The sequence below is a fragment of the Lysinibacillus fusiformis genome, assembly GCF_002845985.1.
Lineage (GTDB): Bacteria > Bacillota > Bacilli > Bacillales_A > Planococcaceae > Lysinibacillus > Lysinibacillus fusiformis_D.
In genome coordinates this window covers 1-57,671 of record NZ_PDFK01000009.1, presented here as the reverse complement: position 1 = coordinate 57,671, position 57,671 = coordinate 1, and the positions used below count along the sequence as shown (strand labels likewise).

The 57,671-nt window shown below is 37.4% G+C and carries 48 protein-coding genes and 1 riboswitch (1 of these 49 running past the window's edge); of the genes, 31 read left to right on the top strand and 17 right to left on the bottom strand.

Annotated elements, in window-relative coordinates; all coding sequences use genetic code 11:
* Positions 1-1,332: the start of a hybrid sensor histidine kinase/response regulator gene (locus CRI88_RS20015; protein ID WP_058844792.1), read on the bottom strand. Its footprint begins 1,710 nt before the window's first position; 1,332 of the gene's 3,042 nt are visible here — the first part of the coding sequence; its start codon is at positions 1,330-1,332; its stop codon lies off the left edge, out of view.
* Positions 1,333-1,626: 294 nt separating this feature from the next.
* Here CRI88_RS20015 and CRI88_RS20010 point away from each other — a divergent pair, with 294 nt between their 5' ends.
* Entirely contained in the window at positions 1,627-2,643 is a 1,017-nt protein-coding gene (locus CRI88_RS20010; RefSeq protein ID WP_036117870.1) for a GGDEF domain-containing protein, read from the top strand.
* 59 nt (positions 2,644-2,702) lie between these two features.
* Here the strand turns inward: CRI88_RS20010 and CRI88_RS20005 are convergent, their stop codons facing one another.
* Positions 2,703-3,854, bottom strand: coding sequence for a response regulator (locus tag CRI88_RS20005; protein ID WP_058844791.1), 1,152 nt, complete (start codon positions 3,852-3,854; stop codon positions 2,703-2,705).
* 37 nt (positions 3,855-3,891) lie between these two features.
* On the bottom strand, positions 3,892-4,071 hold the full coding sequence (locus CRI88_RS20000) for a YjfB family protein (RefSeq protein ID WP_036117864.1): 180 nt from the start codon (positions 4,069-4,071) through the stop codon (positions 3,892-3,894).
* 300 nt (positions 4,072-4,371) lie between these two features.
* On the opposite strand from CRI88_RS20000, the gene CRI88_RS19995 reads away from it, so the two are divergent.
* The 5 genes from CRI88_RS19995 (at position 4,372) to nhaC (ending at position 9,268) form a co-directional block, all read left to right on the top strand.
* Complete coding sequence (locus CRI88_RS19995; RefSeq protein WP_036117861.1) at positions 4,372-5,148, top strand: 3D domain-containing protein; 777 nt, start codon at positions 4,372-4,374, stop codon at positions 5,146-5,148.
* Between the two features lie 189 nt (positions 5,149-5,337).
* On the top strand, positions 5,338-5,886 hold the full coding sequence (locus CRI88_RS19990) for a superoxide dismutase family protein (RefSeq protein ID WP_036117859.1): 549 nt from the start codon (positions 5,338-5,340) through the stop codon (positions 5,884-5,886).
* 192 nt (positions 5,887-6,078) lie between these two features.
* Entirely contained in the window at positions 6,079-6,222 is a 144-nt protein-coding gene (locus CRI88_RS22585; RefSeq protein ID WP_170829843.1) for a hypothetical protein, read from the top strand.
* Between the two features lie 205 nt (positions 6,223-6,427).
* The gene (locus CRI88_RS19985; RefSeq protein ID WP_036117856.1) at positions 6,428-7,537 is read left to right on the top strand and encodes an amidohydrolase; all 1,110 of its coding nucleotides are present in this window, start codon (positions 6,428-6,430) and stop codon (positions 7,535-7,537) included.
* A 282-nt stretch (positions 7,538-7,819) separates the two neighbouring features.
* Positions 7,820-9,268, top strand: coding sequence for a Na+/H+ antiporter NhaC (nhaC, locus tag CRI88_RS19980; protein WP_058844790.1), 1,449 nt, complete (start codon positions 7,820-7,822; stop codon positions 9,266-9,268).
* A 62-nt stretch (positions 9,269-9,330) separates the two neighbouring features.
* On the opposite strand, the gene CRI88_RS19975 is transcribed toward nhaC, so the two are convergent.
* Positions 9,331-10,572 (bottom strand): hypothetical protein, encoded by a 1,242-nt coding sequence (locus CRI88_RS19975; RefSeq protein WP_058844789.1) that lies wholly within the window; start codon positions 10,570-10,572, stop codon positions 9,331-9,333.
* A gap of 80 nt (positions 10,573-10,652) precedes the next feature.
* On the opposite strand from CRI88_RS19975, the gene CRI88_RS19970 reads away from it, so the two are divergent.
* Both CRI88_RS19970 and CRI88_RS19965 read left to right on the top strand, forming a co-directional pair.
* Entirely contained in the window at positions 10,653-11,765 is a 1,113-nt protein-coding gene (locus tag CRI88_RS19970) for a mandelate racemase/muconate lactonizing enzyme family protein (RefSeq protein ID WP_036117901.1), read from the top strand.
* Between the two features lie 11 nt (positions 11,766-11,776).
* Positions 11,777-12,460, top strand: a complete 684-nt coding sequence (locus tag CRI88_RS19965; protein WP_036117848.1) for a hypothetical protein — start codon at positions 11,777-11,779, stop codon at positions 12,458-12,460.
* Positions 12,461-12,519: 59 nt separating this feature from the next.
* On the opposite strand, the gene CRI88_RS19960 is transcribed toward CRI88_RS19965, so the two are convergent.
* Positions 12,520-13,230, bottom strand: a complete 711-nt coding sequence (locus CRI88_RS19960) for a Fe-S oxidoreductase (protein ID WP_036117844.1) — start codon at positions 13,228-13,230, stop codon at positions 12,520-12,522.
* 118 nt (positions 13,231-13,348) lie between these two features.
* Here CRI88_RS19960 and CRI88_RS19955 point away from each other — a divergent pair, with 118 nt between their 5' ends.
* On the top strand, positions 13,349-13,780 hold the full coding sequence (locus CRI88_RS19955; protein WP_058844788.1) for a DUF4395 domain-containing protein: 432 nt from the start codon (positions 13,349-13,351) through the stop codon (positions 13,778-13,780).
* A 281-nt stretch (positions 13,781-14,061) separates the two neighbouring features.
* On the opposite strand, the gene CRI88_RS19950 is transcribed toward CRI88_RS19955, so the two are convergent.
* The 3 genes from CRI88_RS19950 to CRI88_RS19940 form a co-directional block, all read right to left on the bottom strand.
* Complete coding sequence (locus CRI88_RS19950) at positions 14,062-15,024, bottom strand: DMT family transporter (RefSeq protein WP_036117785.1); 963 nt, start codon at positions 15,022-15,024, stop codon at positions 14,062-14,064.
* A 180-nt stretch (positions 15,025-15,204) separates the two neighbouring features.
* Positions 15,205-16,434, bottom strand: a complete 1,230-nt coding sequence (gene pepT, locus CRI88_RS19945; protein ID WP_058844787.1) for a peptidase T — start codon at positions 16,432-16,434, stop codon at positions 15,205-15,207.
* Between the two features lie 89 nt (positions 16,435-16,523).
* Positions 16,524-17,174, bottom strand: a complete 651-nt coding sequence (locus CRI88_RS19940) for a lysoplasmalogenase (RefSeq protein ID WP_036117779.1) — start codon at positions 17,172-17,174, stop codon at positions 16,524-16,526.
* A gap of 131 nt (positions 17,175-17,305) precedes the next feature.
* On the opposite strand from CRI88_RS19940, the gene CRI88_RS19935 reads away from it, so the two are divergent.
* Positions 17,306-18,985, top strand: a complete 1,680-nt coding sequence (locus CRI88_RS19935) for a hypothetical protein (RefSeq protein ID WP_036117776.1) — start codon at positions 17,306-17,308, stop codon at positions 18,983-18,985.
* Positions 18,986-19,027: 42 nt separating this feature from the next.
* On the opposite strand, the gene CRI88_RS19930 is transcribed toward CRI88_RS19935, so the two are convergent.
* Both CRI88_RS19930 and chrR read right to left on the bottom strand, forming a co-directional pair.
* Entirely contained in the window at positions 19,028-19,456 is a 429-nt protein-coding gene (locus CRI88_RS19930) for a hypothetical protein (RefSeq protein WP_058844786.1), read from the bottom strand.
* A 205-nt stretch (positions 19,457-19,661) separates the two neighbouring features.
* Entirely contained in the window at positions 19,662-20,393 is a 732-nt protein-coding gene (chrR, locus tag CRI88_RS19925; RefSeq protein WP_058844785.1) for a class II chromate reductase ChrR, read from the bottom strand.
* A 359-nt stretch (positions 20,394-20,752) separates the two neighbouring features.
* Here chrR and CRI88_RS19920 point away from each other — a divergent pair, with 359 nt between their 5' ends.
* Positions 20,753-22,276 (top strand): succinate CoA transferase, encoded by a 1,524-nt coding sequence (locus tag CRI88_RS19920; RefSeq protein WP_058844784.1) that lies wholly within the window; start codon positions 20,753-20,755, stop codon positions 22,274-22,276.
* A 68-nt stretch (positions 22,277-22,344) separates the two neighbouring features.
* Here CRI88_RS19920 and CRI88_RS19915 read toward each other — a convergent pair whose 3' ends face one another.
* Together CRI88_RS19915 and CRI88_RS19910 are read right to left on the bottom strand one after the other, a co-directional pair.
* A complete protein-coding gene (locus CRI88_RS19915) occupies positions 22,345-23,826 on the bottom strand; it encodes a DASS family sodium-coupled anion symporter (RefSeq protein WP_058844783.1) in 1,482 nt (493 codons plus the stop codon).
* A 196-nt stretch (positions 23,827-24,022) separates the two neighbouring features.
* The gene (locus tag CRI88_RS19910) at positions 24,023-24,655 is read right to left on the bottom strand and encodes a glycerol-3-phosphate acyltransferase (protein WP_036117761.1); all 633 of its coding nucleotides are present in this window, start codon (positions 24,653-24,655) and stop codon (positions 24,023-24,025) included.
* A 155-nt stretch (positions 24,656-24,810) separates the two neighbouring features.
* Positions 24,811-24,924, top strand: a riboswitch (SAM riboswitch).
* A 111-nt stretch (positions 24,925-25,035) separates the two neighbouring features.
* Here CRI88_RS19910 and CRI88_RS19905 point away from each other — a divergent pair.
* The 3 genes from CRI88_RS19905 (at position 25,036) to CRI88_RS19895 (ending at position 28,524) form a co-directional block, all read left to right on the top strand.
* Entirely contained in the window at positions 25,036-26,337 is a 1,302-nt protein-coding gene (locus tag CRI88_RS19905; protein ID WP_058844782.1) for an O-acetylhomoserine aminocarboxypropyltransferase/cysteine synthase family protein, read from the top strand.
* 336 nt (positions 26,338-26,673) lie between these two features.
* Entirely contained in the window at positions 26,674-27,060 is a 387-nt protein-coding gene (locus CRI88_RS19900) for a hypothetical protein (RefSeq protein WP_058844781.1), read from the top strand.
* Positions 27,061-27,537: 477 nt separating this feature from the next.
* Complete coding sequence (locus tag CRI88_RS19895) at positions 27,538-28,524, top strand: homoserine dehydrogenase (protein WP_036117793.1); 987 nt, start codon at positions 27,538-27,540, stop codon at positions 28,522-28,524.
* A gap of 64 nt (positions 28,525-28,588) precedes the next feature.
* Here CRI88_RS19895 and CRI88_RS19890 read toward each other — a convergent pair whose 3' ends face one another.
* Positions 28,589-28,819 (bottom strand): MerR family transcriptional regulator, encoded by a 231-nt coding sequence (locus tag CRI88_RS19890; protein WP_036117751.1) that lies wholly within the window; start codon positions 28,817-28,819, stop codon positions 28,589-28,591.
* A 156-nt stretch (positions 28,820-28,975) separates the two neighbouring features.
* On the opposite strand from CRI88_RS19890, the gene CRI88_RS19885 reads away from it, so the two are divergent.
* From CRI88_RS19885 to CRI88_RS19875, 4 genes are all read left to right on the top strand, one after another.
* The gene (locus CRI88_RS19885; RefSeq protein ID WP_058844780.1) at positions 28,976-29,839 is read left to right on the top strand and encodes a DMT family transporter; all 864 of its coding nucleotides are present in this window, start codon (positions 28,976-28,978) and stop codon (positions 29,837-29,839) included.
* Between the two features lie 76 nt (positions 29,840-29,915).
* Positions 29,916-30,608 (top strand): response regulator transcription factor, encoded by a 693-nt coding sequence (locus tag CRI88_RS19880; RefSeq protein WP_036117745.1) that lies wholly within the window; start codon positions 29,916-29,918, stop codon positions 30,606-30,608.
* Entirely contained in the window at positions 30,586-30,741 is a 156-nt protein-coding gene (locus CRI88_RS22580; protein ID WP_155273172.1) for a hypothetical protein, read from the top strand. The genes CRI88_RS19880 and CRI88_RS22580 overlap by 23 nt, the downstream gene beginning before the upstream one ends.
* Before the next feature lie 15 nt (positions 30,742-30,756).
* Positions 30,757-32,961 (top strand): sensor histidine kinase, encoded by a 2,205-nt coding sequence (locus tag CRI88_RS19875; protein ID WP_058844779.1) that lies wholly within the window; start codon positions 30,757-30,759, stop codon positions 32,959-32,961.
* 35 nt (positions 32,962-32,996) lie between these two features.
* On the opposite strand, the gene CRI88_RS19870 is transcribed toward CRI88_RS19875, so the two are convergent.
* On the bottom strand, positions 32,997-34,145 hold the full coding sequence (locus tag CRI88_RS19870) for an acyl-CoA dehydrogenase family protein (RefSeq protein ID WP_058844778.1): 1,149 nt from the start codon (positions 34,143-34,145) through the stop codon (positions 32,997-32,999).
* A gap of 303 nt (positions 34,146-34,448) precedes the next feature.
* Here CRI88_RS19870 and CRI88_RS19865 point away from each other — a divergent pair, with 303 nt between their 5' ends.
* The 4 genes from CRI88_RS19865 to CRI88_RS19850 all read left to right on the top strand — a co-directional run bounded on the left by CRI88_RS19865 (position 34,449) and on the right by CRI88_RS19850 (position 39,705).
* Entirely contained in the window at positions 34,449-35,528 is a 1,080-nt protein-coding gene (locus tag CRI88_RS19865) for a metallophosphoesterase (RefSeq protein ID WP_058844777.1), read from the top strand.
* Positions 35,529-35,632: 104 nt separating this feature from the next.
* The gene (locus CRI88_RS19860; protein WP_170829842.1) at positions 35,633-36,469 is read left to right on the top strand and encodes an undecaprenyl-diphosphate phosphatase; all 837 of its coding nucleotides are present in this window, start codon (positions 35,633-35,635) and stop codon (positions 36,467-36,469) included.
* Between the two features lie 339 nt (positions 36,470-36,808).
* Entirely contained in the window at positions 36,809-38,101 is a 1,293-nt protein-coding gene (locus tag CRI88_RS19855) for a globin-coupled sensor protein (RefSeq protein WP_058844776.1), read from the top strand.
* A 641-nt stretch (positions 38,102-38,742) separates the two neighbouring features.
* Entirely contained in the window at positions 38,743-39,705 is a 963-nt protein-coding gene (locus tag CRI88_RS19850) for a 2-hydroxyacid dehydrogenase (protein ID WP_058844775.1), read from the top strand.
* A 296-nt stretch (positions 39,706-40,001) separates the two neighbouring features.
* Here the strand turns inward: CRI88_RS19850 and CRI88_RS19845 are convergent, their stop codons facing one another.
* On the bottom strand, positions 40,002-40,802 hold the full coding sequence (locus CRI88_RS19845; RefSeq protein WP_058844774.1) for a TIGR00266 family protein: 801 nt from the start codon (positions 40,800-40,802) through the stop codon (positions 40,002-40,004).
* Positions 40,803-41,219: 417 nt separating this feature from the next.
* Here CRI88_RS19845 and CRI88_RS19840 point away from each other — a divergent pair, with 417 nt between their 5' ends.
* The 4 genes from CRI88_RS19840 (at position 41,220) to CRI88_RS19825 (ending at position 47,333) form a co-directional block, all read left to right on the top strand.
* A complete protein-coding gene (locus tag CRI88_RS19840) occupies positions 41,220-42,698 on the top strand; it encodes an aldehyde dehydrogenase family protein (RefSeq protein ID WP_058844773.1) in 1,479 nt (492 codons plus the stop codon).
* 26 nt (positions 42,699-42,724) lie between these two features.
* Complete coding sequence (locus CRI88_RS19835) at positions 42,725-43,897, top strand: saccharopine dehydrogenase family protein (protein WP_036117720.1); 1,173 nt, start codon at positions 42,725-42,727, stop codon at positions 43,895-43,897.
* Between the two features lie 9 nt (positions 43,898-43,906).
* Positions 43,907-45,100 carry an acyl-CoA dehydrogenase family protein gene (locus CRI88_RS19830; RefSeq protein ID WP_058844772.1) on the top strand — a complete coding sequence of 398 codons (1,194 nt, stop codon included), beginning with the start codon at positions 43,907-43,909 and terminating at the stop codon, positions 45,098-45,100.
* A gap of 133 nt (positions 45,101-45,233) precedes the next feature.
* Positions 45,234-47,333 carry a beta-propeller domain-containing protein gene (locus tag CRI88_RS19825; RefSeq protein ID WP_249651049.1) on the top strand — a complete coding sequence of 700 codons (2,100 nt, stop codon included), beginning with the start codon at positions 45,234-45,236 and terminating at the stop codon, positions 47,331-47,333.
* Between the two features lie 71 nt (positions 47,334-47,404).
* On the opposite strand, the gene CRI88_RS19820 is transcribed toward CRI88_RS19825, so the two are convergent.
* Positions 47,405-48,817 carry a polysaccharide deacetylase family protein gene (locus CRI88_RS19820; protein WP_036117713.1) on the bottom strand — a complete coding sequence of 471 codons (1,413 nt, stop codon included), beginning with the start codon at positions 48,815-48,817 and terminating at the stop codon, positions 47,405-47,407.
* A gap of 336 nt (positions 48,818-49,153) precedes the next feature.
* Here CRI88_RS19820 and CRI88_RS19815 point away from each other — a divergent pair, with 336 nt between their 5' ends.
* Together CRI88_RS19815 and CRI88_RS19810 are read left to right on the top strand one after the other, a co-directional pair.
* Entirely contained in the window at positions 49,154-49,906 is a 753-nt protein-coding gene (locus CRI88_RS19815; protein ID WP_036117711.1) for a threonine/serine exporter family protein, read from the top strand.
* A 21-nt stretch (positions 49,907-49,927) separates the two neighbouring features.
* Positions 49,928-50,395, top strand: coding sequence for a threonine/serine exporter family protein (locus CRI88_RS19810; RefSeq protein ID WP_170829849.1), 468 nt, complete (start codon positions 49,928-49,930; stop codon positions 50,393-50,395).
* A 43-nt stretch (positions 50,396-50,438) separates the two neighbouring features.
* Here CRI88_RS19810 and CRI88_RS19805 read toward each other — a convergent pair whose 3' ends face one another.
* The gene (locus tag CRI88_RS19805; RefSeq protein WP_058844770.1) at positions 50,439-52,463 is read right to left on the bottom strand and encodes an EAL domain-containing protein; all 2,025 of its coding nucleotides are present in this window, start codon (positions 52,461-52,463) and stop codon (positions 50,439-50,441) included.
* A 186-nt stretch (positions 52,464-52,649) separates the two neighbouring features.
* Here CRI88_RS19805 and CRI88_RS19800 point away from each other — a divergent pair, with 186 nt between their 5' ends.
* The 3 genes from CRI88_RS19800 to CRI88_RS19790 all read left to right on the top strand — a co-directional run bounded on the left by CRI88_RS19800 (position 52,650) and on the right by CRI88_RS19790 (position 57,162).
* Positions 52,650-53,543: a DMT family transporter gene (locus CRI88_RS19800; protein ID WP_036117705.1), complete on the top strand. Its 894-nt coding sequence runs from the start codon at positions 52,650-52,652 to the stop codon at positions 53,541-53,543.
* A 65-nt stretch (positions 53,544-53,608) separates the two neighbouring features.
* Positions 53,609-55,330, top strand: a complete 1,722-nt coding sequence (locus CRI88_RS19795; RefSeq protein WP_036117703.1) for an ABC transporter ATP-binding protein — start codon at positions 53,609-53,611, stop codon at positions 55,328-55,330.
* On the top strand, positions 55,330-57,162 hold the full coding sequence (locus tag CRI88_RS19790) for an ABC transporter ATP-binding protein (RefSeq protein ID WP_058844769.1): 1,833 nt from the start codon (positions 55,330-55,332) through the stop codon (positions 57,160-57,162). The genes CRI88_RS19795 and CRI88_RS19790 overlap by 1 nt, the downstream gene beginning before the upstream one ends.
* Positions 57,163-57,671 lie beyond the last annotated feature (509 nt).

Here is a 57,671-nt window from a genome sequence, read left to right as displayed (position 1 = left end):
TTTCTGTGCATTACTTGTAAGAAATTCATCTTTCAAAGTATCCTCCTTTTGTAGTTTTGCGACTAACTTTTGGATTTGCTGAGAGTTCTCATGAAAACGTCTGAACCAATAGCTAGAAAAACCGAGCATAACAAATAAATAATCAAATGGATAAACAGGTATATCAAATACGTAAATAGATTTGATTAATCCCCATAAAATACCGTTTGTTGTACCAACAGCTGTTAGAGCAATAAAAGCAGAGCTCCTTTTTTGGTTTTCTAAATACTCTCTAAGAGCCAATACCACGACGTAGAGAAAGGACACTAGATAAAGTACGAAGAAAATCATTTTAGTAGGTACCAGCCACGACATTGGTAAAACTATAATGAATACAGCGTCTAGTACATAAAAGGCAACAATCCATTGAAATGTTTTAGTGCTGTGATATTTAACCAAGAGGACTCTCATAAATTGAACAAAGAAAAAAGAGGCTCCGAGAAAAATAATAGAAGAAAGCTTATAGGACCATACATAATCAAGGTGCAACCAATCTAGCAGAGAACGATCAAACGTAATTAATTCATCTGCCAAGGGTAGAAGAAAGCCAAATGTAAATAGTAAAACGATAGGTTTCCTATAGATGAACAGAAATACAAGTATGCTAAAAAGAGCAAACAGTATTAGCATAACGACAATTGTTGAAAGAGATAGACCTGTAATTAATTGATGATGAGTCATTGCTGACGCAGTGCCAAATGAAATCCTTTTATTAATAATCGGGCTTTTAGATGTATCAAAATTAGATACATGAAGCATGATGTCCATTTCAGATTGCGTATTTGTAAAATAAACTGTGTAGGGTGCAGCCTGCCCTTTATGATCCTGTCTGTTATCTGCCACTTTACCTGACTGTCCTACAAGTTCGCCATTTATATACAAGGAAGAGGCGGTTGAGATAGCAGGAATACGAATGGCATATCGGCTGTTATCTGCAAGATTAGGTAGCAGAATTTTTAGTTGATAAGTGCCGTAGGGGTGAGTCGTTTTCCCGCCTTTTAGTGTAGGAAGAGTTTGGATAGTATGGTCCTCGATATTTGTCTTTTGACTACTTCCTTTATTTTCAGGATTGACGAACTGTCCAGGGGAATAGAGCCATTCACCATTTAAAGAAAGAACTTCTTCATTCAAAAGGTCCTGATTGTTCAGATCTACAATACCACCTTGGGCGCTAGGCTGATGATTAGAGGGTAGGAAGTAGTTTAACCATAGCAATCGTAAAGAAGTAAGGACTATAAAAATGGCAATTATAATAAGTAGATGTCGGATAGTCGTTTTTCTCAACACAGCCATTTTCCCTCCTAATGCTTTTCTTAAATAACTTCATCTACCATGCCATGGAATTGGAAAAAAGGAAATATGAAGGGGTATAAAAGAATACTTTAAACCTATATAAATAGAACTATATGGAGGTCGTAGTACTATCGATTTTTTCCTATTAATCTGAAAAAAAGTAAAATCTCATTAGTTTTTAAGTTTTCTTTAAGAGATATGGCTTATGATGATTGAATAAATATATTAAATTTTGAGTTGAAACATAGATAAGATTTAACGAAAAAATCATCTCAATGGGAGAAATGATCTATTGTGGGTAAATTCAAGTTAAAGTTATCGTTTCTTATTGTTAGTATGACGATTGTCGTTGTACTCGCGACATCTAGTATTAGTATTTGGAGTAGCTATCGAAATTTTAATGAAATTTTGAAGGAAAATAAAACAGACATGCAAGAAATCTATGTAAAGGAAGTCTCTACAATTACGGAAGACTATTTACAAGGTGCTAAGACAAATGATCATTCATTAGAACCGTATATGGAACAAGTAGTTGATACTTTACTTGATGAAAGAATGGTTTCTTTTAGTTTGTTTTTTAAGAAAATTATTACCCCAATCATCATAGTTGTAGCAGCTGTGTTGGGCCTAGCTATATGGTTAGCTATCAAAATTACACAGCCTCTAAAAGATCTTTCAACAAAAATTGAAGTAGGTGAAGAGGGCCAGGAGACTGAGGAGATTGCTGATTGGTATTATGAAGCAAAGCTGTTGAAAAACAATGTACAAAAAATGGTGATTTGCTCGCAAAGTAAAATTTCTGATTTAACAGAGCAATTAAACTTAGATTCATTAACAGGAATCCCTAATCGCAGAAGAATGGATCAAACTTTACATGAATTGATTGTAGATAAGGTCCCGCATGCCATCATCTTAATAGATCTAGATGATTTTAAAAGTATAAATGATACATATGGTCATACAGTAGGGGATGAAGTTTTAAAAGCCTTTGCTATTAATATGCAAAACAGTGTGGGGGATCAAGGTTTTTGCTTTAGATATGGCGGAGAAGAATTTATGGTCATCCTGCCTTCAATGAACATAGATGATGCTGTACAATTAGCAGAAAGTCTACGGATTAAGCAAGCCTTACAAGAAACTGCATGTGGTAGACCCGTAACCATGTCTGCTGGAATTACGGCTTTTACACCAAATATCCAGAGTCCTAACCAATTGATAGAAATTGCAGACCATGCTTTGTATAAAGCTAAACAATCAGGACGTAACTGTTTATGTGTAGTTAGAAATATGAGACAAATGATTGTTAAATAATGTAAAAGCATGCTAGTACTGTACACTAGCATGCTTTTTCCTATCCTCAACATGATGGGTTATATACTTTTTTCAAGCTCCTTTGCTTGTGCCTGTACAACATTTTGAAAAAGGTCTGTTGTCTCCTGAGTGGGTGATACATTTAATTCTGATAATAAAAGGCTATTAAAAGAATGATACATTTTTATGGCTTCTGCACGATTACCAATCTCAGTGTAATGCCGAATTAATAGTTGAACAGTTTTATCGGAATATGGATTTAACTCTAAAGCTAACAATAATGAACGTTCTCTATTTTTAAAATTCTGGTTTTTAGTGTAATAATGAATCAATTCATCGAGTAATTGAGTAAATTGTTTATTCATTAAGTTAGCTTTACTAGCAGTCCATGAATAGTCCAATGTCGCCATAAACTCACCATGATAATTTTGGATGAGCTCCTCCGCCTTCTCGATATCCAATCTTCCTGTTTCTGCTTTAGTATTCAAAATATACTCCAAATCATGGGCATCACATTGAAAATCCTCTAGTTTCAAAATATAGCAGCCATTCGTATATTCAATCACATCAGAGTAACCATACGATGAAAGCGTTGTACGCAAGTATGAAACGGTAGTATGCAATTGGACTCTTGCCTTTTTAATATCCGTATCACTCCAAAGTGTATCTAGGATGGTATCACGGGGTACAGGCATATGAAGCTGTAAAAAAAGAAAGGCAAACAATTCTTTTGTTTTAATCGTTCTCCAATGAATTGCTTTTTCTTCATAAGAAACGACAAATTCTCCAAAGCACCTGATCATAAGCGACGGCTTTTGATGAGTTTGAGCTGCTGATGTTAGATCTTTCTGGAACAGCTCTTGAATTCTATTAATCGTCATTTCTAAGCGAGATTTCGAAATCGGCTTTAATAAGTAATCAAGAGATTGTACATCAAAGGCTTGAACAGCATAGTCTCGATAGGCAGTGACAAAAATGATACAGATGTTTTTGTCCCATGTTTTTATTAATTGTGCAACTTCTAGACCGCTCATGCCTGGCATTTCAACGTCTAAAAAGGCTACTTGAAAGTCTAAGGTAGGCCCTTCTATCAGTAAGTCTTTTGCTGTAGTAAACGTTTCAATGACCTCAATGTCATCAAATGCATTTAAATGTTTTTTTATATTAACAAGAGCTAATGGTTCATCGTCCATCACAATTACCCGGATCATATAAGGACACCACCTTCCGCTAAATATAGCTGCATTATCAGACTGAGATGTCTATTATTGATCCTTTGTATGGATGTGTAGGAACTTGCTGAGGTAGATCTTGTAATAATTCAATAGCTGTAGATGTGTTCAAATTGAGTGCGTTTTGCATTACGCTCATTTGTACGGTTTGTTGAAGCTCCATCAGCTGTGATGACATGAGTGAATTAATTTCCATTTCTACATTCCCCCCCCTTTCTTTATTTATCGGCTAAAAATAGCAAATATCTAATATAAAAAAGTCCGAAACTGTGCTACAAAATTATAGATTTTTTACCCTCAAAATCTGCGAATTACTAAAAAATTAATTGAAATTGTATATTTTTCTGTTTTTATAGTAATAATTCCTAATATCAGGCGGATAACCCTGAGTTATTAATTTGCAAACTTATGGTTGCTGTCATAGTAGAGCTTTCAACTCTAGCGTGCTAGCAGCAGATTTGCAACAAATAATAAAATGATGGAGGTATTACTAAACATGAAGAAAAAAGCATTAGCTTTAGCAGTAGCGATGACCTTTGGTTTGAGTCTGTATGCAAGTCCTTCCTCTGCGAAGGACAAATCACCAGGCAATATACTATGGGCAATTCCTGAGATTTATAATTTAACGGTTGGAGAATTCCAGCAACTAAATGAGATGGAGTCGTTGTGGTTCTATCCAGAGCTGGATTTAGTGAAGGACACGACAACAAAAACAGAGTCGGCAAATGAAGATGAATATGTCATCAAAGGCGGTGACACATTATTTTCAATCGCTCGTACAAATAATGTGACGGTTGATGAACTAAAAGCATGGAATAACCTTGGTTCAGATTTAATTTTAGCTGGTGAGTCATTGGCTATTAAGGCTTCGGCTGCAAAACCAAAGCCCAAAACTTCTGAGGGAATTGCAGCTGCAAAACCTGCTACAACGACTACAACTAAACCAGCAAGTGCTCCGGCAAGTGCTCCAGCAACTGGCTCTGGTAAAACATTGACAATGCGTGCGACTGCATATACGGCCTATTGTGAAGGTTGTTCAGGTATTACCGCAAATGGCACAGATATTAGATCTAATCCCAACTTAAAAGTCATTGCAGTAGACCCTAGAGTTATTCCTCTTGGTACAAAAGTTTGGGTGGAAGGCTATGGTGAAGCGATAGCAGCTGATACAGGGGGAGCTATTAAGGGTAATAAAATTGATGTATTTATTCCTACTGAAGGACAAGCACTCCAATGGGGTGTGAAACACGTAACAGTAAAAATTTTAGATTAACTATGAAAAGGGATTTCTCAAGCTTTGGGAAGTCCTTTTTTGATTCAGCAAAAATATTTCATACTAAAAACGATGTACAGAGATTAAAAATACTCCTTTTTCCTAGGAGAGGAGGAGGTCGTATTTATTTGTTTTGTGCATAAGTACTGGGTAAGTTGGTAATCATCAGAAATAGAGGAGGAATTTTTTATGAAAAAAATAAGTTTAATTGGCATTTCTTTATTAGTTTTTGTTGGTGGTTGTAGTTTCTTTAATAAAGAAGAAAAGTTACCTGTAAATGCGACGTCCCCCTTAACGGCTACTGCAAAAGTGATTGGTGCAAATAACGAAAGCTATGGGAATGCGTTTTTTCAAGAAGAGGATAATGGCGTTAGAATGACGCTGGCCTTAACTGGCTTACCGCCAGGCACACATGGTATTCATATTCATGAAGTAGGGAAATGTGAACCACCTAAATTTGAATCGGCTGGTGGACACTTTAATCCAACTAATAAAGAGCATGGTAAATTAAATCCAAACGGCTATCACTTAGGGGATTTACCAAATTTAGAGATTGGTGAGGATGGTAATGTTGATTTAGATTTCCTAGCTGAGGGATTGACTTTACAAAAAGATCAACCAAATTCGTTATTAGATAGCGATGGCAGTGCTATTGTTATTCATGAATCAGCTGACGATTATAAAACAGATCCAGCAGGTAATTCTGGAGCAAGAATTGCTTGCGGTGTAATTCAATAAAATGATGTGGAAGACTGTATCTAATAATTATTAGATGCAGTTTTTTATTATATGGAATAAAATGGTGTTCTATCTAATGATGAGATCAGTTTTATATTTATAATGCATAATGTGTATTATTTATTGCATTTTGCTAAATTACTATTGTATAATTCTTTTATCAGAAAATTCAATCAAATAAGGAGTGATACAATGGGGAAATTGTTAAATTCAAAATTTGAAACTTATTTAATGGATCAAGAGTTTGATTTCTATGAAGAGGAAGAAAAAAATGAGGAGCAAATGGTGAAGGTACATTATGAAGAATATCCAGAAGGGTTTTTTACAAGTTTATAATGAATATTTGATGGGCTATGTTGAAAGTGATGATAACTTTTAACATAGTCCATTACTTTCTGCACCTCTATTTATAAACGGCTTGTTAGGAGCATAATAATGAAATACATCCCTTTACTATTTTAGTTAGGTCTTAAGGCATATGTACTTTTCTGAAATAGATTCATGTATAATGGGAAACAAAAATGCGTATAGAGGTGTAGTTATGTCAAAAGCTTTAACAGTAGAAGAAACGATTTATCAATGGTTTGATCATTTTCACAAATATCCAGAAGTAAGCTGGAAGGAGTTCGAGACAACTAAGAAAATCGCTTCGATACTGGATGAATTACAGATTAGTTATCGTTTACTAGGTGACATACCTGGGTTAATAGCTGAAATTGGAACAGGTGAAGAAATAGTTGCAGTCCGCGCTGATATCGATGCTTTATGGCAAGAAGTTGATGGAAAATGGCAAGCGAATCATTCTTGTGGACATGATGCCAATATGACAATGGTTCTTGGTGCATTACTACTACTGAAGGATCGCCCATTGCAACATCGTGTGCGTTTCATTTTCCAACCTGCTGAAGAATTAGGAAATGGTGCATGTGCAGCATTCGACCGAGGAGCGGTTGATGGGGTAACACATTTATTTGGAGTCCATTTAAGACCAATTGAAGAATTACCACTTGGTAAAGTTTCGCCAGCAATCCATCATGGTGCAGCTTATTTTTTAGAGGGGACTATTCAAGGCATTGATGCGCATGGTGCTAGACCTCACCAAGGTAAAAATGCGATTGACGTCATTGTGGCTGTGCAACAAATGCTACATAGCATTCATTTATCACCATTTGAACCACATTCTGCTAAATTAACGAAAATTATCGCAGATGGAGGTAGTACAAACATTATTCCGGGCAATGCTAGCTTTTCAATGGATATTCGAGCACAGCACAATCAACAGCTCGAATTGCTACGCAGCAAAATTGAGTTTGGTTTAACATCAATACAGCAACAATTTGAAATTGATATGACTTGGAATTGGGTTGATTTTACGCCAGGTGCTGAAGTTTCACCAATTGCGGCAAACATGGCGAAGGCTGCCATCATTGAAACTTTAGGTGAAGAACATTTAGCGGATGAAATAACGACACCAGGTAGTGATGATTTCCATTTCTATACAGTGAAAAAGCCAGAATTAAAAGCAGCGATGATTGGAATCGGGGCAAACCTAACGCCAGGATTACATCATCCTAAGATGACATTTGATCGTAGTGCTTTAATGGATGCTGCAAAAGTACTTGCCTGTGTATTAGAAAAAAAACCTGAATAAAAAAATAATTTTTAAGCTATATGAAAAAATGTAATTTATTTTTTCATATAGCTTTTTTTGCATGAACATTTTCTTAAATGTATGGATATTCAAGGGTTTGCATTGCTTTTTATTGCTACTTGAAAACGTTTTATTACGCTAAAACAAAGGGATTTGCTAGAGAGGCATAAATTTTTTGCGTTGACTTTTAATTTTTTGAATATTAAGCTAAAAAACGTAAAAAATTATTTGCGTCTTTGAAAAACCGAAATGGGATTTGGTGCAAAAAAAGGGGATGGAAGAATGAAAAAGGATATTAATGCAGGTTGGGCACTACTAACTTTTGCAATTATGATTATTACAATGTTGATTACAGTAGTTGTTTTAGAGCAAAGTCCTCACGTACCTCTTCTTGTTGGCACAACTGTAGCAGCAATTGTTGCCAAAATGCATGGATACAAATGGTCAGAAATTGAAGAAATGATGTATAAGGGGATACGACTGGCATTACCTGCCATTGTCATTATTATTTTAGTAGGTTTGACAATTGGGGCATGGATTGGCGGCGGGGTCGTAGCAACGATGATTTTCTATGGCTTAAAATTAATTTCTCCAGCGTGGTTCTTAGTGACAATCATGCTGTTATGTTCAATCGTGTCATTAGCTATTGGTAGTTCATGGTCAACGATGGCGACAATTGGTGTCGCAGGTATGGGTATTGGTTTAAGTATGGGTATTCCAGCGGCTATGATTGCTGGTGCGGTTATTTCAGGTTCATACTTTGGAGATAAGATGTCACCACTATCAGATACAACGAATCTAGCAGCAGGTTTAACAGGTACAGATTTATTTGAGCATATTAAGCATATGCTTTATACAACAATTCCAGCGTTAATTATTTCGCTTGTTGTTTTTGGAATTCTCGGTAGAAAATTTGCAGATGTTTCCATGAAATCAGAAGAAATTTTAACAACGTTAAAAGTGATGGAAGAAAGCTTTGTCATTTCTCCTTTACTATTACTTGTACCAGTGGGTGTTATTGTTTTAGTAGCTAAAAAGGTGCCAGCAATTCCAGCTTTAATTATTGGTATTGTTTCAGGTTTCTTACTGCAAATTTTTGTACAAGGTGGTTCAGCCGCAAGTGCTGTACAAGCATTGCAAGCTGGATTCGAAATCTCGACAGGTAATCACATGGTGGATGATTTATTTAACCGTGGTGGTTTAGATTCAATGATGAATACGGTTTCAATGACCATTGTAGCGATGACTTTTGGTGGTATTTTAGAGTATTCAGGAATGTTAAAAGCGCTTATGAACGTAATTGTGAAGTTTGCTAAGTCTACTGGAAGCCTTATTGCTTCAACTATTGCAGCATGTGTAACAACAAACGCAACTTGTTCTGAGCAATATATTTCAATTGTTGTCCCTTCACGTATGTTTGCGGGGGTATATCAACAACGTGGTTTGCATTCTAAAAATCTATCTCGTGCATTAGAAGATGGGGGAACATTAACATCTGTTTTCTTCCCTTGGAATACTTGTGGTGTATTTATTCTAGCTACTTTAGGTGTAAGTGCTATGGAGTACGCACCATATGCCATTCTTAATTTTGCTGTACCTATTATCTCCATCATTTATGGATATATTGGATTTGCCATTGTTAAATTAACACCAGAGGAAATAGCAGAAGCTGAGAAGCGTAAAAAAGAATTAGAGCTAGAAAGTTCTGAGAATGTAGCGATTGCAGATTAAAATAAAATTCTCGTAGATACATGTTTATCTACGAGAATTCCTTTTTCTTTTGATGCCATCATTTAGTAGGTCGCAAAATTCAATTCATAAATGGTACGAGGGCGACCTTGTTGATGGGTCATTTCCTCACCGACAACGTTTGCATAACCATTATCAACTAATTTTTTGATAATACGTTCGGTTGTTCGTCGTGTAACTTGAAGATATTCAGCAAGATTTTGTGATGTAAATTGTGCGGATTGTCGATCATGGCTGAAATTGATTAGTTTAGAGATATTTAATGGACTGAGGCTTGTTAGCTTAGCCATTTGTAAAACGTAGGGATCATCTGTTTTTAAAGACACTTTACCTTCTGAATTCGGAAAAGGTCCTAATAGATTTTTATGTTCATCAAGAATGAAAATCTCGAAAGGCTTCGTAAATGTTAAAGCTTGCTGTGCATTTTGTGTTGCTTCCAAAATGGAGTAACCATAACCGAATGCTAGCTTAAATGGTTGTTCGATTTGTTGTATTAGTTCTTCTAGGCTGTCTTTTTCTAGTGCATTTTGTAAATGACCTGCGGTTGTGTAGAGCTCAAAGGTGTGGGCAGCAATTTGCTTGTACGTTGAAAAGGTAGCCTTAGCAATTTGATTTAAAATAGTTGATTCGATTGAAGAATCCCCCTGAATTTCTAATAGACCGACAACGGCTTTAAAGGCTTCGGATTTGGTTAGTAATGACTTGGATTTAGTTTCTTCTAGACATTGCAGAATAGAATTTGTAGTATCTAGCATACGCATTGCGGGTATGTGAAGTGCTTGTAATTCATCGAAAACACTATGAATACTTGTAATGATAAATTCTATACTTTTGGCATTCCACAAGGTGATATGACGCTGTAAAATATGCTCAGTTGGTTCTGTAATCGATATATGCTGAACATGTGGCTTAGGTCCAGTATATTCTATTTCTGTTAAAACATTGTCAACGAATGCTGGATTCATGACATCAATGGAAATTCTATCGATTGCTACACTATGTTTGGCTACTAGTGATAAGAGTGTTGTAGAAATGGCTGTTTCATCTTGTTTAATATAATTCCATGGTATTGGGATTTCCGAAAGTAATGACTGGGCATGTAAATAGGGTAATGTTCCTCCTAATAGCAGTGCGTCACATGGTTTAATTTGCTTCATTAAAGTTGGTGCTTCAGATGGGTGGTTGTAAAGATAAAATTCTAATTGAACATCGGCTATGTTTTGTGCGATACTAATAATACGATTCATAAATGCTTTAGAACAAATAATCGCTATTTTGGTAGACATGGGCATCGTTCCTTTTCTATTTTTTTAAATATTTAACGACGTATTAACGACATATATAACAACAAGGGAGATTGATTATGATGAAAATCCAACAAGTAGAAATCTTTGCAATACATTTACCTCTAATTGATCCATTTATCATTAGTTATGCTACATATGATACAATGCCTTCTATTATTTTGAAAGTGACTACCGATACAGGTATTGTGGGGTACGGGGAAGCAGTTCCTGATGAGCATGTAACAGGGGAATCATGGGAAAGCACATATGCTGTGCTAAAACATCAACTTGCTCCTGCGGTTATTGGAGAAAATCCAATGGCTTTTGAAAAGCTGCACGAAAAAATGAATAAAATTGTAAAAGACGTACCAGCTGCAAAAGCAGCACTTGATATTGCTTGCTTTGATATCACTGGGAAAGCATTAGGAGTCCCTGTATACCAACTTTTAGGTGGACGTTATCATGACAAATTCCCAATTACCCATGTATTAAGTATTGGGACGCCTGAAGAGATGGCAGAAGAGGCTGCTAATCGAGTAGAAATGGGCTATCGTTCTTTTAAAATGAAAGTAGGCACAGAGGTAACTCGTGATGTTGCACGCATTAAAGCAGTACGTGAACGTGTAGGTGAAGATATTGCTATCCGAGTGGATGTAAATCAAGGGTGGGGCAATGCGTCTACTACCTTACAGGGTTTACGTGCTATGAAGGATTTAAACATTGATTGGTTAGAGCAACCGGTAGATAGTGAAGATATTGATGGAATGGTTGAGATTAAATCAAAATCCGATGTGTCATTAATGATTGATGAAGGACTTCGTGGTGTACGTGAAATGCGTGAAATTATTGCCAAGCGTGCCGCTGATAAAGTAAATATTAAGTTAATGAAGTGTGGTGGCATCTACCCTGCGATGAAGCTAGCTGTCATGGCAGAGATGGCGGGAATTGAATGTCAAATTGGCTCCATGGTAGAATCATCTGTTGGCTCTGCTGCAGGTTTTCATGTAGCATTCTCTAAGAAAATTATGACAAGTGTAGAGTTAACAGGCCCGCTAAAATTCTCTAAAGATGTAGGGAATCTACATTATGATGTTCCATTTATTTGCTTAAATGAACAGGCTGGGCTAGGTGTAGAAGTGGATGAGGATGTAATCCAGGAACTATGTAAGTTCTCAACTGTTGTAACAGCCTAAGGAGGCGTAATATGGAAAAGATTTATGAAGGTATGCTTGATAAGACGCCGTTTTTTGTCATAAAATTAACGCCTCAGCATTTACAACAAATTGAGGAGTTACAGGTTGAAGTTTATGAAGCATTAGCAGATCAAAGTATCTTGCAGCCTTTAAGTACAGAGGAATTTGAATATATTCTAAATGGCAACGGTATGATGATTGGTGCTTATGTAGAGGACGAATTAATTGCCTTTCGAGCACTGTTAAATCCGCCTATTGATGAGGAACATCTAGGCTATGATTGTGGAATTACGGAAAATGAATTTCAGCGTGTTTTATATCAAGAAATATCGAATGTTTCACCGAAATATCGAGGTTATGGCTTACAAAAAACATTGGCTACAGTCGTAATGAATGCGATTGATTTAGAAAAATATGATTATGTTTGCTCCACTGTAAAGCCATATAATATACCAAGTTTAAAAGATAAATTTTCGCAAGATCTCGTTATTAAAGGCTTGAAAATTAAATATGTTGATAAGCTCCGTTATATTTTCTATAAAGACTTACAACAGGAATTGTCCCCAGTATTTACTGACAAACAAATAATATCAATGGGGGATACAGCCGCACAACAGCAACTGCTAAAACAAGGCTTTCTTGGTACGAGGATGTTTGAAGAAAACAATGATTGGTTTGTTGTATACGAAAAATAAAGTAAAGCCTTACCCTTCGCATAAATTGGTGGAGGGTAAGGCTTTTTTACGAGAGTCTATTATTTCTTCATTGGACAAAAGCCACAGGCCATTAAACCAGGGATATCTTTAGAAAAACAACAAGATTTTCTAACAGGAATATTGATTAAATTCGTAGGGCTCTGACAGCCTGTATATTGCGCCCACCAAGATTTATTTGAGAAGCGTGCCCATGTTTCTGGATTTTCTAAAGCTTCAATATCGTCCATGGCTTGATCGGCCAAGCCTGGATTAGATAACAAAACATGATAGTGCCATAGCAAATAACCAAAGAAGTTTTCCCAAATGGTAAGAGGGGAAATCGATGTTACTTTACGAAGCTGTTGAACAATCACATGGCCATCATAAAGGATTTTCTCAATGACCGCTTGACGTTCATCTTCCTCAACATAACGCCAATCATTTGGATTGGCGAACATGGCAACGGTAAAGCTATTGAATTCCTTTGCAGCATCGAAACGTAATTCGAGTGGCTTGCCATCCCATACCTCATCATAAGCGGCAAGCATATAAAATTGCATAGCAAAGAACATACCATAGCGGCGAGCAAAATGAGAAATAGCGGCCGTTTCTGTTGCGGCATCTGTTATACCCATCATGAGGTTCAAAAAATCAGGATGGTAAAAATCCTTATGTATATCAGCTAATGTAAATAAAGTCCGCTTAGGTTCAGCTGTGTAGATGCTATAGGAATTTAATTGTTGAACTTGATCCATCGTTAAAGCTGGCATGGTAATCCTCTTTTCCTTTGAACTCTGTTAATTTCATTATAAAGTAATCAATTTTGCTTCACAAATGGAATGTCATGCAGTAAAATAAATTAAACATATCTGAAAGGTGGGTTTTAGAATGTCAGTGCCTCATGCAATTCCAAGACCACTCGTTCGACTGAATCAATGGATCATTCTTTTAAGTGTTATCTTTACATGGCTAACAGGGGTTACATGGCTTCTAGTCATTCCACTGACTGCAAATTTATTGGGTATTATATGCCATTATAACCCTATTATTCGTGTCGGTAAGCTATTTCTAAAAAAGGCCCCATCTGCTTATATACCAGAGGATGCACAACAGCAAAAATTTAATTCCAGCATTGCTAGCTTTTGTTTAGGGGTAGGCTTGTTAGGTTATATGTTGAATTGGGCTGTTGTCGGTTATATCTTTACTAGCATGGTGGCAATCGCATCATCTATCGCAATCGCAGGTTTTTGTATTGGTTGTTTTCTACATTTTCAATTGAAGCAATGGCAGTACCGTCGTTCATTAAAAAAATCTTTTTAAAAAAGGGAAAAATTTTATTAGATTATTGTTGACAATTTAATTGATAATGATTATCATTATCGTATAAAGATTATTCCTCCGCTACAATACAGTGTAGAGAGGATGAACTTTAGCTACTTTTCTCCAGAAGTTTGCTAGTTCATGATTACGCTCCTAAAACCCCCCTCATTTTTTGGGAACGTGAAAATCTCAGACGACTCATTCTATTTAATAGGATGGAGTCGTCTTTTTTGTTGGTAAATTTATTACGCCTACTAAAAAAACAGCCCATAAAAGGACTGTTAGGAAGATATATTCTGTTGAACAGCATTTTTTTTCCCAATGATCATAGTATAGTAACTATGTAATAGCATACCTACGATGATGACGCCCAGACCTGCAAGTGCAATAGGGCTAGGGAAGGCTATACCTAATAATAAAACCTCACCGATAATAACAAATAAAATTTCTGTTGATTGGGTTGCTTCCACAGCGGCTAGTTTCCCTTGATGGTCTCTTACACGATCGGTTGCTATGAAAAACAATACTGTTGCAATGACACCTGAACTAATTCCTACGAGTAATGATTGGAACATCTGACTTGCTGAGGGCAGTCCAACTGTAAGACTGGCATAAATAGCTATGATGATCCATGCTGGCATTGAAGCAATGGTCATACCAAGTACTCGCTGGAAAGTATCAATCCGTCCCCCGCAAATCTCCATCATCTTGCGATTACCAAGAGGATAGGCAAATGCTGCGACGATGACAGGTAAAATACCGAGCATTAAACTTCTAAACGAAACCGATTGGGCATGAGGTATTTGTATAAGTAGAATACCTACTAAGATGACACATGAAATTAGAAGAGATATGAAAGGTATTTTTTGACGTATTGTTTTACCCGCAATAACTGAAACAAAGAGGGGAGCTAATAATACACCAGCAACAATTGTAAATTGCCATGTGCCAGAAACCAACCAACCTGGACCAAACGCTGCGGCAAAGGTTAATGGTGCATAGAATAAAACAAATCCAACAAAGCTCCAAAGTAACCAAGCTATAGGCTGTGCTTTCATTTCACCTGAAAGCTGTGAAAAGCCTTTGCGATAAAAGACAATGATAAGTAAAAAGGGTAGCATGAAAAAGAATCTTAGTGATGCACTCCATAGCCAACTGCCACCTTGCATTTCCATTGCGTGATTTAAAATAAAAGTCACGGCAAAGAAAAGAGAAGCTAAAATGCCTAAGGCAATTTCTTTCATATCGTTCACCTCAATTTGAGTTTAGAGCTTAAACCCTTTATGTAAATTGAAAATTCAGTAATTATTGCTAAAAAAATGACGAAGAAAGGAAAAGCCTTTCTTCGTAACGATGAGTATTGTTCTTTAGCGTGAGTCTAGAATCATTGAACTTACTCGAAAATTCATCAGAAATAAGATAGACTAATTAGCTTGTTGTTCAAAGAGCTGAACGATTTCAATAATAACTTGTGTTGCCTTTTCCATTGTTTCAGCAGATACATATTCAAATTTACCATGCATGTTTTCGCCACCAGCGAAAATATTAGGTGTTGGTAAGCCCATATAGGATAATTGTGAACCATCTGTACCACCACGAATTGGTAAGGTATTTGGTGTAATATCTAATTTTTCCATTGCGGCACGTGCGATATCAACAATTTCTTTTACAGGCTCAATTTTTTCGCCCATATTGTAGTATTGATCTTCAATTGTAATACTTAGGGCATGTTCGCCATATTGTGCTTGAATTTTTGCAGCCGCATCGAGCATTAATTGTTTTTTCTCTTCGAATTTTTGACGATCATGGTCACGCACGATATAAGATAGCTCAGTATGCTCAAGAGCCCCTTTAAAGCCCATTAAATGAATGAAACCTTCATAACCTTCTGTCTTTTCAGGAACTGCGTCAGCAGGCATTTCATTTTGGAAGGCAATGGCCATTGTGATAGCATTCACCATTTTATTTTTCGCAGAACCAGGGTGTACACTTGTTCCATTTGTAACAACCTTTACGCCAGCGGCATTGAAGCTTTCGTATTGTAGCTCACCAAGTGGTCCGCCATCCATTGTATAGGCATAGTCTGCTCCAAACGCGGCAATATCAAATTTATGTGGGCCACGTCCAATTTCCTCATCTGGTGTAAAGGCTACACGAATTTTTCCATGTTTAATAGTAGGGTTTTTAATGAGGTATTCCATCGCTGTTATAATTTCAGCAATACCAGCCTTATCATCAGCCCCTAATAACGTAGTGCCATCTGTTGTAATAAGTGTCTGACCCACGTAATTTTTAAGCTCAGGGAAGTCAGTTGGGGACATCACTAAATGTTCATTTAACTGAATATCTCCACCATCATAATTATCTATGCGCTGTGGATTCACATTTGTGCCCGTGTAGTCGGTAGCTGTATCAACATGGGCTAAAAAGCCGATAGTTGGTACTTCTTTATCTGTATTAGCCTCTAATGAAGCAAATAAATAGCCATTTTCATCTAATGTAATTTCTGTTAAGCCAATTTCAGCAAGTTCGTCTTTCAGGACATGTAACAGGTCAAATTGTTTTTGGGTAGAAGGAGTTGTTTCGCTTGTGAAGTCTGATTGTGTATCAATTTTTGCATAGCGTATTAATCGCTCGATTACTTGTTCTTTCATAAGTATGGCCTCCTAATGTGTATATGTTAAAATTCTTTGTGCATTCACAAAGTTGATTCTGGGCGCATTATGCCAAGGCATAATTGATATTATTGTAACACTTTACTTCGGATTTCGGAATATTGAAGGATACTTAATGCAATAAGTAATTGAGCGCTATAATAAGTTAGCATGATTACTTCGTGTGAAAAAGCTAGTGGCGTGACAAATTTATTAATAGCTAAATAAGAATCAGAAGCAATAAATAACAGAGCACCAATTGTCGCCAATGTAGAATCGGTTTTTATGGCCGTCCATCCCATAGTGAGAATCACTGAAATATAGGCAATCACTGCGATACCAAGTATCGTTTCACCTGTTTTAAAGACAGACCCTGCAATCCAGATGGCCATGCTCGCTCCGTAAAGCAGTAAGAGTATTTTTGCCCACGTGGGTACTTGCCGCTCGTTTGCGGTAGAGAAAGCAAAAATATAAAAGACATGACCTATAAGAAAGCTAGTCAGACCAATTAAAAACCACTGCAATGTATAGTCCCCAATCATACAAAATATAAGCCCAGCAATAATTAAAAGTTGGTATTTTTTAATATGTAATGGCTTCTGAATCGCAGCTAAAATAATGATGAGCAACATGGGAATCACTTTAAAAATGAGTTTTAAACTTTCGGCAATATGGGAAAAGAGAAATATATAATAAAGACCAAATAAAATAATGAAACCTATTAGAAATTTTTTTAACAAATTTTTCAGCTCCTTTCCTTTTGAAATTCAATATTTATGGTAGAATTCCTTTCTGTACAACGTATGTATGAAACTTTTTTAGTATGTAACCGTAAATAAGTAGACAGAAAGCTGAAGAGAGGATGAACCAAATGACTAAGCTACTGATAGCTTCTGCAGTCATTGCATTGATCGCGAGTGTGTTAGTGACACCGCTTATTACAAAGAAGCGAGAAGATGGTAAATCAAGAAAGGTGATTGGATACTTTTTTATTGGTGTCTTTGTACTAGGATTTTTAGCTACTGCAATCACTCTATATGTAACAAAAATTGATGTAAACTGGCTTGTTTTTTGGCCTGCTATTATTTTATTAACGTTAGCTGGCGCCCTGCTTGCAAGTGGTATTGAACGGAAAATAAAAGGTATTTTATTTTTAGCAAGTTTAGGCGTAGCTGTGTATGTATTATCGGCTCCTCTATGGAATGCTAATGAAAAATTTGAATCCTCAGAAATGAAGGAAGAAGTTGAAATAAAACCATTCGATGAGACACAAACACCTGCAAGTGTACCACCGAAATTTGCTCGCAATAAAATGAAAAAAGCTTTCGGGCAAGTGCCAAACACTAGTTACTATGAGCTAGGACGCTTACAAATCCAAAAAGTGAAGGGTGATTATGTTTATATCGCACCTGTTGAATTTTCAGGATTCTTTAAATGGATGAATGGGGATACAACACCTGGTTACTTTATTATGAGTGCCACAGATTCTGCAGATAATCCTAAATTCGTTAAAGAGGAAATGAAATATGTTCCTTCTGCATATTTAAATGCTAATTTAGAACGTCATATGCGTTTACAACATCCATTCCTTATTTTTTATGGAGACGTTCAGCTTGAAGTAGATGATGAAGGTAAGCCTTATTACATTCGTTCATATGGTGAATTTATTACTGCGCGTAATGGCTTTGATGTGAAAGGGATTGTTTTAGTTGATGCACTAACAGGGAAATCGGAAACGGTTGAACTGGACAAAATACCTGAATTTATTGATGGTGCAGTTTCACCAGAGACAGTAAGTTTACAAAACAGTTATTTTGGTAATTATGTTCACGGTTTTTGGAACAGTATGTTTGGTAAAAAGGATGTAAAGATCCCTTCCGATGAAGGAACAGAATCGAATGTAAGTCCAATTTTCGATGAGAAGGGTGATATGTATTACTTTACTGATTTTACAAGCCCTAAAGAAGGCGTAGATTCAATGTTAGGCTATTCCTTAACGAATGCTCGTACAGGGGATGCCACATACTATACAGGAAATTTAGATTCAAGTTATATGGATTCACAGGGTAATTTACAAATTATCGAGAAGAAATTTATTGAGAAAAAATGGACTGGTGAAATGCCAGTGTTATATAATTTTTATGGTGAAGCAAGCTGGCTGACTGCGGTGCTAGATTCCAACGGCTTTTTACAAAACTACTTCATCGTGTCTGCTGCCAATCCTGAAATATCTGTTTATGCTACTACTCCTAAAGAGGCACTAAAGCTATATAAAACGGCCTTAAGTCGTGGAGGAAATACAGTAGATGGTAGCTCAAATGCGGAAGAGAAACAAGTGAGCGGGAAGGTAATGCGTGTTTACAAAGAACGTCTAGGTGATTTTACAATGGTATCTTTCTTATTAAATAATGGTGAAAATTATTTAATTAGTGCCGAAACAGAGCCTTTAGCAATATATTTACAAGAAGGTGATGAGGTCATTCTCACATATGGCGATACAGGTGAACAATTCTTGCCAGTTCGATCCCTCATGATTAAGGGATTACAATAAAAGAACAAAAGACGATCTTCGATATATCAAGATCGTCTTTTATTATGTGGATTTGTCCTCTTGAATAAAGGTTAGCATTTTTTTTTTATGGTTCATAAAGAGTGTTTTTGCGTGGTCATTTAATGTAAAGATTTCATGTAAATAGCCTTGCAGTAATCTATTTTCGTACGCAAAAGAATGCGTGGATTCGCGTTCTAAAATATAGGATAAAAAAAGAGTATGTAAAACAGCTACTTCTAAATTTTGTGTATTGGTAATAAATTTTAAGTTGAGAATAGAGGTATGGGAAACGAACTGATTAACATAATCAATAGCCTGTTTATACAGTGTCAAATCAACATTCGGCTCTAATCGTTTTCTTAGCTGTGTACATGCATTATTTAATTCCTCTATTTTTAAAAATAAACCTCTTACACTTCTTTTATGTTGCTGTTCTAAAGTACGAGCAAGATGTTTATTGATATTGGACATTATTCATTTAACTCCTTTCATCCATTAGGGATCATTTATTAATATGAATGGAATAGCTGGAAAAGGGAAGAGGCTTTTCGTTTAATTTATTGGTGAACTTACTATCTATATCGAGACAAAATCACTAGCCTTAATATCGATGAGTAATAAAATTATGAAAAAAATGGGGTTCTAATCATACGATAGTAACCCCATTTATATTTGGTTATTTCCAGTTAAATCCTTTTGTAGCTAAAAACTCTTTAATATGAGGACGTCGTTGTTCGACTAAAAAATCAGCCATTTGTTTAGTCCAATTATCAATTTTTCTGTTTGATGAACGATTATTGTAATACATTTCCATTGTCTCATTATAAGCTGGTAAAAGCTCTTCATACTTTTCAACATTGTATTCATTTTCATGTAGTATGGCAGATACAGGTAAACGTGGTTTTACTTCATTGCGACGAGCTGGGACACCGATTGTCAGACCGAATAATGGGAAAATGTGATCAGGTAAATTAAATAATTCACTTATTTCAGAAGGTTTATTTCGTACTCCTCCAATATAGCAAATTCCATACCCCATTGACTCTGCTGCAATAACAAAATTCTGTGCAAATAATGAAACATCTGCGACACCAACAAGGACATTTTCAGCTGAATCAGCCACAATGTCTACTCCCTCTAATTTTCCTGCCATTTGAAGACGCTTGAAATCGACGCAGAAGACAAATGCACCACCTGAAGTTTCATATTGACGTGGGTTACCAGAGAGTAAACCTAATTTTTCTTTTTTATCTGCATCTGTTACCCATATAACACTATAGGCCTGCACAAAATGGGATGTTGCAGCCATTTGTGCTGTTGCGATCAAATCTTCGATGATTTCCTTTGAAATTGGTTGTCCATCATAAATACGTACCGATGAATGATTGCGTAATAATTCTTTAACCATTTAAAAACTCTCTCCTTTATGCGTGCTTTATATCAAGAGCATAGCACGCTTTGTCGCCAAAATCGAATGAAAAAAAGATAGATAGTTATATTTAAATAGTTTACAAATGTAGAAATTATCTCGTAAAGTAAAATATTTCATTTAATATAGATTAAATATTCTAAATAGTTTAAAATTATTGAAGCGACTGTTTATTTGGTTGTGCTACCAAAAAATACAATTTCTTTATTCAACGAATGTGAGTGTTTATCTGATGCAACATTATTTGGATAAAGATATAGCTTCTGACGAATGTCACACATTTAATGGAACCAAATATGCAAGTTGAACAAAAATATAGTGGGATGGGGGAATAAGGAATGGAAGAAAAGTTAGCGAAAAAGCTTCGCCATGAACAATTGCGGAGCAAGATTGTAACAGCAGAAGAAGCAGCATCTTGGATTAAAGATGGTATGGTATTAGGGATGAGTGGATTCACACGTGCTGGCGATGTAAAAGTCGTACCTCTTGCACTTGTAGAGAAAGCTAAAAAAGAGAAATTTCAAGTAGATGTCTTTACAGGTGCATCACTTGGTCCTGAAGTAGACCAATATTTAGCAGAAGCAGGTGTCATTCGTAAACGAGGCCCTTTCCAAGCAGATGCTGGTATTCGTAATAAAATCAATAGCGGTGATATCACATTTGTAGATGCCCATCTTTCTCATAATGCTGAACTTGTTCGCCAAGGTATTATAGGTCCTATTGATTTTGCGATTATTGAAGCTGCTGCCATTACAGAAGACGGCTTATTAATTCCTACAACTTCAGTTGGTAACTCTCCGATTTTTGTACAAGAAGCAGACCAAATCATCATTGAATTAAATGTAGCACAGCTTGATGCATTAGAGGGAGTGCATGATATTTTCGTACCTGCGCCACAAGGTAAGCGTGATCCAATTCCTTTGCAAAATGTGTCTGATCGTCTTGGTATAATTGGGATTCCGCTAGATTTAGATAAAGTAAAGGGCATCGTTATTTCAGATATATTAGATGCGCCATCAACAATTGTTCCTGCTGATGAGGAGACAGATGTAATGGCGAATCATTTATTAAATTTCCTACGTGAAGAGATTAATGTAGGTCGCTTAACAACGAGCTTGCGACCAATTCAATCAGGAGTAGGCTCAGTAGCAAACGCCGTATTGTTAGGCTTTAAAGATTCTGAGTTCGAGAACTTAGAAGTTTATTCAGAAGTTCTACAGGATGCAGTATTTGAATTAATCGATGCAGGGAAAGTAAATTTCGCTTCCGCTACTTCTATTACCCTTTCAGAGCAAGTAGGAAACCGTGTTTATGGGAACTTTGAAAAGTATGCTGATAAATTAGTATTACGTCCACAAGAAATTTCCAATCAACCAGAAATTATTCGTCGACTCGGACTTATTTCAGTGAATACAGCATTGGAAGTTGATATATACGGCAATGTTAATTCAACACATGTTTCTGGTACAAAGATGATGAATGGCATTGGAGGGTCTGGTGACTTTGCACGTAATGCACGTCTAGGGATTTTTGTGACGAAATCGTATGCTAAAGGTGGCAACATTTCAAGTATTGTCCCTATGGTTTCACATGTGGACCATACTGAGCATGATGTGGATGTCATCGTAACTGAGCAGGGTGTAGCTGATTTACGTGGGCTTGCCCCGAAAGAGCGAGCGGCGCTTATCATTGATAACTGTGCACACCCCGATTATCGTGAGCAACTATGGCAGTATTATAATGATGCCAATGAGGCGACTGGTGGACATCATACGCCACACGATCTAGAAAAAGCACTGTCATGGCATGTTCATTATGCAAAAAGTGGGACAATGAAGGACCCTGCGTTTACGAAACAATAAAATACCATCATTAAAGCCTTGAAGGACAATTGTGCTTCAAGGCTTTTTGTTGTGAGCATATTAGAGTTTTATAATAATCCAATCCATTTCCAATAAGTAGCTGAGAACAGAAGAATTAGAAGGAAGCCGATAATCGTTAATGGAATACCAGATTTCAAGAAATCCTTTGTTGTAAATGCTCCTGTCCCATAGGCAAGCATATTTTGTGGTGCGCTAATTGGTAATAGGAAGCCAAAACTTATGACGAATTGTTGCACGATGACAAAGCCAACCTGATCAACATTCGTTGTTAATGTAGAGGCTAGTACGATGAATACAGGTATCAGTGCAGAGGCTAAGCTTGTTGCACTTGCAAAGCCTAAATGAATTAAAATATTAAATAATGTTACGAGTGCGATGGTTGCTAGTATTGGCATCGTATCTAGCCCAAGTGAACCAAATACTTTATCGGATAACCATGATGCACCTTCCGTCTTAAGTAAAATGGTTCCTAGCATAATACCTACGGCAAAGACGATAATTGTCCCCCACGGGATATGAGGTTCAACTTCCTTCCATGAATAAACACCGATTTTAGGCATTAATAAAATAGCGATGGCAATAATTGTGACTGTAGTTGTGTCAAAGGGATGCAATTTCCCTTCAGTTGCCCAGAAAAATAGCAAAACGATTGATGTTATGATTAAGCGAATTTCAGGAGCCTTCAATGGGCCAAGCTCTGAAAGCTGTTTTTTGATGACCTCTTTACCACCTTCGATATTGCTAGTCTCAGGCTTAATTAAAGCGATCATAATGAAAAATAGAGCTACAGACATAATGATTGAGAAGGGGGCAGCATAGAGCAACCAAGCACCCCAGGAGATATCCACATTAAATTGTTCCTGAATAAAGTTTAAAGCGACCATATTTTGAGCTGCTGCTGTCTTGATACCGATATTCCAAATGGAAACGGCTTGTACCGAAGTAATAACAAGTAAAGCGGCGAGTCGACTATCGCGTGGTAAACCAAATGCTGCGACCATCCCTAGCAATATTGGTACGACTGCGCCTGCACGTGCTGTGGCAGAAGGAACAAAAAAAGCGAGGGCTATAGAAACTAAAATGGCGCCGAATACGATAGCTTTTGTTTTTGTTCCTACAAGTGAAAGGATCCAGAGAGCAAGCCGTTTATGTAAGTTGGTAATTTGCATGGCTGCTGCTAAAAAAAGAGCTGCTGCTACTAATGCGACAGCGGAATTACTAAATCCACTTAAGGATAATTTTAAAGCGCCAGCAGTTCCTAATTCTGTAGCAGGATCGTCCATTGATGGAGCGAGCCCTAGTAGAACAGTTACAAGTGCAATGATCATGGCTGAGCTAACGGGATAGGACACGGCCTCTGTTACCCATAGGATGACTGCGAATGCTAAGATGGCTAAAGCTCGTTGTCCAGCAATCGGTAAGTCACCGTTATTAGGTAAAAAAGTAATGATGATTAGTAAAGCAAAGGCCAAGCCAATCCATAGTGGCTTTAAATTCCGTTTCGTAGCTGTTTGATTGGGTGAAGACATATTTTCTCATCCTTTCTACGATAAATATGACGATTATTATCCATAACATCGGTTAGTAAAATGTTTTATTAAGATAAGAACTTGTCTATTTTATTGTAAAAAAATAAGTATGCAGAATAGCTGCTTTTTACAGCGATATAAGTAGATAAAGAGAAAATATACGGTCATAAAAAATACAAAAATATCCATTGTAATATTATTTCTTTTTCTTAAATGCAGACGTTACTTTAGGCTCTGTACCCTTCACTAATCGTTGGATATTTTCGATGTGCAGGATAATAGCTATGCCAAAAAGAAGGACAGCAATTATAGTTGGGCCAATTCCAGGAATCCATAAATATGTTGCCGTACAAAAAACGAGATAAAACTCTAGAACACCGACAATTAAATAGTTAGTTGCAAAGGATAAAATGACAAATAAAATAAGTGCAAATAAACCAATCTTCCAATCTACAGCAAGTAGAATTCCAATAATAGAGGCAGTTCCTTTCCCACCATTGAAGCCCATATAAAATGGGAAATTATGACCCAAAATAACCCCTGCAGCAATAATGTAGGTCAGGAGCCATATTTCTCCTTCGGTTAAATGCGGAGCATCTGCTAAATAAAAGTGTGCACCGATAATAGCTACAACGCCTTTGCCAATATCGATTAGGGCTACTAAAACGCCATATTTCCAGCCGAGGGAAAGTGTAGCATTAGAGGCACCTGCATTGCCATGGCCAGCTTTTTTTAAATCAACCCCCGATAAAAATTGTGCCACTTTAGAGCCGTGAATACAGCCAATTAAATATCCAACTAAGAGAAAAATGATCACGGCTTTTACCATAAAAATACTCCTTTCAAATTTTTTTCTAAATTAGTGTATGCGTTCATATTACGTATAAGAGCTGACAGAAGTTTCGGAAAAAATAAAATTTACATATTGACAGAAAAAAACTCTATGTTTATACTGTGTTACAACGATGGAAATTGAATCTCATACTCTTATCAAGAGCGGCGGAGGGATAGGCCCTATGATGCCCAGCAACCAGTAAGTGATGAACTTACTAAGGTGCTAATTCCTACAGATTCTTACTTGGATCTGGCAGATAAGGGGAGGAAAACTTGCAACCGCAACCCTCTTCTTAACAGGAGAGGGTTTTGTTTTCTACACATAAATCCTCCTCATCTCCGGTACCATCGTAAAAAAATAATTGGAGGTACACAATGACAAATTTTAAACCAGAAACATTGCTGTTACATGGTGGTCAAGAGCCAGACCCAGTGACGGGCTCTAGAACAGTTCCTGTCTATCGCTCAACTGCTTTCGTATTTAAGGACACTGCTCATGCGCAACGTCTTTTTGCCTTAGAGGAAGCGGGGAACATTTACACACGGATTACAAATCCGACAGTGGATGTTTTTGAAAAGCGTGTGGCCTTATTGGAAGGTGGAACAGCAGCAGTAGCACTTTCATCTGGTGCAGCAGCTATCGCATTTTCCATTTTAAATCTAGCTGGAGCAGGCGATGAAATAGTAGCAGGTAGTTCTTTATATGGTGGTACGTATAATTTATTGGCTAACACATTACCGAAGTATGGCATTAAAACAATTTTTGTAGATGAAACAAACCCAGAGAATTTTAAGGCTGCGATTACCGATAAAACGAAAGCTGTCTTCGCTGAAATTTATGGTAATCCAAGCTTAAAAGTTTTAGATATTGAAGCAGTAGCTAAGATTGCACATGCTAACAGTTTACCATTAATTATCGATAGTACATTTGCTTCTCCTTATGGTTCCACACCAATTGAATACGGTGCAGATATTGTTGTTCACTCCGCGACTAAATGGATAGGTGGTCATGGTACAACTTTAGGTGGGGTTGTTGTAGACGCTGGTAAGTTTGATTGGACTAGTGGACGATTCCCTGGATTTACGGAACCAGATGCTTCTTACCATGGATTACGTTACGGAATTGATACAGCTTCTGCTGCTTTTGCTACGAAGCTACGCGTACAGTTGTTACGTGACTTCGGTCCAACATTAAGTGCTGACGCAGCGTTTAATTTACTACAAGGTTTAGAAACGCTTCATTTGCGTATCCCTAAACACAATGAAAATGCGTTGGCGGTTGCTGAATATTTACGAAACCACCCATCTGTGGAGTATGTAAACTATAATGGCCTAGAAGATTTTGCGACACATGATTTGGCGAGAAAATACTTGAAAAATGGCTTCGGTTCTGTGCTTACATTTGGCATTAAAGGTGGACGTGAGGCTGGTCGAAAGCTAATTGATAGCGTGAAGCTGTTTTCACATGTAGCAAATGTAGGGGATGCCAAATCGCTCATTATTCACCCAGCATCTACTACACATCAGCAATTATCAACAGATGAATTAATTCAAGCTGGCGTAACCGAGTCGCTCATTCGCTTATCCATCGGTTTAGAGGCAGTAGAGGATATTATTGCTGATTTAGAACAAGCCATTACGCTTGCCACAACAACTGAACAAACTGTAGAAGCTTAAGTTTTAGAACGCAAGGGAAGATGTTGTAGAGTTTACGTATTTTCTCATTCGAATTGCCTCATTTGGCATTGCGTCAAACGTTGCTACATCAACCAAGTATAAAATTCATCAATTATCAGAACTTTTTTAAAAATAATACCAAGTATTTTTATGTGTATTATTGACTTAATTAATTCCGTGTTATATACTAGGGAATAAGTTAAGAATACGAAAATTCTTGTTATAAGGTAAATGTTTTCATAAGTGCTCCCCCCACTTTTGAATATATAGAAGAAGAGTGGTCGCATAGCCAGTGACTGCTCTTCCAAAAAAACTGATGATAAAGGAGTGTTTAAAATGGGTAATATCTATAGTGCACAAAACATTGCATCCTATCTAATTTATGAGCTGAATGAAGGTCATGTCTTTGTTAACAATCAATCCATTCAACACTTACTTACATCAGTCGATAAAAAATGGAAGCGAGTCTTTGGTCATACAGCATTTCAAGAGTATGTTGTGGCTGAAGAGGAGGGCTATACTGTAAAGGAAGTTTTTGAGGCATATGAACATTACGGTGTGAGCCATATTGCACTTCCTGCAACAGAGCTTTACTTAAAATACGGTACATTTCAATTAGTGGAACGTACGTATGCAATACCAAATTTTACAGAAGAAGAAATTAGTCTTGTTCAACAAGCTTTAACACATTATCGTTATCAATTGCTTTCAAAAGCAAGTTGAAATCCCCCATATATTAAAGCTCATTCTCTGCTGCTACAGGGAATGAGTTTTTTCTTTAGAGGTCATTAAAATAGTAACAAGATGATGGGTGTCCAAGCATACATATATAATAGAAGAAAGACATTCATATATTTAAATGGAAATAGTCAATTTTTGTTCAAATCTTATAGATCAACTAAAAAAACGTATAATAAAGGGAATGAAACCGATTTCTTTTGCACATCTAGAGAAAACAAATGTCCTTCCTAGAAAGATTTTTCTTGTGCTAAGTATGTATTTGCGTTACAATTTTCTTTAAGATAAATTTAGAATTATTTGAATTTGTATGTGTTCCAACACATACTAAAATAGCGAAACTCGTACAAAGAAGAGTAATTGGCTAAAGCTTGCGGTGGGTGTCCAATTATCATGACACAACCCCATGGAGAAATTAGCTTTGATGAAACTGCGGAATGTAAGTTGGAGGGAATAACAGAAATGGCAACTATAAAGGCAGCGATTTTAGGATTTGGAACGGTGGGTCAAGGGATCTATCATATTTTAAATGAAAAGCGAGAAGAGCTAAAAAATAAATTAGGTATTGAATTAGAGGTAGCAAAGATTTTAGTGACAGATGCTAGTCGTGAACGTGTACCAGGTACAGCGCATTTAATGACGACGAGTATGGATGATGTCTTAGCAGAGCCAGGTATGCAGGTTGTGTTTGAAGCGATTGTAAATGAAGAGCCTGCATACAGTTATTTAAAAAGAGCAGTTGAGCATAAATGTCACGTTGTTACAGCCAACAAAGTGATGTTTGCTAAACGAGGCTTAGAGTTGCAGGATCTGGCAAAAGCAAATGGTGTTTTTGTAGGCTATGAGGCAACTACTGCAGGTGGCGTACCTGTTATTAAAACAATGAAAAATATTTTACTTGTTAATGATGTGAGCCGTATTCAAGGAGTCCTGAATGGCACATGTAATTATATTTTAACAAAAATGCGTGCACAAGGCTGGTCATTCGAAACAGCTTTAAAAGAGGCGCAAAGTTTAGGCTATGCCGAGGCGGATCCATATAATGATATTTCTGGTCAGGATGCCTTTAAAAAATTAATGATTTTAAGTGCTTTAGCTTTCGGAGAGCAACCAGATTGGGCTGATGTAGAAGTAATTGGTATCGATAGCATTTCGGCTGAACAAGTCCGTGAAGCGTGTGAAAACGGTCTGCGTTACCGCCATGTCGCTGAAGTGGAAAAAAGGGCTGACGGTAAAATTATCGCTAAAGTTGGTCCTCAACTGGTTGATAAAGAACATCCACTTTATCCCGTTGATGATGTGTTCAACGCGGTAGCGTTAGAGACTAACTATATTGGGACATTAACATTAGTTGGCCCTGGGGCAGGAATGTACCCAACTGCGAGTGTCATGGTAGAGGACTATGCTGAAATCATTGGGAAAAGAGCAGGATTTGTTGTGACAATCTAATAAACTTATTTTTTAAAATTACCCGCCACTCAACAATGTTCGATTGTATGAATGGTGGGTTTTTTTAATCTTCATCCTTCACATCTATATCTTCTGGAATAGGGGTAGAACGCCAAATTTCGATTTCCTCTTTAATACGTTCCAATTGTTTAAAATACGTGCTAAATTGGCCGCTATTGATTAGGGTTTGTTCTCCATCGTAAACAGAACGGATACGCCCCTCATAAACTAGACGCATAATTTGATCCTCAGGCATACCAAGATCAACAGCTGTCTCTGCAATTGTTTTGTACATACGATTCGCTCCTTTTACTGTATATATTATAACTGCCATTGTTGAGAAAGCATACTAGGCTAATTGAAAGAAAAAGTAAAAATGATAATTGTTTGATTTTGGATAAATATGTATTATTAGTATTAATGAAGTAATAAAGCGAGGATGAATTGATAAATGTTAAATCCGTTGTTGGTATTACTAGCAGCCATTCTATGGGGAATGACAGGAACAGCTCAAACATTTTTAAATCAAGGGGTATCTCCAATAGCAGTGGCCACTATTCGTTCTGCAATTGGTGGCGGTCTATTATTAGCCATTACCATTTCATTACGGAAAATTAACTTTCGAAAATGGTCATGGAAATGGACGATTTTAGCTGCAGCCAGTATTGCTCTTTTCCAGGGTCTTTTCTTTTCATCTATCCTTCTAACAGGAGTAGCCATTGGAACAGTTGCGACAATTGGTAGTGCACCAGTATTTTCTGGTGTTTTAGAATGGCTTATTTGGAAAACTCGTCCGACAGTGGTATGGGGACTTGCTACACTGATGGCGATTATCGGATGTCTTTTATTATTTATGAATAATGGAGACGAGTCTGTTCATATAGGTGGATTTGCACTAGCACTTTGTGCAGGTGTGTCCTTTGCATTTTATACAAACATTAGTAAAAAATTAATGGCACAGGAAGAGGCATTGCCAGCAGTCGCCATGACATTCTCTATTTGTACGTTATTTTTACTGCCGTTTTCTTTTGAAAATGGATTTGCTTGGTTAGGGAATACACATAACTTATGGACAATGCTATTCATGGGAATTATGTGTACAAGCGTGGCGTATTTATTGTTTTTAAATGGTCTGCAAAAAATTAGTTCATCCTCAGCTGTAACACTGTCATTAGCAGAGCCATTAACTGCTGCCATTCTTGGGGTGTTTTTCATTGGAGAACAATTAAGTATCGTGTCCTGGCTTGGTCTAGCAATGCTACTAGGTGGCATTGTTGTTTTAACCATAGGTGGAAGGAAAAAACGAAAACCTTAAGAAATTCTTCATTTTTATAATAGCTGGTTTTTAAGATTTGAAAGGTACACTGATATTTGAGAGCGAGGTGTATATCATGACGAAATTAACAGTTCTTGTTACAGATGACGATCAAGATATTCGTGATGGTATTGAAATTTATTTAAAAAATGAAGGCTATCATGTCATTAAAGCAGCAGACGGCCAAGATGCATTAGAAAAGCTAGAGAACAATGAAGTACATTTAATTATTTTAGATATCATGATGCCAAACATGGATGGCATTACAGCAACCTTTAAAATTAGGGAGGAGCGCAATATTCCAATTATTATGCTGAGTGCAAAGGCAGAGGATGGCGATAAAATACATGGGCTATCCGTTGGAGCTGATGATTATGTGACGAAGCCATTTCATCCATTAGAACTATTGGCACGAGTGAAATCGCAGTTGCGACGTTATGTGCAACTAGGGACGTATAGTGAAGGAGCGACAAAAGTGGAAATTGACGGACTTGTTCTTGATGAAGATGCAAAAGAGGTCATACTAGAAGGAGAACCTGTTCGACTAACTCCAATAGAATATAAAATCACGGAATTATTAATGAAAAATGTAGGGCGTGTTTTTTCGATACGTGAAATTTATGAACGTGTTTGGAATGAGGAGGCGTACAATGCTGAAAATATTGTAGCTGTTCACATTCGGAAGATACGTGAAAAAATTGAAGCAGATCCGAAAAATCCGCGCTATCTAAAGGTGGTATGGGGCGTTGGCTATAAAATGGAAAAATAAACTAGAGAAGTATATGACGATTGCAGGATTTATAGCAGGTGTTGTTGGGCTCATTTATTTTGGTGTTTATGCCTATCAAATCGTCGATTCTCGCTCCTCAGAGGTTTTGCAATTTTTGGAAAGAATTTTTTAGAGGAGTGTAAGAGGTATGATAAAAAAATGGAAATCCTCTCTAGTGTTAATGTGTTTCATTTGGACAATTTTTGGTATTTTTACTTTTTGGCATGTAGGTTATCAGTATATTGGTAAATCCTATTTCCAATCGGAAAATTTCCAGCATGAAATCGATAATTTCACAGCAGAACTAGGACCGTTAGTGTTAAATGTACCGAATGCCGCAGATTTTAAAGATGAAATAGAAATTACGCAATCAGAAATAGAAGATCATCGTAATTACTATGGTACATTGGGACAGCAAATCGATAATATTAAACAGCAATACGGACAGCGAATTCAAGAAGCAGTGGATGCCAATGCTGCAGAATTACAAATAAAGCTAGAGACTGAACGCGATAATAAGATTAAAGATATTACGGCAAACTTTGAAAATGATGAGCATGTGCGAAAGAAGATTCGTGCTGAAAAAGAAGCATTAATTGATAAATATATTAAGTCAGTACAAGCCGAAGCGAAAAGCTTTGGAAAAAACTATGACTACTGGTCCTATGAGTTGACGAATATTGAAACAGGTAAAATATACCGTGCAGGTGATGTTTCAGAAAGCAGTGCCTATAAAATAAAATATTCTGAGCGAAACCCATTATATGCAGGAAATATTAGTAATAATTTAAGGGATATTTTTTACAGTACAGAAGCATATGTGGATGTAGATAATTTTTATGAAACAGCTGAATATATGGGTGTCTTAACCATCTCGAAAAAAGCAGTTCAATCATTAGGCGTTATGCAGGATTATAATCGTTTTCACCGTAATCAATATACCTTTTTCTTTGTGTGGCTGACTAGTATAGTAACGGCAATCTTTGCATGGAGAGGTCGTAAGGTTGTACTACAAACTGTCACGAATATGAAGGAAAAAGAGATTTTAACTAAGGTAAAGTTTGACTTTCAGGTTATTCTAGTATTGATCACAGGATTTATGTATCTTTTTACTTCCCAAATTGTTTTTGAATCTATTGAATACACTTACGATTACAATTATCAATATAATTATGTACGGTCTATACTAGATTCTGCCTTTAAAATAGCTGTGTTATTCGTTATAGGCAGTGCTTTCTTTGTACAATTAATTTGGCTGTATACAAGAGTGGATACTTTGAAAAAGCTAGAAGAAAATATGAAATCAAGTTATTTATGGTCACTTGGCGATTCGATGACTGATTTATTTATCAATCGTTCTATTGCATTGCATTCATTGGTCATGTTAGCTGCAGCCTTCTTTGGGGGAGGTAGCCTTGTCGCTTCTATGTTAAGAGGAGGCGGTTTTCCAGTTCTTGTTCTTGCTATGTGTATGTTCGTAGGAATTCCTGCTCTGGTTGTTTTCCTATCAAGAATGGGTTATTTAAATCGCATTATGAAGGATACGAAGAATATGGCTGAAGGACGTTTAAACCGAGATGTGAAGGTAAAAGGCAAATCACCGCTTGCAGGTCATGCTGAAAATCTTAACCATTTACGAGAAGGTGTTCGTACGTCCATGCATGAGCAGGCGAAAAGTGAACGTTTGAAAACAGAGCTTATTACAAATGTGAGTCATGATTTACGTACGCCATTAACCTCTATTATTACGTATACGGATTTACTGAAAAAGCCCACTATTACAGACGAAGAACGTCAACAATACATTCAAATTCTCGATAAAAAATCTGAGCGTTTAAAAGTATTGATTGAAGACCTTTTTGAAGTGTCAAAAATGGCAAGTGGCAATATTGAACTCCATCGCAGTCGAGTAGATTTGACGCAGCTTATTCAGCAAGCGGTAGGGGAGCATAAAGAGGATTTGACACAGTCAAGCTTAGATTTACGTATGACGATGCCACACGATCCCATCTATGCATATGTGGACGGTCAAAAATGGTGGAGACTCATCGATAATTTAATTGTGAATGTCTTGAAATATGCGTTAGAAGGAACACGTGTATACGTGACGTTGAAACGTACGGCAGATGGTGATGCTGAATTTACAGTGAAAAATGTTGCGAAATATGAAATCAGTGAGGATGCCGAGGAATTATTTGAACGCTTTAAACGTGCAGATGCTTCAAGACATACAGAGGGCTCAGGACTTGGATTAGCGATTGCACAATCTATTGTCGACTTACATGGGGCAAGAATGAGTATTGATGTAGATGGCGATCTATTTAAAGTAATTGTTCGAATTCCAGCAGTATAATGGAAAGATGGCGGCAGAAATTTGCCGCCATCTTTTTATAAGCCTAAATTTTTGGCGATAATGACTTTCATCACTTCGTTGGTACCAGCATAGATGGACATAACAGGTATATCTCTATACCTTCTAGCAATTTTATATTCCTCCATATAGCCATAGCCACCATGCAATTGCATACATTGCGTGGCAAGCTCACGTGCATTTTCTGTGATCCAGTATTTTGCCATAGATACCTTTGTTACAACCTCTTTCCCAGCAATATGCTCTTCAATCAAGGATTCTAAAAATGATTTTCCAAGCTCAATTTTAGTAGCCATTTCAGCAATTTTAAATTTTGTATTTTGGAAGTCGCCAATTGTTTTACCAAAGGCTTGACGTGATTTTACATAGTCTAATGTCAAGGTAAGCATATCCTCTGCGGCTGTTTGTGCAGCAATCGCTACTGCTAATCGCTCTTGCTGTAGCTTTTCCATCATATAGTGAAAACCCTTGCCTTCTTCTCCAAGTAGGTTTTGCACAGGCACTCGGCAATCTTCAAAATAGAGTTCTGCCGTATCTTGGGCATGCATCCCAACCTTTTCGAGCTGTCTTCCCTTTGTAAAGCCAGGTGTACCTTCTTCAATGACAAGTAGACTGATGCCGCGATGCTTTTTCTCCACCTGTGGATTTGTTTTCACTGCAACAATGGCTAAGTTTGTATGAATGCCATTAGTGATAAAGGTTTTTTGTCCATTGACAATGTAAAAGTCACCATCGCGGATCGCGGTTGTTTGTATATTTGCCAAGTCTGAACCTGTACCAGGCTCAGTCATCGCAATCGCAGTGATATAGTCGCCTGAAATACATTTAGGCAGCCAGCGAGATTTTTGTTCATGTGTACCATAAGCCTCGATATAAGGTACGGCAATATCATTATGCAGTCCAATCCCAATAAGACTTGAACCTATACGTTCTAGCTCCTCTTGAATAATAACACCGAAGCTGAAATCCAGACCAAGCCCGCCATACTGCTCCTCGACCTGTGGGCAAAGGTAGCCCATCTCACCGAGCTTGCGCCAAAAGGAAAGTGGAATTAGATGGTCTTTTTCCCATTGAATATAATGTGGCTCAGCTTCTTCAGCTAAAAACTTACGGAAGGTTTTACGAAATAACTCATGCTCTATTGTTTCAAATTTATAACGTGTCATTCGAAATAGCACCCCTTTTTGCTCGTAAATGCGTAAATTTTCTCGTTCATCTATTATGTTACTGGAAGATTTGTAGAAATTAAAGTGGCTTTTAGTGTGAAAATGACGAAAATGTCATCTAAATATGGTGGAATGTCATGTAGAACGAGAGAATCGAAGGAAATAAAAAGGTAAACTTATAGTTGTCATCTGTAATCAGTTCCTATTTTCAGATAGAAGATTATTCAAGGGCTTCAAGCAATATGATTGTTAAGTATAATGATATAATCAACTAAATTATAGAAGAAAGTAGAGGACTAGGTTATGCCAAAAGTAATCGGTGGTATACTTTTAATTAGTATTTATAGTGCGTTGACTTTCTATTTAGGGTGGGGAGTAAAGCAGTGGCTTGTAGCGATGGGATGGTTCCGTTATCCAGTCCTATTTTGGCTGATCCTGTATATTGTTGCTTTTAGTATTATTATCGGAAGATTACATGAGTCTTTACGGTTTTTTTCGGTCATCAGTAATTACTGGATGTTTCTCTTTGAATACGGCTTATTACTGTGTTTAGCTTCACAATTGATTGTTTGGTTAACTCCCTTTAAAAATGTACAAATAATTGGTAGTATAGCAGTTGCTGTCCTAGTTTTGTTAAGTATCATCGGCTCTTATTTAGCTTATTCACCAGTAGTTCGTCATTTAGAAATAACGGTAGCCAAAAAGGAAAGTGAACTAGAATCACTGAGAGCTGTTGTGGCATCTGATTTTCATTTAGGGGTATTATCGCATAAAAGGCATTTGCAACGATTTGTAAACTTGGCAAATGAAGCGCAGCCAGATATTGTATTGTTAGCTGGCGATATCGTGGATGATGATCCAAAATGGTTTGTTCAAGAGGGCATGGCGGATGTCATGAAAGGATTAACATCTACATATGGAACGTATGGGATATTGGGTAACCATGAATATTACGGTAAAAAAATTCCTGAGTTTGTAAAGGAAATGGAAAATGCCAATGTGAAAATACTGCTAGATGAAACAATTCGTATAGAAGATGCGTTTGTATTAACAGGGCAAGAGGATAGGACGAATAAAGAAAGAAAAACACTTGAAGAATTAAAGGTATCTGATAACTTGCCATGGCTTGTGATGAACCATACACCCGATGACTTGGTAACACCAACGGCAATGGGGGTTGATTTACATATGTCAGGTCATACACATAAGGGTCAGCTATGGCCAAACCAGTATATAACGGCTCGGGTATTTGAACTGGACTATGGTTATAAGTTGAAGGAGCATATGCATACACTTGTTTCATCAGGCTATGGCTTCTGGGGACCACCGATGCGAATTGGTAGTAGATCAGAGCTTTGGGTAGTGGATATAAACTTTCAATAGTGTGTGGTAATCTTGAAATGAGCTACCTAGGTGAAATGACAGTAGTATATGAAAACGTAGTATCTTATAATAGGTGGGTATTTGATTAAAAAAGGTAAGGTGACATGGTGGAAATTATAGAATTATTAAAAGCGTTAATATTAGGCTTTGTCGAAGGTATGACGGAATTCGCACCAGTATCTTCTACGGGTCATATGATTATCGTGGATGATATGTGGTTAAAGACAGAGGAGTTTTTGGGAAAATATCCTGCTAACACATTTAAAATTGTTGTGCAGCTCGGCTCCATTTTAGCGGTTATCGTAGTGATGTGGAAACGTATGCTAAGCTTAGTTGGCTTATATAATATTGACGGTCAATCAAAATCCATAAACGGCCGTTTTAACTTATTGCATGTTATTGTTGGGATGCTGCCAGCAGTTGTTTTAGGTTTTGCGTTTAAAGATTTTATAGACGACCATTTATTTAAAGTAGAACATGTAGTTTATGCTTTAGTGGCAGGAGCAATTCTAATGATTGCTGCGGATAAATTGGCACCAAGAAAACCAAAAGTAGATTCTTTAGACAAGATATCCTATGGTTTAGCATTTAAAGTTGGGTTAGTTCAATGTCTATCTTTATGGCCAGGTTTTTCTCGTTCAGGTGCGACTATTTCAGGTGGGGTACTCTTTGGTATGAGTCACCGTGTTGCAGCCGATTTTACATTCATTATGGCAGTGCCAATCATGGCAGGGGCTAGTCTAGTATCCGTTCTGAAAAACTGGGATACTTTATCGATGGACTATTTTGGATTCTATGCAGTTGGATTTATTAGTTCATTTATCTTTGCCTTACTATCCATCAAGTTTTTCCTAGCACTTATTTCAAAGGTGAAGTTAATGCCTTTTGCGATTTATCGTTTAGTTTTAGCCGCAGTTCTTTGTGTAATTATTTTTATGTAAATAAAAAAGGTCACTCTTGGTCCTGCACCCCTAAAGTTAGAGTCAAAAATCTAAACTTTAGGGGTGCAGGACTCTTCTTTGATAAGAAGCAGTGGCTTTTTTTATTACTCCAGCCATCATTTTTTTGAAAAATGAGTAAAATAGTTATAAAGACTTATTGAATAGTACAAATGTATAGAGGATTATAATGATAATAGCTATCATTTACCTCTTTATTATTCATTTGTTTATTTTGAGATTATAATTGATACATAGAATGTCCAAATATTTGTTGTTATTGAATAGCATTTAGGATAATAGACTTAGTTCGGTATATGATTATAATATGAGGTGGAGAAAATGTTTCAAATTGTAAATAGATCTAAGAAAAATACAATTGAAATTAGTGATGAAGCAGCTGTCGGTATTTTTATTGAAGAGCCAGAACGTTTATTTCAGTTAAATCTTGTAGGATTAAGTGTATACGACCTTCAATTGATTAAAAGCTTAAAGCCTTATGTGGAAAGAAACGTTGTTGAGGTGGTTGGTGCATTTTATCATGCTATTGAAAGCGTGCCCTCTTTACAGGCTGTGATACAAAAGCATAGTTCTAGCGAGCGCTTACGGCAAACATTACGCCATCATATTATTGAAATGTTTGAGGGGCGTATAGATGAAGCTTTTTTAGAGAAGCGAAGCCGTGTGGCAAAGATGCATGTGAAGATTAATCTCTATCCTAAATGGTATTTAGCAGCCTTTCACATTCTTGAAAAATCACTACGTAAAATTATTTATGAGCTTCGACTATCTAAAGACGAGGAAGAGAAATTTTGTGATGCTGTTAGTAAAATATGTAATTTCGAGCAGCAAATTGTTTTGGAAGAATACGATAACTATGCCAGTATATTAATAGAGAAACAACGCAATAGCGTTAGGGAGCATGTAAAGGATGTCATAGGCGGCATTTCAACACAGTTGGAGGTTCAATCTCAAAATACGACTGAAACAGTAACACAACTTGTTTATAGTGCACAGCATGTCAATGATTCTTTGACAGATAGTATGCAAGAGGCACAATCTATGCAAAAGGTGTCTAGTGAAGGTTATACTAAAATTGTATCTATCAATGAGCAAACTGGAAAAATTCATCATAAAACAGTTGAGATGGCTAATATGGTGGAGCAGTTAGATGCCTCTTCTTCCAAAATTAATGCAGTTGTAGAAATTGTGAAAAGCATCTCAGGGCAAACCAATTTACTTGCGCTGAACTCTGCAATTGAAGCAGCACGTGCTGGCGAACATGGTAAGGGCTTCGCAGTCGTTGCAAATGAAGTAGGTAAGCTTGCTGATCAAACGAAAAGCTCAGTCGAACAAATAGCTGAACTAATTATGATGTCGAACGGTATTACAACACAGGTGGTCCAAGCCATTCAGGATATACAGCAACTCGTGAATAGTAGTATTGAACGCAATGCCGAGTCGCTAAAAGCATTTGATGCGATTTCTGGTTCTGTGGAAGATTCTATCTCTAACTTTCAAAATGTTGGTAGTCAAATAGCTGAATTAGTAAAGATTATTGAAACTATTGGTGAATCTTCTGGAGCATTAGAGAAAGTGGCCAATCGCTTAAATACAACAATTAGAGAATTTTAATAGTGTTGATGTCAACGGCAGAAAAAGTAAGTTTGAAAGGCGAGGGGTTAATTTCCGTTCTGCCAGCGTCTCAGCTGTGACGCTAAATCCCTAGGAGTGACGCTGGCTCCACTCCAATCAACCATGCGCAAAAGAGTCTTTTCCTAATCTTTCATACGAGCCTTAGTGAACAAAATAGCTCTTTATTTGTATGATTAGAGTAAGGATAGGCTTTTATTTTCAATGTGGAGAAGCGATGAGTGACAACACCCCTCCATAAAGAGTAGTGAATACTTCCACTTTAGTTGAAAACCTTTGCTCAAAAGAAATATTTTTATTGATTGGGCTACTTGATTCCCATGGGGTAGTACTCGCTTACAGAATGCAAGTAGCCTACAATGGAACTTTCACAAAAATGTTATTGAAGGTTTTGTTTTCCAACATTATGAAAAACTATGCATCCAATCTATGCATAGTTTTTTTCGTGCTGTGGATTAGGATAGAATGATGTATTACACGGATAAACTAAAAATGAGGCTGATGAATTAGCTAATAACTATCAGTTATGGAAGGATACAGACTAGAAAACCCTAGAAAATGCTTGTTTTAAGTGTTACGCTATAGGCGAATTAGGGAAATGAGTAGAGGGGTGTTTTTGGAGCATGAAAAAGAAATTATTTATAACACGTAAATTTCCTACACATATTGTTGAACCATTACAGGAGTTTTATGAAATCTCGCAGTGGGAAGAAGAAGACCTGGTTATTCCACGAGACAAATTGCTAGCAGCTGTCGCTGACTGTGAGGTGCTATGGGTAACGATAGCCGATCAAGTAGATGAAGAGTTACTTTCACATGCACCCAATTTGAAATTAGTGACCAATTTAGCAGTTGGCTATAATAATATTGATGTGAAAGCTTTACGGAAACAAGGCATTATGGCGACAAATACACCAGGTGTCTTAACCAATACGACTGCGGATTTAGTATTTGGCTTACTGCTTGCAACTGCACGTAGAATTCCAGAAAGTGAAAGATATTTACGTGAAGGCAAATGGAACAGCTGGTATCCAATGCAACTGGTTGGTAAGGATGTATCAGGAGCAACAATAGGAATTATTGGCATGGGGCGAATTGGCCAAGCTGTTGCTAGAAGAGCAAAAGGTTTTGATATGAAAATCTTATATAATAATCGCAGACGTCGGCATGAAGCGGAAGAAATGTATGGCTTCCAGTATGTTTCATTGGAAGACCTTTTAAAGCAATCTGATTTTGTTGTGATTATGACACCTTATAATACTGATACGGAAGGACTCATTGGGGCACAGGAACTAGCTTTGATGAAGGAAGATGCTGTATTAATAAATGCTTCCCGTGGTGGGATCATTGATGAGGCTGCCCTGTATGATGCTTTGAAAAATGGTAAGCTGTGGGCTGCGGGGCTAGATGTTTTTGAACAAGAGCCGATTGCTATGAATCATCCTTTATTAACTCTTCCAAATGTAGTAGCACTTCCACATATCGGTAGCGCTTCGTTAGCAACGAGAACGGCCATGCTGATGCTAAATGTGAAAGCATTAACGGCTTATGGACAAGGCAAGGCAATCTCCAATCGAATTGATTAAAAAAGAGGAGCATATCATTTGCTGACATGCTACACATTGAAAAAAGACTAGAAAAAACTTTTTAGTAAGCTGTGGGATTGATTTCCGTTCCTCCAGTGTCCTTTCAGGGCGTCCGTTAGCCGCTTCACTCACCACGTTTGCTCTAAATTGTTCTTTCAAGAAGTCGAATAATTTCTTAATAACAAAACATGACAAATAGAAAAACCGAACTATTCCGAAACACTTTATAAGTGTTTCATTGGATAGTTCGGTATTTTTGTTGGTTGAAACATTTTTTGTTCCAGCCTTATGTTTTCTTATTTATTGAATAAATCGAATATGCCACCGATGCCGCCTTCACCTTTAGATTGACCGCCCCCTCCTTGCGAAATAGGTGCTGCTGCAAAGACACGACTTGCTAAACGGCTAAATGGTAATGATTGTACCCACACAGTCCCTGGGCCGCGTAGTGTAGCAAAGAAGATCCCTTCTCCACCAAATAGTGCAGTTTTTACGCCTCCAACCATCTCGATATTGTAATCTACATTTGATGTCATCGCCACCAAACATCCTGTATCTACACGTAGCACTTCTCCCGGCTGTAACGTTTTTTCGTGAATCGCTCCACCTGCATGTACAAATGCCATACCGTCTCCCTCAAGCTTTTGCATAATAAAGCCTTCACCGCCGAAGAAGCCTACACCGATTTTTTTCTGAAACTCAACGCCAACAGAAACACCTTTAGCTGCTGCTAAGAATGCATCCTTTTGACAAATGATTTTACCGTTCAATTGGCTTAAATCCATTGGAATAATCTTACCTGGGTATGGTGAAGCGAAATAAACATGCTTTTTACCTGCACCAAAATTTGTGAATGTCGTCATGAATAAACTTTCACCAGTAATTAGTCGTTTTCCAGCACCAAATAATTTCCCCATTAGACCACTTTGTGAGCTACCTCGTGAGCCATCACCAAAAATAGTTTCCATATGGATCGAGTCATCCATCATCATTAAAGCTCCTGCTTCTGCAACAACTGTTTCTTGAGGATCAAGCTCAACTTGCACATATTGCATGTCGTCACCAAATAACTTGTAGTCAATTTCATGATTATTCATAAAGGGATTCCTCCAAAAGTAAATTTAATGATATTGTATACGATTATAAATCACATTAGTTTCAATAGGAAATTAAATATTTTAGAAAAAAAGGGAATTAGCTAGAAAATGTCGAATATAAAAAACTAGAATGTGTATTATTTATTTTCATATAACGAAGGGTATTGTGAATATACATAACCTTAAGTGGCTTCTAAATTTAGAAGTCATCCTCTATATGGAGGTAATGACGTTAGATGAAAATAAAGCCTCTGGTAGTTGTCACCGATTATTAGGTAAATGCTAGTATGACCAGGTATATTGCATCTAGAAAATTCGGAATATTGACATATTTCATTCTGTTACAGACGCTGTACCAATGGAATACAACTGGTACAACAGCCGAGGCATCATAGAGTATTTCAGGGGGTGTATGTAGTGGAGATTAAAAACTATATTGGCGGTAAATGGGTCACACATTCACATTTACAAAGTATAGCAGTGACGAACCCTGCAAATGGTGAGCAGCTTGCTACCATACCACGTTCTACTTCAAATGAGGTAGATGAGGCTGTAGCTGCTGCCAAACAAGCACAAAAGAGCTGGGCACTTGTACCAGCGCCAAAGCGTGCAGACTATTTATATGCCATCGGTCTCAAAATGAAAGAGAAGAAAGAATATTTGGCGACCGTTTTAACAAAAGAGATGGGCAAGGTAATTGAAGAGGCTAGGGGAGAAGTGCAAGAAGGAATTGATATGGCTTATTATATGGCTGGTGAGGGTCGAAGATTGTTTGGCGAAACAACACCATCGGAGCTTGCCAATAAATTTGCCATGAGTGTAAGGGCACCGATTGGTGTTGTGGCACTCATTACGCCTTGGAATTTCCCCGTTGCCATTGCAACGTGGAAGTCATTTCCTGCCATTGTTGCGGGGAATACATTTATTTGGAAACCATCGAATGAGACACCGATGATGGCCTATGAAATGGGTAAAATTTTTGAAGAAGTGGGCTTACCAGATGGTGTCGCTAATATTGTATTTGGTACAGGGCCTACAGTAGGGACAGCGTTAATTGAACACCCTGATGTCAAGGTTATTTCCTTTACTGGTTCCACGACAACGGGCAGTAAAGTAGCCGAGCTTGGCGGTAAGCACTTGAAAAAGATTTCTTTAGAAATGGGTGGGAAAAATGCTGTCATTGTCATGGATGATGCCGATTTACAGCTAGCTACAGAAGGAATTTTATGGAGTGCATTTGGTACTGCTGGGCAAAGGTGTACAGCATGTAGTCGAGTCATTGTGCATAAAGATGTAAAAGAACAATTAGAAAAGCGTCTCTTAGATGAAATGCAAAAGCTAACAATTGGCGATGGTCTAGAAAAGGACGTTAAAATCGGGCCAGTGATTAATAAAGCCGCATTGGAAAAAATTAATCACTATGTGCAAATAGGCAAACAAGAGGGAGCTACATTATTAGCGGGGGGCAAAATATTAAATGAACCACCTTACGATAAAGGGTTCTATTATGAGCCAACTCTGTTTACAAATGTGAAGCCTGACATGATTATTGCCCAAGAAGAAATCTTTGGCCCAGTCGTTTCTATCATTGAAGTAGCAAGCTTGGAAGAAGCAATTGAAGTAAATAATGGTGTGAAATTTGGCTTATCTAGCTCCATTTTCTCACAAGATGTAAATACAATTTTCCGCGCACAACGTGATTTGGACACGGGTATTGTTTATGTAAATGCCGGCACAACAGGTGCTGAAATTCATTTGCCATTTGGCGGCACAAAAGGGACTGGTAATGGACACCGTGATTCAGGTGTAGCGGCCCTAGATGTTTACACAGAATGGAAGAGTATTTATGTAGACTACAGCGGTAAATTACAAAGAGCACAAATCGATACAGAGTAACAGATCAACGAAAGGGGATGTTCTTGATGAAAGTTGTTGTATTAGGTGCAGGTTTAATGGGTAAAGAGGTAGCTCGTGATTTAATAAAAAATGATAAAGTGGAGAGTGTGTTTTTAGGGGATATCGATGTAAAAGTAGCACAGGATTTTGTAGATACGCTAGACTCTAATAAAGTGGAGGTTGTGGAGCTTCATGCAGAGCGTGATGATTCATTAATGGACGTTATGTCTAAGGGTGACGTTGTCGTCAATGCGCTATTTTATTCGTTCAATGAGCGAGTAGCGAGAGCAGCGATTGAGGCAGGCGTACATTCCGTAGATTTAGGCGGTCATATTGGTGGTGTGACAGAGAAGATATTAGATCTTCATGAGGAAGCAAAAGCAAAAGGTGTCACAATCATTCCGGACTTAGGTGTTGCGCCAGGTATGATTAATATTCTTGCTGGCTATGGTGCATCGAAATTAGATGATGTCGATTCTATTAAACTATTTGTAGGTGGTATTCCAACTGATCCAAAGCCTCCACTTCATTATACACGTGTGTTTTCTTTAGATGGCGTATTCGATCATTATACAGAGCCTTCCAAAACGATTCAGAAGGGCAAGCTTGAAGAAGTTCCATCCCTGTCTGGCGTTGAACCTATTTATTTTGATGACTTCGGTGTGCTAGAGGCATTTTATACATCTGGTGGCATTTCCACATTGTATAAGACATTCCCCAATGTCCGCACATTAGAATATAAAACGATCCGCTATAAAGGTCACGCAGAGAAATTTAAGCTTTTAGCTGACTTAGGATTCCTTGATTCCACTAATAAGGTAGAAGTTGATAATCAAGAAGTACCTGTTCGTGCCGTTGTACGAGAGGCACTTAAAAAGAAGCTTGAACTGGGCACAAAACCAGATGCGGTACTGTTACGTGTCATTGTAGCTGGTGAAAAAGCACAACAGCAGGTCACGTATGAATATGAAATGGTTGTACGTAAGGATATGACAATTAATGAAACAGCCATGGCTCGTGCTACTGCTAATACCATTTCTGTTGTAGCGCAGATGATAGGAGCGGGTGCTATTACAGAGCATGGTGTATTTCCACCTGAAGCAATAGTTCCTGGTGATACGTATATCGAAGAGATGGCTAAACGTGGCGTGGTGATTAAAGAGACATCACATAAGTCTGCTATGATCGTGAAATGGTAGGTGCTAACCATGAATTTTGAAATGTCCACTGAACAGGAAATGCTACGAAAAACGGTAAGACAGTTTGTTGATGAAGAAATCATTCCCTACATTGCAAAGTGGGATGCTGATGGAGGCTTTGATGCTAAAATTTGGTCAAGGCTTGCTGAGTTAGGCTTAATGGGTGTTTGTGTTCCTGAACAATACGGTGGTAGTGGTATGGATTATAATGCTCTTGCCATCGTATGTGAGGAACTTGAACGGGGAGATACAGCATTTCGCACAGCTGTATCTGTCCACACGGGCTTAAATAGCATGACCTTAATGCAGTGGGGTACTGAAGAGCAAAAGCAGCGCTACCTTGTTCCGCAGGCTAAAGGTGTTCGTATTGGAGCATTTGGTCTTACAGAACCGGGCGCTGGGTCTGATGTAGCTGCCATGTCAACAACAGCTGTCCGTGATGGCGATCATTATATCCTCAATGGGCAGAAAACGTGGATTTCCTTATGTGATATCGCAGATCATTTTCTCGTTTTTGCCTATACAGACAAATCGAAGAAACATCATGGAATTAGTGCGTTCATTGTAGAACGTTCGATGGCTGGCTTTACGTCAAAAGCGATTAAAGGAAAGTATGGTATTCGTGCTGGTAATACAGGTGAGCTCTTTTTTGAAGATTTACGTGTGCCAGTTGAAAACCGACTTGGTGAAGAGGGTGAAGGCTTCAAAATTGCCATGTCTGCGCTTGATAATGGTCGATTTACAGTAGCGGCAGGTGCTGTTGGTTTAATCCAAGCTTGTATAGAGGCTAGTGTGAAATATTGTCATGAACGAGAGACATTTGGTAAGCCTATAGGAGAGCACCAGCTTGTTGGACAAATGATTGCTAATATGGAAGCCGGCTATCAAATGAGTCGTCTTCTTGTCTATCGCGTAGGTGAACTGAAAAATAAAGGTGTTCGAAATACTCGCGAGACATCCTTAGCAAAGTGGCAAGCGTGTGACTTTGCCAATAAGGCTGCTGATGATGCAGTACAGATTCATGGTGCATATGGCTATTCAGATGAATATCCAGTTGCCCGTTATTTACGAAACTCAAAAGCACCTGTTATTTATGAAGGAACCCGTGAAATTCATACCATTATGCAGGCTGATTATGTATTAGGAAGACGTCGAGATAAGTCTTTATCAAAAATGTTGCCGAAATGGCCGTTTGAAGAATAAACGAGGGGGGAGGGAGTATTCCCCCCTTGTTTTTTTTGTGAAGTCATAACCTACATTAAAAAATTCAGAAAAATGTAACTTTCCGATTTTTTATTAGTCTAATGGATAAACAAGTAAATGAAAGAGAGGAAAAATGATGAAAAACAAATGGTTGGTAATTATGTTGATACTTGTTGTAGCTATCGTGCCTGGCGTTTTCACATGGATGGTGAATACGGATGTGACTGCAAAGGCCGCTAGCACCAGCATGGCTACACAAAGCTGGCAAGCATCTTTTTCAGTAGCTTTAAAGAAAAACAAGATTACAGAGGACTATGTCTTTATTACAACGGCAAAAGGCCAAAAAGTGCCTGCAACAATTGAATTATTAGAAGATCAAAAAACAATAGTGGTCAAGAAGTTAGCACCAGGGAATTATCAATTACATGTGAAAAAGGAAGCCTTCGCACAAGGGGGGCTGAATGTCTCTTCACAGACGATTTCATTTACTATTATTGAAACGTTAACAGCCGTCAAATCTGAAAAAGAGCTCCAGCAATATTTTAAAAAGCTGTTAACGACTCAAAGAGTTGGATGGGGAGAGGAAGAGAAAGCTGAAAGTGCAGCAAGTGAAGATAAAGCCACTGCTAATAACGAGTCTACAACCAATAACCAAGTAGACGGTGTAGAAGAGGGTGATATTGTTGTCGTAAAAGACGGCTTTATTTACAGTGTAAAGGATCAGAGTATTACGGTTGTCAATGCTAAAGATCCTAAGCATTTGAAGTTAGCGACAAGCATTAAACTAAAAGAGTCACAGTATATTTCTAAGCTTGCATTATATGACAATCTATTAATTGCCATTGGGGATGAATATATTGAAAAGGCTGGTACAGCCATGGTAACAGCCTCATTTTATGATATTTCGAATCCAGGCAATCCAAAACATGTACGTAATGTTGGGCAAGAAGGCTTTTTACAGGATATTCGTATTACGAAGGACACATTATATATAATTGGTAATATGTATCCGAATTATTGGATGTTGCAAGAAGACAAAAAAGCCGAATTAAAGCCTAAAACATTTGATAGTGTAGCAGGATCAGCGTACACAAGCCTACCTTTAGAAAAAATCTCTATATTACCTAATACAATGGATGGTACCTATAGTTTAATTACAGCTGTCGATTTAAAAAATGGAGCTAAGACAACAGCCAATACAAAAGGGTATTTAGGTGGAAGTAGTGGTCTTTATATGTCAGAAAATGCCCTATATTTAACGACACCAATTTATGAAAATAATCAGGCTGCTCCATCCAATAAACGAGTTATGGATATGATTTGGCTACCTAGGTCAGCAGACACTCAGATTTTTAAGTGGAATGTAGATGGAACGACTTTAAATTTTGCTGGAAGTACAGAAGTAAAGGGAACTGTCTTAAATCAGTATTCAATGGACGAATACAAAGGTAATTTCCGAATCTTTACAACCGAGGGCAATACGTGGGATGAGAAAAGTACTTCCTATAATCACCTCTTTATTTTAGATGAACATTTAAAACCACTTGGTTCGGTAAAGGATATGGCGCCTGGAGAAAAAATATATTCTGCTCGTTTTATGGGAGAAAAAGCATATGTAGTGACATTTAAACATGTAGATCCACTATTTGTCATTGATGTAGCAAATCCAAAAAAGCCAGCAGTATTAGGGGAATTGAAGATTCCAGGCTTCAGTAATTACTTACATCCAATAGATGAAACACATTTAATGGGCATTGGTTATGATACAGAGCAACGCTATGATGCTTATACGAAACGTAATTTTACGGTGACAACCAATATGAAGATGTCACTATTTGATGTGTCAGACTTCAGTAACCCAAAAGAACAATCGACAGTAAAAATCGGTGGGAAAGGCTCCTACTCTGATGTACAATATAATCCGAAAGCGCTATTCCGCAATAAGGAATTCAATTATTTTGGCTTCCCAGTAGTACTGTATGATGCAGGTAAGGGTGATGAGATTGTGTACCAAGGTCATGGTGCTCAAATTTATGAAATTACTGCTGATAAGGGGATTGTTTTGAAAGGAAATATAATCAATCGTAATACTAATGAGCCATATGAGAATTGGGAGCAGGTTGTACAACGAGTAGTCTATATAGATGATGCTCTTTATACAATAGCGCGTAACGAGGTAAAGAGCTATCAGCTAAATGACTTCAAGCCTTTAGATACATTAACAATAAAATAATAAGAAAAGTCCAATGAATTCGTTTAAAAATTCATTGGACTTTTTCATTGAATATATGAAAAGGGTTCATACTATTGACGATATGGTAGTATTTCTGATACCGTTACGAATTCATAACCTTGCTCCTGTAAATAGGCAAGGACAGCATCAAGTCCATCTGCAGTAGATTGATGTATATCGTGCATTAGGACAATGGCATTATTGTGCAAATTATTTTTTACATGTGGCAATAATTGCTGTGCATTGCGATGCTTCCAATCCAATGTATCAATCGACCATAGCACTACAGGTATAGGGATCTCGGCATTAATCGTGTCATTAGTTGCACCATAAGGTGGTCTGAAAACTGTAGCACCATGATTAATTGCCTTTTCTATTTCATTGGCTGTAGTATTGTACTCTTTCATCACTTGCTCTTGTGTAAGCTTTGTTAAGACAGGGTGGTTCCACGAATGATTGCCAATTTCATGGCCCCGCGCCAATACATCTCTTGCAATATCAGGATAATATTGTACTCGACTACCGAGCATAAAGAAGGTTGCTTTTGCGTGATACTTATCGAGAATGTTTAAAATTTGTTCCGTCACTTTTGGATGTGGACCATCATCAAATGTTAATGCAATACGTTTCTTATTCGGATCACCTGTAGGCGGTGGATTTGTTGGTTTTACATTTTCCATAGCAATTTGAAACTCAGAGGCTAACAATGGGTTAATAAGTGAAAGGGGTAGTTTCACTATTGGGGCACCTGCTGCTCCGCTAGCAATCTCATATTCATTGAAATAGAATTGTAATGAATCGTCGACAATAGCAAAGCGATTGAAGTTAGACCATTTTGGCTCTGTAGCTTTCAGTAATTCATCAGTGAAAAGCTCATCCTTTATTTGAAGGTTTTTCTGCAAATCCTTTCGTACATTGGCAGCTAACGTTGATAAGTTGTTCTCGTCATTTTGTAGAAGGGTTTGAATTGTAATTTGCTCGCCTGTTTCGTTATTAATGAAGAATGTTTTCGTTGAGACTTCATGATTAGCTCCACCAAGGTACTCCATTTTTGTTAGAACAAAGGAATAATAATGCTCTCGGTATGGAAATGTTTCAAGACTAATATTTAATTCACCCATAGCTTCTTTATCTTTATTTTTTTTCATAGATGCTAGATAGTTTTCTTTTGAATCCGATATGTATTGTAATACGGCGTCATTAAAAACTTTGTTATCTGTTTGTGGGTAATGTATAGCAAATGGTGTTCGTTTATCATTAGAAACGTCTGTAACAATACGTATGCCTGGAAACGCAGAACTTTCAGTCGATAAATTACTATTGACCGATTCTGTCTTAGATTCTTCTTTTGAAGCACTAATCTTTTGAAACTTAAATTCATCCTTTGATAGGATAATAACTAGTATAACTGTTGTTAAGGTTACAATAAGGCCCAGTAATAAAAAATCAATTATTGGACCGCGTTTTTTTCTGCGTTCCTGCATGGTGTTGGATACGCTCCCCTCTTTTTTATTCTCTATACAATCAGACGTGTTAATCATTAAAAAAGTTATACAAATTACGGATCTTTTAATGTTAATTTATAGTAATTATTTTAAATCGGCTATCCTTCTATAGGGTATCAATCGAATGTTGTTGTACTTCTTTTAAAGTGGTTGTAAAATACCTACTAAAATAGAAAAAACATGCTCAATAATTGTTAATTCATGAAAATTAAATTGAAAGAAAGCTAACTGTTTATGCTGAAATTTTCAGTTGAGTTTTTATTGGCAGTTCGATAATATTGGCAAGGAACCTTTTGAAGGAGGCAGATAGCTGTAATGGTCTTACAAGAAGCGGATAATGAACTTACGATTGACTGTTTGTTGCTTGCAGGGCGTATTATGATTGAAAGTGGAGCAGAAACATATCGTGTGGAGGATACGATGCTGCGGATGGCACATACTCAAAATATGCCAGATGCTCAATGTTATGCCACACCAACTGGAATCATTTTTTCGTTAGGCAAGACACAGCCGACGCGAATTACATCAATTTCCAGTAGGGTTACAGATTTACAAAAAATAGCCTTGGTAAATTCAGTATCTCGGAGACTCACATCTCACATCATAACATTAGAAGAAGCTTATGACGAGTTAAAGTCGATACAAAAAACAAATTATTTTTTACCAACTTATTTACAAGTTTTGTCAGCCGCACTTGCAAGTGGGTGTTTCCTGATTATGTTTAAGGGAGGATGGTCGGATTTTCCGGTAGCTTGTATAGCGGGTGGGATGGGTTTTCTAGTACTTGTGATGATCAACCATTTAACAAGGGTGAAGTTTTTCTCTGAATTTACGGCATCACTTGTTCTCGGCTTTGTGGCCTTCTTAGCAGTAAAGTATGGTTATGGAACTGAACTTGATAAAATTATTATTAGTTCTGTCATGCCACTTGTACCAGGTATTTTGATTACCAATGCTGTTCGTGATTTAATGGCGGGTCATTTTATGTCAGGGATGGCAAAGGGAGCAGAGGCCTTTTTAACAGCCTTTGCAATCGGTGCAGCAATTGCCGTCACGCTAGGATTTTAGGAGGCGGACAATATGCAGATGATGGACATTCTTATACAATTAATTGTTAGTTTTTTTGCGACAGCTGGGATCGCTATTCTTTTTAATGTTCCTAGAAAAACATTACTTCATTGTGGCCTTGTTGGAGTTATTGGCTGGATTATCTATTATGTTTTAACAGAGCAAGGAATGGATGTCGTCAAAGCTTCTTTCTTTGGCTCGTTTGTCATTGCCATAGTTGCCCATTTGTATGCGCGACGTTTTAAAATACCAATGATTATTTTTATCGTTGGTGGAATTATTCCGTTGGTGCCAGGAGGGATGGCATATAATGCCATGCGAAATGTTGTAGAGGACGATTACTTACAAGGCTTACAGTATGGCCTAAAGGCATTTTTAATTACAGGTGCAATTGTGATCGGTCTAGTCTTTGCGGAAGTAATTATTCAACTTATTTTCCGTTCAGTCCGTTCAAGTAAAGTAAAATTACAAAAGGTCTATAAAAAATAGAAGGAGGCTGCGTTAAGCTAAACGCAGCCTCCTTAATTACTTATTATTTTTTACTAAGCAATACTTCAATTTCATCTGGTGTAACTGGCTTACTAATATAATAGCCTTGAATGGCGTCACAACCATATGTGATTAATAGGTCTGCTTGCTCAGCCGTTTCGACACCCTCGGCTACAACTTTCAGTTCCATAGATTTACCAAGTTGTACCATACCATGCATAAGCTTTTGGCTCTTTTCAGATTTTAATAGAGAATTCGTAAACGTTTGATCAATTTTTAGTGTATCAATCGGTAAAATCTGCATATATCTAAATGATCCATAGCCAGTTCCAAAATCATCTAATACGAAAGAGATGCCTTCGTTTTCAAGCTTGCGCATTTGCTGTGCGATAGATGTGGCAGCTTCCGCCTCTAAAGCAAATTTTTCAGTAATTTCAATTTGTAGAAGATTTGCTGGACAACCTGTTTTTGCGAGCACTTCAAGTATGGATTTTGCCATATTTTTATCGCGGAATTCGCGAACAGAAGAGTTAATAGATACTTTTAAATCATGACCCGCCCTTTTCCAAAGTAATGCCTGCTCACAAGCTTTTTCTAGCATAAAGGAACCGATATTATTAATAAGGCCTGTTTCTTCCGCAATCGGAATTAATTCATCAGGCGCAACAACGCCAATTACCTCGTCTTCCCATCTTACAAGTGCTTCAACAGCTGTAATTTTACCAGAATAAACATCAATTTGTGGCTGATAAAGTACCTTTAAATTCTTCTGATCAAGTGCTTGAAGTAAACGTTTTTCAATTAAAGCTTTACGATTTAAAGCTTTATGTGTTGCTGTTGACAGGGAAACAACTTTGTCCCCACCAGCCTCACGCACTGTTGAAATGGTAGCAATTGAGGCTTTCATAAGTTGAGAGAATGTTGTTTGGTCTTCTGGATATCTTGTAATGCCACCACTAATAGAAATTGGGACAGCAATATTGCCGCTATAAATAGGGTGCTGTTGTAAGTAAGATAAGAACCCTTGAATAAACCACTCACTTAAAGGGGTAATGACAACAAAATCATTTTCATTTATACGAGCCATTGTGCTATCTTGGAAATACATTTTTATTCGATTTGTAAATTCAATAATAAGGCTTTGATCGATTTGTTGGTCATGTAATTCTTTTAGAGTATAAAATTTATCAATACTTAGATAAACAAAAGAAAAATGTCTTTGCTCTTCAATCATATTGGTAATGACTTTTTCAAGTCGATGTGCATTCATCAGCCCAGTTTCTGTATCGATATAAGCTATTTTTTCTAGCTGATGTTGAATGGTTTTCGATTTAGTAATATCTTTTTCAATTAAGATAAATTGTTGTTCATTTGTTTCGAGATTAAAAGTAGGAATGGCTGTTAGCAATACCCAATAGGATTGGCCTATTTTTGTGATTTTTTCAACTTCGCCTTGCCACGTATGACCATTGTTTAAATTACGCCAAATCGTATTTGTGATTTTTTCGCTCGCTTCATTATCCGGGAATAACTGCCAAAATGTTTTGCCGATTACACGCTTTGGCGTCCATTGACTTGTCTTTAAAAATTCATTATTACATTCTAAGATAAATCCATCGTGATCGAGTGTGACAGTCATGAATGTAGCATCTAAACCTGACTTGATATTAACAAATGTACTGCAATGTGAAACAGCATTCGTCATTAATTCTGGTAGCATAAAGATTAGTAGAATAAAACGTTCTCCTTCTTCTGTATAAGGCTTCGCTAACAGGGCTGTCGTTATTTCTGTGTTTGACGTTGTGTATACTTGAATTTTATCTAAATACGTACTGTCCTCATTTTGTAAAATAGACTGAAATGTTTCTACAGGAAGCTGACGTAGTAGATTTTCGAGTATAGATGGAGTAGTATTTCCTTTAATATCATCGGCTGACAATCCAATCAGATGTTCTGCGCTCTTTCCCCAGATAGTCGCTTGTCCATCTTGATTTATGATAATTGCAGGAAAAGGAAGTGAATTTAAATAATGTTCATCAATCGTAAATGATTTATGCATATGACTCATGATTTTTCGATCTCCTTGGGTAATCAATATATACTAATATTATAGTTAATTATCGGGAATTAGTCATTATGAATATAATTGTAAATATTTGATAATGAAGAAAAATAGGACTTTTCTCGTGATGTGTAAGAAAAGATTTGAAGAAAAGTAACAATTTTTAGTACGTATATAGGAAGCAGGATTGGTATGGAACGTTTAAAAGGAATATTATTTATTGTCTCGGGTGCTATGTTATGGGGAGCAACTGGCCCTTTGATGGAGTGGCTACTTAACCATACACCATTGACCGTCTCCTTTATGTTAACAGTCCGTTTATCGGTTGCAGGTATATTACTACTTACATATTTATTGTTAACAGGAAAAAATATTTTTAGTATTTGGCAGCATAAACTCTGGGGTAGACAGCTCATTACTTTTGGTATTGCAGGGATGCTAGGTGTACAATTTGCTTTTGTTGCTGCTATAAATGAAAGCAACGCAGTACTTGCGACCTTACTACAATTTTTAGCGCCCATTTTTGTTGTGGCATATGTCTCTCTTAGTTTAAAGAAATGGCCACCAAAATATCAAGTGTTAGGGATTATTGGTACCCTTATAGGGTTATTTCTATTACTAACGAACGCTTCGTTTGAAAGTTTGCTTATTAGTCCAAAAGCCTTGCTTTGGGGTATAGCAGTAGGCTTAACATTTGCATTTTACACACTGTATCCTGCACGCTTAATGAAGGAGTGGAGTGTGCTATTAGTAGTTGGCTGGGGCATGCTGGTAGGTGGTTTAACATTAGGCTTAGTGAGCCGTGTGTGGCAGTCCAACCAATGGGTTGTTTTAACAGATTTTAAGATACTTATGTTAGTCGTGGCATTAATATTTTTTGGAACAGTAGCCTTTATTCTGTTTTTAAGTAGTATGAAATATATTACAGCAGTGGAGACGAGTATCCTTTCCAGTATCGAACCATTAACAGCAATGGTTATTTCAGTCATTGTATTCGGTACATCTTTAGGTTTTTGGCAATTAATAGGTGTTTTCGTTATGCTTGTTTGTGTAACCTGGCTTTCGGTAGCAGGCGAAAAAGCATAAATATACTATTGGGTTAGGATTTTTTAACTAGCTTTATATTTTATCTCTGACAAGGGGGAAAGAATGTGAAAGAAGTTTTTTCCTATGTAAGACCATATAAATGGACTGCCATTTTTGCTTTATGTTTAATGCTTTTAGAATTATTTGTGGAGCTTGTACAGCCACTCATTATGGCAAAAATAATTGACGAAGGTGTACGAGCCCAAAATCAAGGGATGATTTTGCAATGGGGAGCTGTTTTACTTGCACTATCAATCGTAGCCTTTATAGCGGGAGTTATTAACTCTTATTTCTCCTCTCATACAGCACAAAGCTTTTCATATGATTTACGAAATGCCATGTTTGATAAAATTCAATCCTTTACACTAGCAACCTATCAAAAATTTTCCACAGCATCGCTCATTACTAGATTAACGAATGATGTCACACAGGTACAAACGGTACTGTTTATGAGCTTACGTATTATGCTTCGAGCACCGCTTGCTGTTATAGGAAGTATTGTAATGGCCTTTGTTGTAAATGCCAAATTGGCGCTGTTTTTAGTGATAGGCGCACCCATCATCTTTATTTTTCTTATTTTTATGGTGGCGAAGGGTGTGTCTTATTTTGGACGTGTACAGAAGAGGGTAGATCGTTTAAATAGGGTATTACAGGAGAATTTACAGGCAATTCGTTTAGTGAAGGCCTATTTACGTGGAGCATATGAGGCTACACGCTTCGATGAAGTTGCTTCACGCTTAAAAATGGATACAGTAAAGGCTTTACGCATTATGGAATATATTATGCCTGTTCTATTATTCATCATGAACATGAGCTTGCTTGCCGTTTTATGGTTTGGTACAAAGCAAATTGCCACAGGGACAACGCCACTTGGCGATATTGTAGCTATTGTCAATTATGCCATGCGTATGACCGGCTCGTTTTCAATGTTTGCGTTTATTATTATTTTTTATGCGCGTGCAAAGGCCTCCGCAGAACGTATGGCAGAAGTACTATCTATGGAAAATGAGGTGGAGGATATTTCCCACTCAGAAGAAGTAGATAGCACAATGCAATATGGAGAGCTAACCTTTGAACATGTTTGTTTTACCTATCCAGAAGGAGATGCTCCCGTCCTGTCAGATGTGAGTTTTCAAGTGAGGTCAGGAGAAAAATTAGCGATTATGGGGGCAACCGGTGCTGGAAAGTCAACATTGTTACAGCTAATTCCTCGTTTTTATGAAGTAACGCAAGGAAGAATTCTTGTGGAAGGGCAGGATGTTCAGGACTGGGAATTGCAAGAGCTACGTGAAATCATTGGTTATGTCCCTCAGCAATCATTATTGTTTACTGGAAGTATTGCAGATAATGTACGTTGGGGAGATACTCAGGCTGAAATGGATGCTGTACTACAGGCTACAATGCAGGCACAAATACATGCATCTGTGGAAGATTTCCCAAATGGTTACGACACTAAGGTTGGACAAAAAGGTGTTAATTTATCAGGGGGCCAAAAACAAAGACTATCTATTGCTAGAGCTCTTTTGAGAAAGGGGCATATTTTAATGCTTGATGATAGTACAAGTGCCTTAGATGTTAAAACTGAACAGTCTTTGTGGGAGGCATTAAGTGAAGAGAAGGCAACAATGCTTGTTGTCACACAAAAAATTCGCACAGCTAAAGGTGCAGACCGTATTTTACTGATCGATGCTGGAAAAGTGGTTGCATATGGTACACATGAAGAGCTTTTACAAACTTCAACGCTCTATAAAAAAATTGCAATCTCCCAACAGGAGGTGGAGGATTAATGGGATTTTTCCAAAAACCTTTTGGCTATGAGCCGATTTTGACTAAAGATGATCTGAAGCAAGCTGTGAAGAAAAAGAAAGGGCCTCGTGCAGCAGATTGGAAAAGTACATTGCTTCGACTATGGAAAATTGTCGACGAACAACGCACACTCCTCATTGTGGTTCTTTTACTAGTGATGCTCAGTTCAATTTTAGCTTTAGTTGGTCCTTATTTAATCGGTCAAATGATTGATAATTATGTTATGCATGGCAAGCTTTCAGGTTTAGGTAAGTGGATTGGTGTATTAATTGGTATTTATATTCTGTTAGCTGTTTCACTTTTTCTACAAAACTATTGGATGATTGGTATTGCTCAGCAGACTATTTATAGATTACGAACAAGTATATTTGCTCATTTTCAACGATTGCCAGTTGCGTTCTTTGATCGTCGTCAACATGGTGAACTGATGAGTCGTATGACGAATGATATTGAAGCTGTCAGCTCTACCTTAAATAGCTCTTTTATCCAAGTGTTTTCAAGTGTACTTACGCTTGGAGGAACCGTCATTATTATGCTTAGTTTAAGCCCTTTGCTGACAGTGCTGACGATGACAATTATTCCGCTGATGTTTTGGGCGATGCGCTGGATTACACGGCGTACAGCACCCTTATTTAAAGAGCAGCAAGTAGCTATTGGCGCTTTGAATGGGATGATAGAGGAAACAATTTCAGGGCAGCGGATTGTCAAAGCTTTCTCACAAGAAGAGCGTATGAAAGCAGAGTTTCGAGAAAAAAGCTCGCGATTAAGAAGGACCGGTTTTTGGGCACAGACTTACTCGGGGTATATTCCTAAAGTCATGAACTTTTTAAATAATATGAGCTTTACAATTGTTGCAGGTATAGGAGGCGTACTTGCGTTATATGGGCATGTGTCGATAGGAGTTATTGTTATATTCACTGAATATGCACGACAATTTACACGTCCTTTAAATGATTTAGCAAACCAGTTCAATACGGTACTATCAGCCATTGCTGGTGCAGAGCGTGTATTTGCCTTGCTTGATGAACAACCAGAGGCAGAAATCGTTTCAGCACAAAAGCATCAGTTATTGGGGCATGTGGCGTTTAAGCATGTGTATTTTAAATATGAGCTGGAAGAAGAAGCTTACACACTAAAGAATGTTAATTTTAAAGTAGAACCTGGACAAACGGTAGCCCTTGTTGGTGCGACTGGAGCTGGGAAAACAACAATCCTCCAACTGATTGCAAGGTTTTATGAGGTAACAAAGGGTGAGGTATTATTTGATGGCATAAATGTACAGCAAATAGATCGTCAATCCCTTCGCTCACAGATGGCTTTTGTATTGCAGGACCCCTTTTTATTTGAGACTTCTGTTCGTGAAAATATCCGATATGGTCGACTGGATGCAAGTGATGCAGAGATTGAGAAAGCTGCCAAGCAAGCGAATGCCCATGACTTTATCATGAAGCTCAAAGATGGCTATGATACGATTCTTGCTGCGGATGGACGCGAGATATCACAAGGTCAGAAGCAGTTACTCTCTATAGCAAGGGCGCTTATTGCTGATCCGAAAATTTTACTTTTGGATGAGGCGACAAGCAGTATCGATACTGTGACGGAAATGGCGATACAAGAGGCGCTTGATACGTTAATGCAGGGTCGCACTAGTTTTGTTATTGCCCATCGATTAAATACTGTGCATAATGCCGATATGATTTTAGTTATGCAAAAAGGTGAGTTAGTAGAAGCTGGACCTCAGCAAAAACTAATTGAATCAGGTGGCCTTTATGCGCAAATGCTTCAGTCCTCCTCACATCATCTTGAGGAATAGAGGAAAAAGGTGATGTCAACGGCAGAAACAGCCATTTTGAAAGCCAAGGGATTGATTGCCGTTGCGCCAGCGTCCTTTCCAGGGGGGCGTCTTATGAGCCGCTTTACTCCAAGCAATCATGTGCAAAAGTGCCTTACCCTTATCCTTCAAACGAGCCGTAGTGAACAAAATAGCCTATTATTTTTGTATGATTAGAGAAAGGATAGCCTCTTATTTTCAATGTGGAGAAGTGATGAGTGACAACAACCCTCTATAAAGAGTAGTGGACACCTTCACTTTATTTAAAAATCTTTGCTAAAAAGAGCAGTAGCGGAGGAAGCGGCTCACAGGGAAGCAAGTAGCCTGCTACGTTAATCCATCTTCACCTTTCACAAAAATTCTATGGATGGTTTACGATAAAAAGAGTAATTTCATGTGAAATTACTCTTTTTTCGTTAAATTGAAATGTTATTAATTTGAATAAATAGTATAATATTATAAAAAATACATCTAATAGGAGTTTTTGTATA

Excerpts from the sequence above, each read along its gene's own strand:
- CRI88_RS19860 (WP_170829842.1), top strand. The coding sequence starts at position 35,633 with ATGGTGGAAATTATAGAATTATTAAAAGCGTTAATATTAGGCTTTGTC.
- CRI88_RS19935 (WP_036117776.1), top strand. The coding sequence starts at position 17,306 with ATGACTAAGCTACTGATAGCTTCTGCAGTCATTGCATTGATCGCGAGT.
- CRI88_RS19910 (WP_036117761.1), bottom strand. The coding sequence starts at position 24,655 with ATGGTAAAAGCCGTGATCATTTTTCTCTTAGTTGGATATTTAATTGGC.
- CRI88_RS20000 (WP_036117864.1), bottom strand. The coding sequence starts at position 4,071 with ATGGAAATTAATTCACTCATGTCATCACAGCTGATGGAGCTTCAACAA.
- CRI88_RS19990 (WP_036117859.1), top strand. The coding sequence starts at position 5,338 with ATGAAAAAAATAAGTTTAATTGGCATTTCTTTATTAGTTTTTGTTGGT.
- CRI88_RS19950 (WP_036117785.1), bottom strand. The coding sequence starts at position 15,024 with ATGAAAGAAATTGCCTTAGGCATTTTAGCTTCTCTTTTCTTTGCCGTG.
- CRI88_RS19955 (WP_058844788.1), top strand. The coding sequence starts at position 13,349 with ATGTCAGTGCCTCATGCAATTCCAAGACCACTCGTTCGACTGAATCAA.
- CRI88_RS19845 (WP_058844774.1), bottom strand. The coding sequence starts at position 40,802 with ATGAATAATCATGAAATTGACTACAAGTTATTTGGTGACGACATGCAA.
- CRI88_RS19820 (WP_036117713.1), bottom strand. The coding sequence starts at position 48,817 with ATGCAGGAACGCAGAAAAAAACGCGGTCCAATAATTGATTTTTTATTA.
- CRI88_RS19790 (WP_058844769.1), top strand. The coding sequence starts at position 55,330 with ATGGGATTTTTCCAAAAACCTTTTGGCTATGAGCCGATTTTGACTAAA.
- CRI88_RS22585 (WP_170829843.1), top strand. The coding sequence starts at position 6,079 with ATGGGGAAATTGTTAAATTCAAAATTTGAAACTTATTTAATGGATCAA.
- CRI88_RS19995 (WP_036117861.1), top strand. The coding sequence starts at position 4,372 with ATGAAGAAAAAAGCATTAGCTTTAGCAGTAGCGATGACCTTTGGTTTG.
- CRI88_RS19880 (WP_036117745.1), top strand. The coding sequence starts at position 29,916 with ATGACGAAATTAACAGTTCTTGTTACAGATGACGATCAAGATATTCGT.
- CRI88_RS20005 (WP_058844791.1), bottom strand. The coding sequence starts at position 3,854 with ATGATCCGGGTAATTGTGATGGACGATGAACCATTAGCTCTTGTTAAT.
- CRI88_RS19830 (WP_058844772.1), top strand. The coding sequence starts at position 43,907 with ATGAATTTTGAAATGTCCACTGAACAGGAAATGCTACGAAAAACGGTA.
- CRI88_RS19895 (WP_036117793.1), top strand. The coding sequence starts at position 27,538 with ATGGCAACTATAAAGGCAGCGATTTTAGGATTTGGAACGGTGGGTCAA.
- CRI88_RS19865 (WP_058844777.1), top strand. The coding sequence starts at position 34,449 with ATGCCAAAAGTAATCGGTGGTATACTTTTAATTAGTATTTATAGTGCG.
- CRI88_RS19900 (WP_058844781.1), top strand. The coding sequence starts at position 26,674 with ATGGGTAATATCTATAGTGCACAAAACATTGCATCCTATCTAATTTAT.
- CRI88_RS19815 (WP_036117711.1), top strand. The coding sequence starts at position 49,154 with ATGGTCTTACAAGAAGCGGATAATGAACTTACGATTGACTGTTTGTTG.
- CRI88_RS19850 (WP_058844775.1), top strand. The coding sequence starts at position 38,743 with ATGAAAAAGAAATTATTTATAACACGTAAATTTCCTACACATATTGTT.
- CRI88_RS19885 (WP_058844780.1), top strand. The coding sequence starts at position 28,976 with ATGTTAAATCCGTTGTTGGTATTACTAGCAGCCATTCTATGGGGAATG.
- CRI88_RS19920 (WP_058844784.1), top strand. The coding sequence starts at position 20,753 with ATGGAAGAAAAGTTAGCGAAAAAGCTTCGCCATGAACAATTGCGGAGC.
- CRI88_RS19915 (WP_058844783.1), bottom strand. The coding sequence starts at position 23,826 with ATGTCTTCACCCAATCAAACAGCTACGAAACGGAATTTAAAGCCACTA.
- CRI88_RS19800 (WP_036117705.1), top strand. The coding sequence starts at position 52,650 with ATGGAACGTTTAAAAGGAATATTATTTATTGTCTCGGGTGCTATGTTA.
- CRI88_RS19965 (WP_036117848.1), top strand. The coding sequence starts at position 11,777 with ATGGAAAAGATTTATGAAGGTATGCTTGATAAGACGCCGTTTTTTGTC.
- CRI88_RS19930 (WP_058844786.1), bottom strand. The coding sequence starts at position 19,456 with ATGTCCAATATCAATAAACATCTTGCTCGTACTTTAGAACAGCAACAT.
- CRI88_RS19825 (WP_249651049.1), top strand. The coding sequence starts at position 45,234 with ATGATGAAAAACAAATGGTTGGTAATTATGTTGATACTTGTTGTAGCT.
- CRI88_RS19970 (WP_036117901.1), top strand. The coding sequence starts at position 10,653 with ATGAAAATCCAACAAGTAGAAATCTTTGCAATACATTTACCTCTAATT.
- CRI88_RS19985 (WP_036117856.1), top strand. The coding sequence starts at position 6,428 with ATGTCAAAAGCTTTAACAGTAGAAGAAACGATTTATCAATGGTTTGAT.
- nhaC (WP_058844790.1), top strand. The coding sequence starts at position 7,820 with ATGAAAAAGGATATTAATGCAGGTTGGGCACTACTAACTTTTGCAATT.
- CRI88_RS19870 (WP_058844778.1), bottom strand. The coding sequence starts at position 34,145 with ATGACACGTTATAAATTTGAAACAATAGAGCATGAGTTATTTCGTAAA.
- chrR (WP_058844785.1), bottom strand. The coding sequence starts at position 20,393 with ATGGTTAAAGAATTATTACGCAATCATTCATCGGTACGTATTTATGAT.
- CRI88_RS19855 (WP_058844776.1), top strand. The coding sequence starts at position 36,809 with ATGTTTCAAATTGTAAATAGATCTAAGAAAAATACAATTGAAATTAGT.
- CRI88_RS19805 (WP_058844770.1), bottom strand. The coding sequence starts at position 52,463 with ATGAGTCATATGCATAAATCATTTACGATTGATGAACATTATTTAAAT.
- CRI88_RS19835 (WP_036117720.1), top strand. The coding sequence starts at position 42,725 with ATGAAAGTTGTTGTATTAGGTGCAGGTTTAATGGGTAAAGAGGTAGCT.
- CRI88_RS19975 (WP_058844789.1), bottom strand. The coding sequence starts at position 10,572 with ATGTCTACCAAAATAGCGATTATTTGTTCTAAAGCATTTATGAATCGT.
- CRI88_RS19960 (WP_036117844.1), bottom strand. The coding sequence starts at position 13,230 with ATGCCAGCTTTAACGATGGATCAAGTTCAACAATTAAATTCCTATAGC.
- CRI88_RS19905 (WP_058844782.1), top strand. The coding sequence starts at position 25,036 with ATGACAAATTTTAAACCAGAAACATTGCTGTTACATGGTGGTCAAGAG.
- CRI88_RS19875 (WP_058844779.1), top strand. The coding sequence starts at position 30,757 with ATGATAAAAAAATGGAAATCCTCTCTAGTGTTAATGTGTTTCATTTGG.
- CRI88_RS19810 (WP_170829849.1), top strand. The coding sequence starts at position 49,928 with ATGGACATTCTTATACAATTAATTGTTAGTTTTTTTGCGACAGCTGGG.
- pepT (WP_058844787.1), bottom strand. The coding sequence starts at position 16,434 with ATGAAAGAACAAGTAATCGAGCGATTAATACGCTATGCAAAAATTGAT.
- CRI88_RS19890 (WP_036117751.1), bottom strand. The coding sequence starts at position 28,819 with ATGTACAAAACAATTGCAGAGACAGCTGTTGATCTTGGTATGCCTGAG.